General features: G+C 59.0%; 39 protein-coding genes and 2 tRNA genes (1 of these 41 running past the window's edge). 22 read left to right on the top strand and 19 right to left on the bottom strand.

What is annotated here, in order from left to right; all coding sequences use genetic code 11:
- Positions 1 to 409 precede the first annotated feature (409 nt).
- Entirely contained in the window at positions 410 to 1,216 is an 807-nt protein-coding gene (locus tag K0F75_RS09905; RefSeq protein WP_219061685.1) for an SDR family oxidoreductase, read from the top strand.
- Positions 1,217 to 1,245: 29 nt separating this feature from the next.
- Complete coding sequence (fabF, locus tag K0F75_RS09900; protein WP_219061684.1) at positions 1,246 to 2,520, top strand: beta-ketoacyl-ACP synthase II; 1,275 nt, start codon at positions 1,246 to 1,248, stop codon at positions 2,518 to 2,520.
- 166 nt (positions 2,521 to 2,686) lie between these two features.
- Here the strand turns inward: fabF and K0F75_RS09895 are convergent, their stop codons facing one another.
- Positions 2,687 to 3,250 (bottom strand): TetR/AcrR family transcriptional regulator, encoded by a 564-nt coding sequence (locus K0F75_RS09895; protein WP_219061683.1) that lies wholly within the window; start codon positions 3,248 to 3,250, stop codon positions 2,687 to 2,689.
- 240 nt (positions 3,251 to 3,490) lie between these two features.
- Between K0F75_RS09895 and K0F75_RS09890 the strand changes: the two genes are divergently transcribed.
- Positions 3,491 to 4,444 (top strand): AraC family transcriptional regulator, encoded by a 954-nt coding sequence (locus K0F75_RS09890; protein WP_219061682.1) that lies wholly within the window; start codon positions 3,491 to 3,493, stop codon positions 4,442 to 4,444.
- 257 nt (positions 4,445 to 4,701) lie between these two features.
- Here the strand turns inward: K0F75_RS09890 and dsbG are convergent, their stop codons facing one another.
- From dsbG to dsbD, 3 genes are read right to left on the bottom strand one after another with little or no spacing between them, the layout of a single operon-like run.
- Entirely contained in the window at positions 4,702 to 5,469 is a 768-nt protein-coding gene (gene dsbG, locus K0F75_RS09885) for a thiol:disulfide interchange protein DsbG (RefSeq protein ID WP_219061681.1), read from the bottom strand.
- On the bottom strand, positions 5,466 to 6,302 hold the full coding sequence (locus K0F75_RS09880) for a TlpA family protein disulfide reductase (RefSeq protein ID WP_219061680.1): 837 nt from the start codon (positions 6,300 to 6,302) through the stop codon (positions 5,466 to 5,468). Before K0F75_RS09880 ends, dsbG begins: the two co-directional genes overlap by 4 nt.
- Positions 6,302 to 8,044: a protein-disulfide reductase DsbD gene (gene dsbD / locus K0F75_RS09875; protein ID WP_219061679.1), complete on the bottom strand. Its 1,743-nt coding sequence runs from the start codon at positions 8,042 to 8,044 to the stop codon at positions 6,302 to 6,304. The genes K0F75_RS09880 and dsbD overlap by 1 nt, the downstream gene beginning before the upstream one ends.
- Positions 8,045 to 8,230: 186 nt before the next feature.
- On the opposite strand from dsbD, the gene K0F75_RS09870 reads away from it, so the two are divergent.
- From K0F75_RS09870 to mgtA, 5 genes are all read left to right on the top strand, one after another.
- Positions 8,231 to 8,920: a response regulator gene (locus tag K0F75_RS09870; RefSeq protein ID WP_219061678.1), complete on the top strand. Its 690-nt coding sequence runs from the start codon at positions 8,231 to 8,233 to the stop codon at positions 8,918 to 8,920.
- Positions 8,917 to 10,248, top strand: a complete 1,332-nt coding sequence (locus K0F75_RS09865) for an ATP-binding protein (RefSeq protein WP_219061677.1) — start codon at positions 8,917 to 8,919, stop codon at positions 10,246 to 10,248. Before K0F75_RS09870 ends, K0F75_RS09865 begins: the two co-directional genes overlap by 4 nt.
- A gap of 160 nt (positions 10,249 to 10,408) precedes the next feature.
- The gene (locus K0F75_RS09860) at positions 10,409 to 11,899 is read left to right on the top strand and encodes a DASS family sodium-coupled anion symporter (RefSeq protein ID WP_219061699.1); all 1,491 of its coding nucleotides are present in this window, start codon (positions 10,409 to 10,411) and stop codon (positions 11,897 to 11,899) included.
- Positions 11,900 to 12,085: 186 nt separating this feature from the next.
- Entirely contained in the window at positions 12,086 to 13,363 is a 1,278-nt protein-coding gene (locus K0F75_RS09855) for a serine/threonine transporter (protein WP_219061676.1), read from the top strand.
- Between the two features lie 515 nt (positions 13,364 to 13,878).
- Complete coding sequence (gene mgtA / locus K0F75_RS09850; protein ID WP_219061675.1) at positions 13,879 to 16,644, top strand: magnesium-translocating P-type ATPase; 2,766 nt, start codon at positions 13,879 to 13,881, stop codon at positions 16,642 to 16,644.
- Between the two features lie 207 nt (positions 16,645 to 16,851).
- Here the strand turns inward: mgtA and K0F75_RS09845 are convergent, their stop codons facing one another.
- From K0F75_RS09845 to K0F75_RS09830, 4 genes are all read right to left on the bottom strand, one after another.
- Positions 16,852 to 17,421 carry a DUF1003 domain-containing protein gene (locus tag K0F75_RS09845; protein ID WP_219061674.1) on the bottom strand — a complete coding sequence of 190 codons (570 nt, stop codon included), beginning with the start codon at positions 17,419 to 17,421 and terminating at the stop codon, positions 16,852 to 16,854.
- A gap of 111 nt (positions 17,422 to 17,532) precedes the next feature.
- Positions 17,533 to 17,730 carry a hypothetical protein gene (locus K0F75_RS09840; RefSeq protein ID WP_219061673.1) on the bottom strand — a complete coding sequence of 66 codons (198 nt, stop codon included), beginning with the start codon at positions 17,728 to 17,730 and terminating at the stop codon, positions 17,533 to 17,535.
- Between the two features lie 122 nt (positions 17,731 to 17,852).
- Positions 17,853 to 18,335: a transcription elongation factor GreAB gene (locus tag K0F75_RS09835; protein WP_219061698.1), complete on the bottom strand. Its 483-nt coding sequence runs from the start codon at positions 18,333 to 18,335 to the stop codon at positions 17,853 to 17,855.
- A gap of 17 nt (positions 18,336 to 18,352) precedes the next feature.
- A complete protein-coding gene (locus K0F75_RS09830; protein ID WP_219061672.1) occupies positions 18,353 to 18,730 on the bottom strand; it encodes a hypothetical protein in 378 nt (125 codons plus the stop codon).
- A 126-nt stretch (positions 18,731 to 18,856) separates the two neighbouring features.
- Between K0F75_RS09830 and earP the strand changes: the two genes are divergently transcribed.
- Together earP and K0F75_RS09820 are read left to right on the top strand one after the other, a co-directional pair.
- Positions 18,857 to 19,990 carry an elongation factor P maturation arginine rhamnosyltransferase EarP gene (gene earP / locus K0F75_RS09825; protein ID WP_219061671.1) on the top strand — a complete coding sequence of 378 codons (1,134 nt, stop codon included), beginning with the start codon at positions 18,857 to 18,859 and terminating at the stop codon, positions 19,988 to 19,990.
- A gap of 49 nt (positions 19,991 to 20,039) precedes the next feature.
- Positions 20,040 to 20,609, top strand: coding sequence for an elongation factor P (locus tag K0F75_RS09820; protein WP_219061670.1), 570 nt, complete (start codon positions 20,040 to 20,042; stop codon positions 20,607 to 20,609).
- Between the two features lie 111 nt (positions 20,610 to 20,720).
- On the opposite strand, the gene K0F75_RS09815 is transcribed toward K0F75_RS09820, so the two are convergent.
- On the bottom strand, positions 20,721 to 21,191 hold the full coding sequence (locus K0F75_RS09815; RefSeq protein ID WP_219061669.1) for a MarR family winged helix-turn-helix transcriptional regulator: 471 nt from the start codon (positions 21,189 to 21,191) through the stop codon (positions 20,721 to 20,723).
- A gap of 210 nt (positions 21,192 to 21,401) precedes the next feature.
- On the opposite strand from K0F75_RS09815, the gene K0F75_RS09810 reads away from it, so the two are divergent.
- The gene (locus K0F75_RS09810; RefSeq protein ID WP_219061697.1) at positions 21,402 to 22,148 is read left to right on the top strand and encodes a sulfite exporter TauE/SafE family protein; all 747 of its coding nucleotides are present in this window, start codon (positions 21,402 to 21,404) and stop codon (positions 22,146 to 22,148) included.
- Here the strand turns inward: K0F75_RS09810 and K0F75_RS09805 are convergent.
- The gene (locus K0F75_RS09805) at positions 22,138 to 22,992 is read right to left on the bottom strand and encodes a LysR substrate-binding domain-containing protein (RefSeq protein WP_219061668.1); all 855 of its coding nucleotides are present in this window, start codon (positions 22,990 to 22,992) and stop codon (positions 22,138 to 22,140) included. The genes K0F75_RS09810 and K0F75_RS09805 overlap by 11 nt on opposite strands.
- 94 nt (positions 22,993 to 23,086) lie before the next feature.
- Here K0F75_RS09805 and K0F75_RS09800 point away from each other — a divergent pair, with 94 nt between their 5' ends.
- A complete protein-coding gene (locus K0F75_RS09800; RefSeq protein ID WP_219061667.1) occupies positions 23,087 to 23,323 on the top strand; it encodes a DUF1127 domain-containing protein in 237 nt (78 codons plus the stop codon).
- Positions 23,324 to 23,373: 50 nt separating this feature from the next.
- Positions 23,374 to 24,588, top strand: a complete 1,215-nt coding sequence (locus K0F75_RS09795; protein WP_219061666.1) for a winged helix-turn-helix domain-containing protein — start codon at positions 23,374 to 23,376, stop codon at positions 24,586 to 24,588.
- A 73-nt stretch (positions 24,589 to 24,661) separates the two neighbouring features.
- Here the strand turns inward: K0F75_RS09795 and K0F75_RS09790 are convergent, their stop codons facing one another.
- The gene (locus tag K0F75_RS09790; protein WP_219061665.1) at positions 24,662 to 26,008 is read right to left on the bottom strand and encodes a class II 3-deoxy-7-phosphoheptulonate synthase; all 1,347 of its coding nucleotides are present in this window, start codon (positions 26,006 to 26,008) and stop codon (positions 24,662 to 24,664) included.
- Between the two features lie 393 nt (positions 26,009 to 26,401).
- Between K0F75_RS09790 and K0F75_RS09785 the strand changes: the two genes are divergently transcribed.
- Entirely contained in the window at positions 26,402 to 27,157 is a 756-nt protein-coding gene (locus K0F75_RS09785; protein WP_219061664.1) for a spermidine synthase, read from the top strand.
- Positions 27,158 to 27,170: 13 nt separating this feature from the next.
- On the opposite strand, the gene K0F75_RS09780 is transcribed toward K0F75_RS09785, so the two are convergent.
- Positions 27,171 to 27,962, bottom strand: coding sequence for a crotonase/enoyl-CoA hydratase family protein (locus K0F75_RS09780; protein ID WP_219061663.1), 792 nt, complete (start codon positions 27,960 to 27,962; stop codon positions 27,171 to 27,173).
- A 385-nt stretch (positions 27,963 to 28,347) separates the two neighbouring features.
- Between K0F75_RS09780 and K0F75_RS09770 the strand changes: the two genes are divergently transcribed.
- Complete coding sequence (locus tag K0F75_RS09770) at positions 28,348 to 30,063, top strand: DEAD/DEAH box helicase (protein ID WP_219061662.1); 1,716 nt, start codon at positions 28,348 to 28,350, stop codon at positions 30,061 to 30,063.
- A 142-nt stretch (positions 30,064 to 30,205) separates the two neighbouring features.
- On the opposite strand, the gene K0F75_RS09765 is transcribed toward K0F75_RS09770, so the two are convergent.
- Positions 30,206 to 30,973, bottom strand: a complete 768-nt coding sequence (locus tag K0F75_RS09765) for a class III extradiol ring-cleavage dioxygenase (RefSeq protein ID WP_219061661.1) — start codon at positions 30,971 to 30,973, stop codon at positions 30,206 to 30,208.
- 103 nt (positions 30,974 to 31,076) lie between these two features.
- On the opposite strand from K0F75_RS09765, the gene K0F75_RS09760 reads away from it, so the two are divergent.
- Positions 31,077 to 31,742 carry a thiopurine S-methyltransferase gene (locus K0F75_RS09760; protein ID WP_219061660.1) on the top strand — a complete coding sequence of 222 codons (666 nt, stop codon included), beginning with the start codon at positions 31,077 to 31,079 and terminating at the stop codon, positions 31,740 to 31,742.
- Here K0F75_RS09760 and K0F75_RS09755 read toward each other — a convergent pair.
- From K0F75_RS09755 to K0F75_RS09745, 3 genes are all read right to left on the bottom strand, one after another.
- Positions 31,719 to 32,369 (bottom strand): DUF2959 domain-containing protein, encoded by a 651-nt coding sequence (locus tag K0F75_RS09755; RefSeq protein WP_219061659.1) that lies wholly within the window; start codon positions 32,367 to 32,369, stop codon positions 31,719 to 31,721. The two genes, K0F75_RS09760 and K0F75_RS09755, sit on opposite strands and share 24 nt — an antisense overlap.
- Before the next feature lie 76 nt (positions 32,370 to 32,445).
- Entirely contained in the window at positions 32,446 to 33,336 is an 891-nt protein-coding gene (htpX, locus tag K0F75_RS09750; RefSeq protein WP_219061658.1) for a protease HtpX, read from the bottom strand.
- A 230-nt stretch (positions 33,337 to 33,566) separates the two neighbouring features.
- Positions 33,567 to 34,778 carry a pyridoxal phosphate-dependent aminotransferase gene (locus tag K0F75_RS09745; RefSeq protein ID WP_219061657.1) on the bottom strand — a complete coding sequence of 404 codons (1,212 nt, stop codon included), beginning with the start codon at positions 34,776 to 34,778 and terminating at the stop codon, positions 33,567 to 33,569.
- Between the two features lie 192 nt (positions 34,779 to 34,970).
- Here K0F75_RS09745 and msrB point away from each other — a divergent pair, with 192 nt between their 5' ends.
- On the top strand, positions 34,971 to 35,366 hold the full coding sequence (gene msrB / locus K0F75_RS09740; protein WP_219061656.1) for a peptide-methionine (R)-S-oxide reductase MsrB: 396 nt from the start codon (positions 34,971 to 34,973) through the stop codon (positions 35,364 to 35,366).
- Between the two features lie 112 nt (positions 35,367 to 35,478).
- Positions 35,479 to 35,961: a glutathione peroxidase gene (locus K0F75_RS09735; RefSeq protein ID WP_219061655.1), complete on the top strand. Its 483-nt coding sequence runs from the start codon at positions 35,479 to 35,481 to the stop codon at positions 35,959 to 35,961.
- Positions 35,962 to 35,979: 18 nt separating this feature from the next.
- On the opposite strand, the gene K0F75_RS09730 is transcribed toward K0F75_RS09735, so the two are convergent.
- The gene (locus K0F75_RS09730) at positions 35,980 to 38,310 is read right to left on the bottom strand and encodes a response regulator (RefSeq protein WP_219061654.1); all 2,331 of its coding nucleotides are present in this window, start codon (positions 38,308 to 38,310) and stop codon (positions 35,980 to 35,982) included.
- Between the two features lie 86 nt (positions 38,311 to 38,396).
- Here K0F75_RS09730 and K0F75_RS09725 point away from each other — a divergent pair, with 86 nt between their 5' ends.
- Positions 38,397 to 39,287, top strand: coding sequence for an ATP-binding protein (locus K0F75_RS09725; protein WP_219061653.1), 891 nt, complete (start codon positions 38,397 to 38,399; stop codon positions 39,285 to 39,287).
- The gene (locus K0F75_RS09720) at positions 39,284 to 39,769 is read left to right on the top strand and encodes a GAF domain-containing protein (RefSeq protein WP_219061652.1); all 486 of its coding nucleotides are present in this window, start codon (positions 39,284 to 39,286) and stop codon (positions 39,767 to 39,769) included. Before K0F75_RS09725 ends, K0F75_RS09720 begins: the two co-directional genes overlap by 4 nt.
- 82 nt (positions 39,770 to 39,851) lie before the next feature.
- Here the strand turns inward: K0F75_RS09720 and K0F75_RS09715 are convergent, their stop codons facing one another.
- Complete coding sequence (locus K0F75_RS09715; protein ID WP_219061651.1) at positions 39,852 to 40,622, bottom strand: hypothetical protein; 771 nt, start codon at positions 40,620 to 40,622, stop codon at positions 39,852 to 39,854.
- Positions 40,623 to 40,887: 265 nt separating this feature from the next.
- Here K0F75_RS09715 and K0F75_RS09710 point away from each other — a divergent pair.
- Both K0F75_RS09710 and K0F75_RS09705 read left to right on the top strand, forming a co-directional pair.
- A tRNA-Glu gene (locus K0F75_RS09710) sits at positions 40,888 to 40,963 on the top strand.
- A 3-nt stretch (positions 40,964 to 40,966) separates the two neighbouring features.
- Positions 40,967 to 41,042: transfer RNA gene (locus K0F75_RS09705), tRNA-Gly, on the top strand.
- Positions 41,043 to 41,172: 130 nt separating this feature from the next.
- Here K0F75_RS09705 and K0F75_RS09700 read toward each other — a convergent pair.
- Positions 41,173 to 41,441 carry the 3' portion of a PA2817 family protein gene (locus tag K0F75_RS09700; protein WP_219061650.1) on the bottom strand. The gene runs 142 nt beyond the window's last position, so 269 of the gene's 411 nt are visible here — the last part of the coding sequence; the start codon falls outside the window, past its right edge; the stop codon is at positions 41,173 to 41,175.

The raw sequence follows: 41,441 nt of genomic DNA, 5'->3' as shown, positions 1-41,441 counted from the left end.
TAAGTCGGGGAAGCCGTTTGACCCAAAACTGGCGCTTGCTCATTGAGGGTCAAGACGGTATCTACCTGGATGCGCGACCGCCCTATCAAAAAATCGGTAACCATTTGAAATATAGGATTATTTGTAGGAGCTGACTTGTCAGCGAAGACCATTCAGCGCCGGTCCACCTGCCGCACCTCGATCCAACACCCGCTAGCAGATGATCATGGCTACAGGGTTAGACCCGAACCCGCCGGAAGCCCGTGCCGGGCTTATTCGCAGACAAGTCAGCTCCTATGCCCCCGGCAGAATCCATTCCCTGTAGTGTCTTGACACGTTTGATGTTGGTTGACATATAATCTAGAAAATTACGAGCGTAATATTAAATGCGTCTTCCGCTACGGGGCCTTCAGCGCCCAGGAGAATTGCAATGAGCACCTTGAACGCAAAAGGCACGGCCCTGATCACTGGCGCTTCTTCTGGTATCGGCGCTACTTATGCCGACCGTTTCGCCAAACGCGGCTACGATTTGTTGTTAGTTGCGCGCGATCTGGATCGCCTCGAATCCTTGGCAACGCGACTGCGCAGCGAAACGGGTGTAAAGGTAGAGGTCCTGAAGGCGGACTTGACCGATACGGCTGATTTGCTGAAGGTCGAGCAGCGTTTGCGGGGCGATGCGTCTATTTCGCTGTTGCTCAATAACGCAGGTGTGGCGTTTGCCGGTACGTTGGCCGAGGCGGATCTGCAGGGGGTGGATCGTATGATTCAGCTCAATGTGGTGGCGTTGACACATTTGGCGTCGGCAGCGGCGCAGGGGTTTTCCACGGTTGGGCGCGGCGCGATCATTAATGTGGGTTCGGTGGTGGCGTTGATGCCTGAGCGTTTCAATGCGGGGTATGCGGCGACGAAGGCGTATGTGTTGAGTCTTACCCAGTCGTTGAGTGAGGAGATCAGTCCGTTGGGTGTACAGGTTCAGGCTGTGTTGCCCGGTGCAACGCGTACTGAGATCTGGGAGCGTAGCGGGATGGATGTGAATAAGTTTCCGCCGGAGATGGTGATGGAGGTCGGCGAGATGGTGGATGCTGCGCTGGCGGGTTTTGATCAGGGCGAACGGGTGACCATTCCTTCTCTGGCGAATGCAGCGGACTGGGAGGCTGCGATGGCGGCCCGTGGTGCGCTGGGTCCTGGTTTGTCTTTGAGCAGTGCGGCGGCTCGTTACAAAGCTCCGGTTGCTTGAGCTTCTATTTTAAAGTCGAGGGTTATTGCATGAGCGAACGCCGAGTCGTAGTGACGGGCATGGGCCTGGTATCACCTTTGGGCAGTGGCGTGGAGGCGGTGTGGCAACGCTTGTTGGCGGGCCGTTCCGGGGTGATTCGGTTATCGGAAGAGGTGGTGGCCGATCTGCCGGGCAAGGTCGGTGGCGTTGTGCCGTTGATCGCCGATGACGCCGAGGCAGGGTTCGACGTGGACGCTGCTGCGCCGCCTAAAGAGCAGAAGAAGATGGACCGCTTCATTCTGTACGCACTGGCGGCGGCCAAGGAGGCGGTGGCTCAGGCAGGTTGGGTTGCTGACAGCGAAGACGCTCAGGAGCGCACGGCGACCATCATTGGTTCTGGTGTGGGAGGTTTCAGTGCGATTGCCGAGGCGGTTCGGATCACGGACAGCCGTGGCCCGCGTCGTTTGTCGCCGTTCACGATCCCTTCGTTTCTGGTCAACCTCGCAGCAGGCAATGTTTCGATCCAGCATGGTTTCAAGGGGCCGCTGGGCGCGCCTGTGACGGCGTGCGCGGCGGGTGTTCAGGCGATTGGCGATGCGGCGCGGATGATTCGTTGTGGCGAGGCAGATATTGCCGTTTGCGGCGGTGCTGAGGCGGCGATTGATCGCGTGAGTCTGGGCGGATTTGCGGCGGCGCGGGCGTTGTCCAGTGCCTTCAATGACACGCCGGAGCGTGCGTCGCGTCCGTTTGATCGTGACCGCGATGGGTTTGTGATGGGTGAGGGCGCAGGGATTCTGGTGATTGAGTCGCTGGAACATGCGTTGGCGCGTGGGGCTAAGCCGATTGTCGAGTTGGTGGGGTATGGCACCACGGCTGATGCCTATCACCTGACCGCGGGGCCGGAAGATGGCAGCGGGGCCCGGCGCTCCATGCAGGCGGCGATTCGTCAGGCGGGGATTCAACCTTCCGAGATCCAGCATCTCAATGCGCACGCCACGTCCACGCCGGTGGGCGACAAGGGGGAGATGGCGGCGATCAAGGCGGTGTTTGGTGATCAGGCGTCGATTGCCGTGACGTCGACCAAGTCAGCCACCGGGCATTTGCTCGGCGCGGCGGGCGGGATCGAGGCGATCTTTACGGCATTGGCGATTCGCGATCAAATTGCGCCAGCCACCCTCAATTTCGACAATCCCGATGAAGCGGCGCAGGGCCTGGATATCGTCCACGGCGCGGCACGGCCAATGGCTATTGAATATGCCTTGTCCAACGGGTTCGGGTTTGGTGGGGTCAATGCGAGCGTGTTGTTTCGGCGTTGGCACGATTGAGGGGGTGGGGCGATGTCTATTCTGTAGACGCTGACTAGTAGCTACGCGTCCCGCTGCGAAGGTCAGACAACCTGGAGGGGCAGGCGATCCGAGGCGTATGGCCTTCGCAGACAAGTCAGCTCCCACGGCCTGTCGGCCAGAAGCGGCGGGGTGTGTCAGTGAATAATCAAGCGGTGGCTTGCTGCTTCAGCCACTCACGCGTGGTGTCGAGGATTTGGTCGGACAGCTCGGGGTCATTTGCGCTGCGCGACAGTAGCAATGCACCGACCAGGGTCGAGAGCATGACGATGCTTTGCTCGCGGGCACGAGTTTGGTCGGGCAGGGTGTTTTCGATGGACTTGAGCCGGGACTGGATAACTTCATCGGTCGTCGGACTGGCCTGTCCGCGTTGGCCCAGCTCCGCAGACATGGTCGGCAGCGGGCAGCCTTTATCTGGCGAAGCACGGTGCTCTGACGACAGGTAGCTGTCTATAAAGGCTACCAGCGGGCTTTCCTCTGCGAAAAGATTGTTGCAGTGATCAGCAAGATCGTCGGCAGCCTTGCGCAGGGATTGTTCGACCAGGTCATCTTTGGATTTGAAGTGAGCATAAAAGCCGCCATGGGTCAGGCCCAAGGCTTTCATCAGCGGTTGCAGGCCTGTGGCGCCGATGCCATCACGCCGAAAGCGCGCAGACGCTTCCTCGACGATTCGTTGATGCGTTTGGGCTTTATGGTCTTCCGAGTAGCGCATTGCTGGAGCCTCCCGTTTAGGGCTCATGAGATGGTGTATGTCATTTTTACATGGATGCGCAACATGCTGCATCAAACATTCACTGGACAGTTGCCCGGCTATCAGTTGATTGCAGAGAGTGTTCGGTGATCGGACAGTCGTCTGTTGTTTGCCCGCTATCTCCAGTACCCTCTTATAGTGCCAATGCCCGGATCTTCCGGGCACTGTGAGCAACTACAAAAAAAGATGGGTGTGTGGTGTATGCAAAGCCTTCTGCTTAACGAAAAGAGCATGGTGTTTGAGCGCGCCGACCCTTACGCGGTGTCGGAATACGTCAATCAGCACGTCGGTTCCCACTGCATCCGGCTGCCTGCAACATCAAGGCCGCAGGCCAGTCTTAATCACACTAAATTCGCCAGTCTCGACCTGTGCCGCATCAGTTATGGCGCCAGTGTCCACGTGACGTCTCCCGCGCTTGAAACCATCTATCACCTGCAAATTCTGCTGCGGGGTCAGTGCCTGTCCAAATCCTATGGGCAGGAGCATTACTTCGCGCCGGGCGAGTTGCTGTTGATTAACCCGGACGATCCGGTGGACCTGATGTATTCCGCCGATTGCGAAAAATTCATTCTCAAGTTGCCGCTGCCTTTGCTCGACCTGACCTGCGCCGAGTTACGCTGGCATAAGCCAAGCGAAGGCATCCGTTTTGCCTCCAATCGCCATAACCTGGCCGAGCTCGATGGTTTTATGAGCCTGTTGGGGTTGGTCTGTCAGGAAGCGGAAACGGACCTGGTGTTGCCTCGGGTTCGTGAGCATTACACCCAGATTATTGCGAGCAAACTGCTCTCCCTACTGGGCACCAACGTCAACCGCGAAACGCTTGACGTGCAGTCCGCGCCATTCGAACGACTGGCCCAGTACATTGCGCAAAACCTCAAGCAAGACATCACTGTCGAGTCACTGGCGCAGTTGAGCCACATGAGCATTCGGTCGCTGTATGCGCTGTTCGAACGCCATGCGGGCACCACGCCGATGAACTACATCCGCAGCAAGAAGCTCGAACGCATCCAGGCCAGTTTGTCCGACCCGAGTCACGGCGTGCGCAACCTGACCGAAATCGCTCTGGATTACGGCTTCCTCCATCTGGGCCGCTTCGCCGAGTACTACAAGAATCAATTTGGTGAGTTGCCTTCGGTGACGTTGAAACGCCGCTGACCTCTGTGGAAAATCCCGCGCTGCCGTGCTTGCTGGAAGCCCGTGCCGGGCTTATTCGCAGACAAGTCAGCTCCTACCTATCAAAAGCATTGTGTCCACTGTCCCGCCCTGGCCGCATCTGGTAGGAGACAGACTTGTCTGCGAATCGGCTGCGAAGCAGTCGCAAAATAGCTGGATTCACCATCACATGAAGGTCCTCCTGGTCGGACGCGACCCCGGCCTTTTCGCAGGCAAGTCAGTTCCATATCCTGCCAGGGTTATTTGGGCCCCATTATTGTGCTCAGCGTCTCAGGCGATGGTGCGCCTTGTTGCTGTTGCAGGTGGCCTTGGTCGTCGAGGTAGAAGATGGCCGGGGTGGCGGACAGGCCCAGGTCGGTCATTAATTTCAGGTTGGCGTCGAGCTGGGTCTGGAGCTCTTTCGGGATGGTTGCCAAGGGTTTGAGCGGGCTGCTTTTGCCAGCGCTTTCGTGAGCGTTAAGCGCGGTTTCGGGGGATTTGTCGGCCAGGAGCGTGGCGGATTTGGCGGCGCTGTCTTCGCGGATAATACCGACCATGATGTGCCGCAACTGTACTTTGCCAGCCTTGACCCATGGTCGTGCCTGCTCCCAGAACATGTTGCAGTAAGGGCAATTCGGGTCACTGAACAGATAGATCACTCGGGGCGCGGTCTTGCTGCCGTCGGCGATCCAGGTGCTGTTCTCCATCTTGTTCCAGACTTCTTTCGCCATTGGTGCATACACCAGCTTGTCCAGCGGCGCCTTGCTCAAGTCCTTGCCTTTTTCGTCATACAGATTGCCGGCCAGCACATGTTTGCCATCCGGTGTCAGGTAGAACGCCATGCCTTGGTTCTGATACTCGGCGGCATACCCACGCAGGCCATCCGGGGCATCGAAACTGCCGACGATGCGCGCGCCCTTGGCTTCCAGCGCCCGGATCGGTTCGGGCCATGTTTCGGCGTGCAGCAGCGAGCTTTGCAGGGCGATCAGGCTGATGGAAACGGCTAAAAAGTGACGGGGTAATGTCATGGGATAGTCCTTGAGCGTGAAGAGGGCGCATTGCTGTCGACGCTATCGAGGTAGCGCGCCAGGCTGGCGTTGGACAGTTCGCCGAGGTGGCTGCCGCGCAGGCGGCCATCGGCGGTATAGAAAATGGTGGTAGGCAGGGCCATGGAGCCGACGCTTTGCGCCAGTTTGCCGCTGCCATCGAACAGCACGTTGCGCAGATGCAGGCCTTGGTCGGCGATAAAGCCTGCGACGGTCTGCTGGCTTTCGGCTTGGTTAACGAACAGGAAGACCACGTCCTCGCGTTCTGCCTGTGCCTTTTGCAGCACCGGCATTTCCCGGCGACACGGTGGGCACCACGTTGCCCACAGGTTGATGACCAACGGTTTGCCTGTGTAATTGGCCAGTTGCACCGACTCTCCGGCGGCATTGCGCAAGGTCATCTCTGGCAGGCGCGCGCTTTCCTGGTAGATGTTCAGGCCCATGGTTGCCAGCAACCAGAACAGTAAACCACTGCTCAAGCCCAGGCCCAACGGTCGACGCAATGCGTGCTGACGCCAGCCGCGCCAAAGGCCGCCGAGTATCACTGCCAGCACGCCGGGCCAGATCAGAAAGCCACCGTCGCGAATGTCGATGATCTGCCAGAGTTCTTCGCGGAACTGTGGCCAGTAAGCGATCACAAACCCCAGCCGCGCGACGAGTAGACCGAGCACGAACAGGCTGAAGAGCGCTGATTCGGGATTGACGCCGCCACGTTTGGCGACACGCCAGCCGACCAGGGTTGCCAACCCCAGGGCGACGATCAGCAGCACGTGGTTCATCGCGAGGGCGAAGGGGCCAATCGAGACACTCAACATCAGCCACGCTCCCGGGTTGCTTGCCAGTGTTGCAAAAAGGGCTGGGCGTCCACCTCGCCGGTGATGCGTCGGTCACGCCGCTCTTCGCCCGTTGGACTTATCCACAGCAGGCTCGGCGGCCCCGGTACTTGATAGCGACTGAGGAGTTCGCGGCTGGCGGCGTTGTCGGCAGTAACATCCAGGCGTAGCAGGCGTACCTCTTTCAATGCAGTCAGCACCTCGGGTTTTGCGAACACCTGTTTCTCCATGACCTTGCAGGACACGCACCAGTCGGCATAGTAGTCGAGCAACACCCATTGACCTTGCGTCTTTGCGGCGTCGAGTTCGCGCTGAAGGGCTTCGGGTTCATTGACTGTGGTGAACGCGCTATGTTCAACGGCGTTTTGCACCGTTGCCCCCTGCGTGGCGTTGTATACCTGCAATGGGCGCAACGGATCTTCGGCGCCGCCTGCCGCGCCGATCAGCATCAAGGCTCCCCAGAGCCCGATCACCAGTCCGCCGGGGCCGAACAGGATCGCGGCGCGTTTGAGTTGCCGAGCCTGCATCACGGCGGCATAGGCCGCGACCAATAGCAGAACACCGCACACCCCGACCCACAGCGCCTCATCCAGCAGCGGTCGTACCATGATTAACGCGGTGCCGAGGAACAGAAAGCCGAACACGCCTTTGAGCAGGTTCATCCAGGCGCCCGGTTTCGGCAGGAAGCGATTGCCCACCGTGACCAGCAGCAAGAGCGGCACACCGATGCCCAAGCCCATGGCAAACAACACCAGACCGCCGTGCAGCGCATTGCCGCTTTGTGCGATGTAGAGCAACGCGCCGGCCAGCGGTGCGGTCATGCAAGGGCCGACCATCAGCCCGGACAAGGCACCCAACACCCCGGCACCGACCAGACTCCCGCCTTGACGCTGGCGCCCGGCACTTTCCAGTCGATCACGCAGGGCGGCGGGCAGTTGCAGTTCGAAAAGGCCGAACATCGGTAGCGCCAGAATGACAAACAGCGCGGCGAAACTGCCGAGCAACCAGGGTTGTTGCAACAGCGCTTGCAGGTTGGCGCCCAGCAGCGCGGCCAGTACACCGAGACCTGCGTAGATCAGCGCCATGCTCAGCACATAACTGCTGGCCAGGGCGAGCCCGCGTTTGGGGCTCGCACCACTGCCGACCACCACGCCGGCCAGAATCGGCAGCATCGGTAACGAGCAGGGGGTAAAGGCCAGTAGCAGGCCCAGGCCAAAGAAAATCAACAGGCTCCAGCCGAGTGCACGTTGCTGCAGGCTACTCGCCAGTGCCTGGTCCGGCGCCTGGGGAATGCCTAGATTGACGTCGCTGTTGCCGCCCAGGTCGAGCACTTTGTTTTGCGGTGGGTAACACAGCCCGGCGTCGGCGCACCCTTGCCAGCTCAGTTTCACTTGCCCGCTGGCGGAGGTGGGGATCAGTAGCGCCAGGGTAGTGCGATAGACCTCCTGTTCGCCAAAATACTCATCGCTGTGGGCCTCGCCTTCAGGCAGCGCGGGCCTGTTTTCCGGCGACAAGCCCTCGAATTTCAGTCGCTGCTGATACAGGTAATACCCTTCACTGATGCGCCAGTGCAGGCGCGTCTCGCCCGAGGCCAGGCGCTTGGAGCTGAACGTAAACGCCTTGTCCGCGGGCAGAAAGTCCGCCTGAGCGAAAGGGTCGGTGCTCGGGAGTGCCTGGGCCAGGGCGGGTATCAGGTAAAAGATAAACAGCCAAAAAATCCGCATGAACAAAAAAACCTTGAAGTGACAGATGCGGCAAGGATGCGGCCTGTCGATTAAGCGAGCGTTAATGGCTTGGCGTGAGTACTGTCTTCGACACTGCGGAGTCTCTTACCGGGATGGGTGGACACGGGATCATTAATCGCGGGTTAATCGTGTTCTGCTTTAATGGCTTTTTTTCCCGAGTCCACCATGTACGTATTGCTCTGCGAAGACGATGACTTGATCGCCAGCGGCATTGTCGCGGGCCTTAATGCCCAGGGGCTGACGGTGGACCATGTCGCCACGGCGGCGGCTGCGCGGGCGATGGTGCTGGCGGCGCAGTTCGATGTATTGGTTCTCGATCTCGGCTTGCCCGATGAAGACGGCCTGACGCTGTTGCGCCAGTTGCGCCAGAACGGTCTTGAGTTGCCCGTGCTGATTCTCACGGCGCGGGACACGGTGACTGATCGGGTCGCCGGTTTGCAGGCGGGGGCTGACGATTACCTGCTCAAACCCTTCGACCTGCGCGAGCTCAGCGCTCGCTTGCATACCCTGATCCGTCGCGTGGCGGGGCGCTCGGTGAACCTGATCGAACATGGCTGCCTGACCTATGACCCCAGCAGCCGCGAAACCCTGCTGGCCGGGCAGCCGGTGGACCTTTCCCGTCGCGAACAGGCGCTGTTGCACGCCTTGTTGCATAACCACGGTCGGGTGCTGTCGAGCGAGCAATTGAAGGACAGCGTCTATGGCTTCGGCGATGAAGTGGAGAGCAATGCGCTCAACGTGCACATCCACCATTTGCGCCGAAAGCTGGGCCACACGATCGTCGAAACCGTGCGTGGTTTGGGTTATCGCCTCGGTCCAGCGGATGCCAAGAGCACCGGCCCGGAGGCGCCATGATGAGTTTAAGGGTGCGCCTGAGCCTGATTCTCGGGTCGGTGTTCGTGTTGATCTGGGCCCTGGCGGCGGCCTGGATGCTCTGCGATTTGCGCAGCCAGATGATGCTGTCCCTCGACCAGCGTCTGGGCGCGTCGGCGCACATGGTTGCCGGTCTGCTTGAGCAGTTGCCGACGCCAGGGAAAAGTGACGGCACGCCACTGAGTGCCGAGCAACTGGGTATTCCCGGCGGGCTCGCGTGCCAGGTCAGTTCGCTGCGGGGGGAGGTGCTGGTGCGCAGTCATGCCGACCCCGATCAGGCCCTCGACGCCCAGCAGTCGGGCTTTCACGATCAAATGATCAATGACGAACACTGGCGCAGTTTCACCCTGACCCAGGGTGATCTGCGCATTACCACGGCAGATCGACAGGCTGAACGCGACACCCTCCAGCATTCCATCTTGCTCGCGGCGTCGGTGCCGGTGGCGGTGGCCTTGTTCGGTAGCCTGGCGTTGCTGTGGCTGGGCATTGGTCAGGGTTTGGCGCCGCTCAATCGAATGCGCGATGCCTTGAAGCGGCGCAGTGCGGATTCCGTCGAGCCGCTGCACGTCCCCGATCTGCCCAGCGAGCTGCAGCCGTTACTGGACACCCAGAATCAATTGTTCCAGCGCATCGCCCAAACCCTTGAGCGCGAGCGTCGCCTGACCGGTGATGCCGCCCATGAACTGCGCAGCCCGCTGACCGCTATCAAAACCCACCTGCAAGTGGCGCGCATGACCGAAGGCCCTGTGCGGGATCGCTCATTGGCCCACGCGGAAGAGGGTGCCGACCGTCTGCACCGAACCCTTGAGCAATTGCTGTTACTGGCCAGGGTGGAGGGCAGTCTGTCGTTTGATGATGGGGTGCAGTGCAGCGCTGAAGAGGTTGCGCGGCTGGCTATCCATGACGCTAGCCTGGGCGACAGTTCGCGCATCGAGCTGCACATGCCGAAGAATCTCTCTCTCGCGGCGGTGGAGATGCCTGCGGTATTGGCCGTCGCCGCGTTGCGCAATCTGCTGGATAACGCTTTGCGCCACACGCCTGCAGAGGCACAGGTCGAGCTGAGCCTTGAGACCGATGCGCATACCGCCTGCTTCCGTGTGCGAGACCACGGCCCTGGCATTGCGAGCGAGGACCTGCAGCACCTCACCGAACGCTTCTGGCGCAATGGTAAAAGCCCTGGAAGCGGCCTGGGCCTGGCCATCGTCCAGGCCATTGTTCAGCGCTGCGCTTGCTCCCTGACATTTGACAGCCAACCTGATGGTTTGCGCGTCGAACTGCGTGTGCCACTGCGGAGCAATCAGGCGCAGTAGACCCCTGCATTGATGATGGATCAAGGCTCAGGCCCGGGCCTGTTGACTCGGGTCAAGGCCTGTCGGCGGGTGTGCTGCTATTCTGCGCGCAGTAGCTGGATGCTCGCGGTGTTGCGGATGTCTGTCTGAATCAGGTCATGAAGGATCAGTGGGGATGGACATGAATGCACCCGAGACCGTGCCGGCGCAGCCTGCGGCCCGCATCAAATTCCCTGTGGGGTTGGTGGTTGCCGCGCTGGTAATGGTGGGCGTGCTGCTCTTGCCGTTGCCGACCGACTTGCCTGTCGCAGGCCATCGGATGCTGGCGATTCTGGCGTTCGCCGTGGTTGTCTGGATTACCGAGGCCGTGTCGTACGAAGCCAGCGCGATCATGATTACCTCGCTCATGGCGTTTTTGCTGGGGACCGCGCCGACGCTTCAGGACCCTTCGGTGATTTACGGTTCTTCTGCCGCGATTACCATGGCCTTGACCGGGTTTTCCAACTCCGCACTGGCGCTGGTCGTGGGCGCGCTGTTCATCGCCGCGGCCATGACCCATACCGGCCTGGATCGGCGCATAGCGCTGGTTACGCTGTCGCGGATCGGCACCAGCACCCGACGCATCATGCTCGGCGCCATCGTGGTGACGATTTTACTGAGCCTTGTGGTCCCCAGTGCGACGGCGCGCAGTGCCTGTGTCGTGCCCATTATGATGGGGGTCATTGCTGCATTCGGTGTGGATAAACGCTCGAATATCGCTGCCGCGATCATGATCATCGTGGCGCAGGGCACCAGCATCTGGAACGTCGGGATTCAGACCGCTGCCGCGCAGAACCTGCTGACGGCCGGGTTCATGGACAAAATGCTGGGTCAGCGTGTGGCCTGGATCGACTGGCTGATTGCTGGCGCTCCGTGGGCAATCATTATGTCTGGTGTGCTGATGTTCCTGGTGCTGAAAATGCTCCCGCCTGAAAGCGACAGCATTCCCGGCGGCAAAGAGGCGGTTGCCAAGTCGTTGGCCGATATCGGGCCCATGACCGGCGCGCAGAAACGTCTGTTGACCGTCTCGATACTGCTGCTTCTGGTCTGGGCCACCGAGGGCAAGCTGCACAGCTTCGACACCACCTCGACGACCTATGCCGGGCTGGTGATTCTGCTGCTTCCGCGCTGGGGGATCATGACCTGGAAGGATGTGCAGTCGCGGATTCCATGGGGCACGGTGATTGTGTTTGGAGTGGGGATCAGCCTCGGCACAGCGCTCCTGACCACCCATGCGGGTCAATGGCTTGGCACTCAGGTGGTCAGCCATACCGGCCTGGACCAAGTGGGCCCGCTGGGCGTCTTCGCAATCCTCGGGGCGTTCCTGATCTTGATTCACCTGGGTTTTGCCAGTGCGACCGCGCTGACCTCGGCCATGTTGCCGATCCTGATTGCCGTGCTGCAAACCTTGCCCGGCGATTTCAATCGGCTGGGCATGACCATGCTGCTGGGCTTCGCGGTCAGCTACGGCTTCATCCTGGCGGTCAATGCACCGCAGAATATGGTGTGCCTGGGCACGGAAACTTTCACTGCCAAACAATTCGCCCGGGTCGGCCTGGTCGTCACGCTGATTGGGTACCTGCTGATGCTGGTGTTCGGCGCGACCTACTGGAAGTGGCTAGGCTGGATGTAAGGGTTTTTCGCGAGTCGTTGAGCATGGTTTTGCTGACGCGCGGAAGACCGTTCCTCAGACAGGCCTTTGATTCTTAAGCCTAATCCCGGACAATCGCGCCCCTCTTAAGGTTGGGGCGCGGACTGTAAAGTGTTGTGATCTGCCCCGGCCTTGCAGTAATAACTGGCTAGCGGAGATGTCGAGCGGATGAATGACCAGGCCACCAGCGTCGATGAACGCGTTGAATCGGTGCCAGCGGGCGTTGCCTCCTGGAGCCACCATGACACCACCTGGATGTTGGGCCTGTTTGGCACGGCAATCGGTGCAGGTACGTTGTTTCTGCCGATCAACGCCGGTATCGGGGGCTTCTGGCCTCTGCTGATTCTGGCCGTGCTGGCGTTCCCCATGACGTTCTACGCCCACCGTGGCTTGACCCGGTTTGTATTGTCCGGACGCGAAGGCGCCGACATCACCGAGGTCGTCGAACAGCATTTCGGCAAGACTGCCGGCGCGCTGATTACCTTGCTGTATTTCTTTGCGGTGTTCCCGATCCTGCTGATTTACAGCGTGGCGTTGACCAATACCGTGGGCAGTTTTCTCGAGCATCAACTGCATGTGCAGCCGCCACCCAGAGCGCTGCTGGCGTTTTTGCTGATCGTCGGGCTACTGGCTGTGGTGCGCTGTGGCGAGAAGGCAATCGTCAAGGCGATGAGCCTGATGGTTTACCCCTTCATCGTTGCGTTGCTGTTCCTGGCGGTGTTTCTGATCCCGCACTGGAATGGCGGGATCCTGGCCACCGCGACCACGCTGCCTGAACCCTCGGCGTTGTTGCACACCCTGTGGCTGGCGATTCCGGTGATGGTCTTCTCGTTCAACCATTCGCCGATCATCTCGGCCTTCGCCGTGGACCAGAAGCGCCAGTACGGCAGTCACGCCGAAGTACGCAGCTCGCAGATTCTCGCGCGCGCCCACGGCCTGATGGTGGTGATGGTGCTGTTCTTCGTGTTCAGTTGCGTGCTGACCTTGTCGCCGCTGCAACTGGCTGAAGCCAAGGCGCAGAACCTGTCGATCCTGTCCTACCTGGCCAATCACTTCAGCAACCCGACGATTGCTTTCGTCGCGCCGCTGATTGCCTTTGTGGCCATTACCAAGTCGTTTCTGGGTCACTACATTGGTGCCAGTGAAGGCCTTAAAGGCCTGGTCGTCAAAACCGGGCGTCGTCCGGCGCCGCGTACTCTGGATCGGCTGACAGCGGCATTCATGTTGCTGGTCTGCTGGCTGGTGGCGACGTTGAATCCGAGCATCCTCGGCATGATCGAAACCCTGGGCGGGCCGGTTATCGCCGCGCTGTTGTTCCTGATGCCGATGTACGCCATTCATAAAGTCCCGGCGATGCGTCGTTACGCGGGCAAGGCGTCCAATGTCTTTGTGACCGTGGTCGGTCTGGTGGCGATTTCGGCGTTGGTTTATTCGTTGATCGACTGATCGGCATCAGAGGGGAATCGCGCTCACATGGGCGTTTTGGCGCGATCAACCCTCGATTACCTGACTGTTCCTGAACCGTTCCTGAAGAAGTTTCTGATAGACCCGCCGGATGCTTTTCAGCGGTTTACTCCCCTTGATACCGAGGCGTAAGCTTCGCTCGTTTTCACCAATTGCGGAGACCCACAGTGGGTACTTGTTCGAGTGACAGTAGTCGGCCGGTTTTGATAACCGGCATATTCTCGGCACGATAACGCGCAGATTCCCTTGCCGTTGTCTCGCCGAAAAGCGAGAAGCGGCAGCCCGACAGACCTGACCAGGTTCCTGTCCCGAAGTCCTCTCATCGACGCTGAACAGTGCGTGTTGACCGACCCCCGAGTCGGTCATCGCGGTGCTGCGGACGCGCGTGTCGTTTTTGACATGCGGGCCAAGCCTGCCTTGCCGATAAGTCGAGCAGGGTTTCAGGTTGGCTGTGCCTGCCAAGAGGTCTCCTGCCGTAAACCGTTAGGGGAACAGCGATGAAACTCACCCTTTTGAAAGAATTTTTCGCAGGTTTTCTGCGGACCCGGCATTTCTCCCGGCACTTCCGTCGATTGGCGCTGCTCGACAGCGTGACCGATGCCACGGTCAGCCGTGAGGTGCCGCCGACCCTGGCACAAACCCTGGTGGCGGGGGCCAACAGTGATGCGCGTGCTTTGCTGGAGAAACTCGGCAGCCACAACGAAGGCCTGAGCGACAGCGAAGCCGAAGCACTGCGCGAGCAATACGGCCTCAACGAGGTCGAGCATGAGCAACCGCTGCCATGGTGGATTCACCTGTGGCACTGCTATAAAAACCCCTTCAACCTGCTGCTGACCTTGCTGGCGGTCATCTCCTGGCTGACCGAAGACATGAAAGCCGCCACCGTGATTTTCTCGATGGTGGTGCTCTCGACGTTGCTGCGCTTCTGGCAGGAAGCCAAGTCGAACAAGGCCGCTGACGCCCTCAAGGCGATGGTGAGCAACACCGCGACCGTCATGCGTCGGGGGGCCAGTGAAGAAGCGACGCCGATGTTCGCCAGGTTTTATGGTGCGGCAGCGGCGGTTCAAGGTGCATCGCGGATTGAACTGCCGATCAAGCAACTGGTGCCCGGTGACCTGATTGTGTTGTCGGCGGGCGACATGATCCCGGCTGACTGCCGGGTGCTCAGCGCCAAGGACCTGTTCGTCAGCCAAGCGGCGATGACGGGTGAATCCATGCCGGTCGAGAAGTACGCCCGTCAGCAGGATGCAGGCACCCACAACCCGCTGGACCTGGAAAATATTCTGTTCATGGGCACCAACGTGGTGTCCGGTGCCGCCACGGCGGTGATTCTGACCACGGGTAATAACACCTATTTTGGCGCGCTGGCTCAACGGGTCAGCGCTACCGACCGCGCCCCGACTTCGTTTCAGACCGGGGTTAATAAAGTCAGCTGGTTGCTGATCCGCTTCATGTTCGTGATGGCGCCACTGGTGCTGTTCATCAACGGTTTCACCAAGGGCGACTGGACTCAGGCGCTGCTCTTCACGCTGTCCATCGCAGTCGGGTTGACCCCGGAAATGCTGCCGATGATCGTCACCTCGACCCTGGCCAAAGGCGCGGTGTTCCTGTCGCGCAAGAAGGTCATCGTCAAGCGACTTGATGCGATCCAGAACTTCGGCGCCATGGACGTGCTGTGCACGGACAAAACCGGCACGCTGACGCAGGACAAGATTTTCCTCGCACGCCACGTTGACGTCTGGGGCGATGAGTCAGACGACGTCCTGGAAATGGCGTATCTGAATAGTTATTACCAGACGGGTCTGAAAAACCTGCTGGACGTGGCGGTGCTGGAGCACGTTGAAGTGCACCGCGAGCTGAAAGTCGCCACCGCGTTTCAGAAGGTCGATGAAATCCCCTTCGACTTCACCCGTCGGCGCATGTCGGTGGTGGTGGCCGAGCAGGATCAGGCGCACGTATTGATTTGCAAAGGTGCTGTGGAAGAAGTGCTGGCGGTGTGCAAGCGCGTTCGCCATGGCGATGACGATGAAGCGCTGAGCGCTGAACTGCTGGCGCGTATTCGTCAGGTGACTGCGGCATTCAACGAAGAGGGTCTGCGGGTTGTGGCGGTGGCTGCTCGTTCAATGGCGCCGGGTCGAGACACCTACAGTCTGGCGGATGAACAAGCGCTGACATTGATCGGCTATGTGGCGTTCCTCGATCCTCCCAAGGAAAGCACCGCTCCGGCGCTCAAGGCGTTGGCCGCGCACGGTGTGGCAGTAAAAGTATTGACCGGCGATAACGAGCTGGTGACCGCGAAAATCTGCCGTGAAGTGGGCCTCGAGCAACAAGGGCTGCTGCTCGGGGGGGATGTCGAGCGCATGAGCGATGCTGAATTGGCCGTCGCGGTGGAGACCACCAACGTCTTCGCCAAGCTCACGCCTGCGCACAAGGAACGCATTGTGCGCATGCTCAAAGCCAACGGGCACGTGGTCGGGTTTATGGGCGACGGCATCAACGACGCTCCGGCGTTGCGTACGGCCGACATCGGTATTTCAGTCGACAGCGCGGTGGACATCGCCAAGGAAGCGGCCGATATCATCCTTCTGGAAAAAAGCCTGATGGTCCTGGAGGAGGGCGTACTGGAAGGCCGTCGGACCTTCGCCAACATGCTCAAGTACATCAAAATGACCGCCAGCTCCAACTTCGGTAACGTGTTCTCGGTACTGGTGGCCAGCGCGTTCATCCCGTTCCTGCCAATGTTGCCCATGCATCTGCTGGTGCAAAACCTGCTGTACGACATTTCGCAGATTGCCATCCCCTTCGATAACGTCGATGAGGAAATGCTCAAACAACCGCAGCGTTGGCAGCCAGGGGATGTCGGGCGCTTTATGCTGTTCTTCGGACCGATCAGCTCGATTTTCGACATCACCACCTTTGCCTTGATGTGGTACGTGTTCGACGCCAATACCCCAGACCATCAAACCCTGTTCCAGTCGGGCTGGTTTGTCGTCGGGCTGCTGACCCAGACCTTGATCGTGCACATGATCCGCACGCCGAAGATCCCGTTCCTGCAAAGCCGCGCGGCCATGCCGCTGATGGTCATGACCTTCGTCATCATGGCCGTGGGGATCTTCCTGCCGATGGGGCCGCTGGCGCACTACTTCAAACTGCAAGCGTTGCCGTCGCTGTACTTCGCCTTCCTGCCGGTGATTCTGCTGGCGTACATGGGCCTGACCCAGGCGGTGAAAGGCTTCTACATCCGACGCTTCGGCTGGCAGTGACAGGCCTGGCTGAATAGTCTTCGCTCTTCTGTAGGAGCAGACTTGTCTGCGAAAGCCGCAACGCGGTGTGCCTGACAGACCTCGTTGAATGGTCTTCGCTGACAAGTCAGCTCCTACGGAAATGCTGTAACTAATTGAATGATAATGGTTTTATTTGATGGGATTTCCGATCGAACGCTGCCCGCTCGGTTTCTGCGCGACAGCGCGCTACACAGGGTCCGTTTTCTTTTTGACGAAGTGCCCGTGCATTTCCACGGTCAGGGTCTCGACGCGTTCGGTCAGGGCTTTGGTCATTTCGGTCAGGCGGGTGTTCTGCTCGAGCAGTTGAAGCATTTGCGCAGCGTTCTGTGCGGCCATTGCCATGCGCTGCTCGTTGGCCAAGGCCAGTGCTTCACGGTGCTGTGCATCGGCATCGGCGTGGGCTTTGTCCCGTGCGGCCTGACGGGTCTGGGCGAGCAGGATCAAGGGCGCGGCGTAGGCCGCCTGCAGGCTGAACGCCAGGTTGAGCAGGATGAACGGATAGACGTCGAATTGGGTGAAGCCACTCAGGTTGACCCCGATCCATAGCACGACGATCAACGTTTGCCCGCCAAGAAACATTGGCGTGCCGAAGAAGCGTGCGAATGCTTCAGCCTTGAGAGCAAAGCTGTCGTTGCCAAACGTGGGCGACAGATGCGCATGCTGCTTGTGGAAGCGCAAGTGGTCGACATGCGCCGTCTTCGGAGCAGTCGGTGCGGCGGGATCGGAAGCGGGGGAGTCGGGCGCGGCGGCAGTCATGAAAAATTCCTGATGCTCAAGTAAACGGACGGGCACTAACGCCCTTGCCGCCACTATAGCCGCACTCCAGCCGCCTCGATATGTTCGGCAAGCCGATACCGCCGGTTGCTCTTAATCAGGGTGCAAGGGCTTGGACACCTGCATGATGTGCGCATAGTCGTAGACGTATTGCCGACCCGCATGGCTGGTCAGCCGCAGCTCCTCGATCAGTAGGCGCTCTTTCTTGCTCAGATATAACAACCCAGGATGGTCATCGGACTTGAGGCGATCACGTTCATGGGCGTCAGGGAAAGTGATGACGTTCGTCATGAAAAATCTCCTTGCGTATTGAGTCCTTGTTCCCGGATGTCTGTCCAGGCCACTGGTGATGTAGCGACAGTGCACCTTACCCAGAAAAAGTTGGGGGGATCAACCCTGCAAACGGATAGGTTTCACATCACGTGAGTGACTTCGAACGATTGGCGCGCGCCATTGATGGTGATTTCTACAGCGTCCCCTTCCGCCTTGCCGAGCAGGTTTTGCCCCAGCGGCGCGCGGGCCGTGATGACCGTGATCAATACGTCGCCCTGGTAGATCTTCAAGCCTGCGGCATCGGGCCCGAGGAATAACTGCTGCTGGCTGCCGTTGCCGGCCTCCAGGCTGAGCAGGTCGCCGATTTGAATCCCGCGTTGCTCGTCGAAAGGTCGTAGGCTCAGGTTCTGGTACAGCACCAGCGACTGGCGGATTTCTTCGACGCGCCGTGCTTGACCCGCTGCCAGGTACGACGCTTCGAGGCCCAAGGTGTCGTACTTGTTTTCGGCGATATTTTCTTCGTGGGTCGCGGTTTCGTAGGCGGTCTGGGCCGCACGTTGGGCAACGTCCAGATCAATGACGAGTCTGGCGATGATCAGTTCGAGTACAGACTGCTTATCCAGGGTTGATTGCATCAGGCCTAACCACAAAACTGACTGACATTGGCCCGGGTTTTTTCACTGGGCGCGGTTTGATCCTGCTGTAACCAGAATTGGCATTTCGGTGCGCTGAGGCGTTTTTCCTGAGCCGCCTGATTCTGTTCCTGGGCTTGCTGGGCCTGGCTGTCCTGCAGGTTCTGTTTGTACTTGTCGAACATCGGGTTTTCCGACGCCGGTTGCGCCGGAGGACGAGAACCGAGGGTGGAGGCCTTGAACTGGCTGACAACGCTGTTCAATGTGCTGACCCGGCTGGCGAGCGTCGTGGTGTAAGCCAGTCCCACCGTCAGCGCGATAGCGATGAAGCCGAGCCAGACACCCAAGGCAATGCAAATAATCAATTTCAGGGGTTGAGAGAGCATTGCAAATTCCTGGCGTGATCAGCGGATGCCGACGATTGTCGCACGACGGATGGCCAAAGCTGGAGCTTGCAGGTCGTTATGACAGACAATCAGCAGCTTTAGCGTGTCTTCTTTAGGGAACCAGGCATGAAAGTCTCCTGGGATATTTTTTGCAACGTTGTCGATAACTACGGCGATATCGGTGTTACGTGGCGTCTGGCCCGGCAATTGGCGGCGGAGTACCCCTTCGCGGTACGTTTGTGGGTGGATGATTTACAGCCCTTCGTGCGGCTGTGTCCGGGAGCCCAAGTGGACGCCGCGCAGCAGTGGCAGGAGGGGGTCAGCGTCTGCCATTGGGCTAAAGACTGGCAGCCTGTGGAGGCTGCCGACGTCGTTATCGAGGCCTTTGCTTGCCGCTTGCCGCCCGCTTATATCGAGGCTATGACTCAGCGTTCACGTCCGCCGTTATGGCTGAACCTGGACTACCTGAGCGCCGAAGAATGGGTCACCGGTTGCCATGGTTTGCCGTCGTTGCAGTCCAATCGCTTGCAAAAGTTTTTCTTCTTTCCGGGCTTTCGCTCGACGACGGGCGGTTTATTGCGCGAAGCTGGCTTGCTCGATCAGCGCCACGCTTTTCAGCAGGACAAAGCCGCGCAATACGCTTTCTTGCAGGGCCTGGGCGTGGTGCCTGCAGAGGGCGCCCGCCTGATTTCGCTGTTTGCCTATGAAAACGCCGGGCTGGCCAGTTGGCTGGAGGCATTGGCCGCCGATAGCCGACCGACTCACTTGTTGGTGCCGGAAGGGCGGGTTCTGGGCGACCTGCAGCATTGGCTGGGGGTCGACGGTTTGCACGCCGGGGCGGTGGCGACGCGTGGAGCCCTGACCGTTCAGGTGCTGCCATTCGTCCGACAGGAGGACTATGACCGCCTGTTGTGGAGCTGTGATTTCAACGCTGTACGGGGGGAAGACTCGTTCGTCCGTGCGCAATGGGCCGGGCGCCCGATGCTCTGGCACATCTACGAGCAGGATGACGATGCCCATTGGGCCAAGCTGGATGCTTTTCTCGAACTCTATGTCAAAGGCCTCTCGCCCGCGGCTGGCGAGGCATTGAGCAACGTCTGGCGGGCCTGGAATGCCGGGAAGGACATGGGGCAATGCTGGCCGGCGCTGCTGCAACACTGGTCCGAAGTCACCGAACACGCCGAACAATGGTGCCAGGAACAAGCCTCGCAGGCAGATCTTGCTGCGGCTCTAGTACAGTTTTATGTAAATTGGCTATGATATGCGGCCTAGATATTTGTAAATCTCAATCCAAATTCGGATATTCGCAATGAAAACTGGTAAAGAGCTGAAACCCGGTACCGTGATCAAGATCGACAACGATCCTTGGTTGGTTCAGAAAGCTGAATTCACCAAGTCCGGTCGTAACAGCGCAATCATGAAGACCAAGCTGAAAAACCTGCTGACTGGTTACAAGACTGAAACCGTTTACAGCGCTGACGACAAACTGGAAGACGTGATTCTTGATCGCAAAGAAGCCACCCTTTCGTTCATCAGCGGTGACACCTACACGTTCATGGACACCAGCGACTACACCATGTACGAGTTGAACGCTGAAGACATCGAAGCCGTTCTGCCATTCGTCGAAGAAGGCATGACTGACGTTTGCGAAGCGATCTTCTTCGAAGACCGTCTGGTTTCCGTTGAGCTGCCGACTACCATCGTTCGTGAAGTTGACTACACCGAAGGCTCCGCACGTGGCGACACGTCGGGCAAAGTGATGAAGCCAGCCAAACTGAAAAACGGTACCGAGCTGAGCGTTGCTGACTTCGTCAACATCGGCGACATGATCGAGATCGACACACGTGATGGCGGTTCTTACAAAGGCCGCGCTAAATAAGCGTTGTCTTGTTCCGCAACACCCGAAAGCCCGACCCTCGAGTCGGGCTTTTTTGTATGTGTTGATTGGTGAAGTCCGGTCTTCGCAGACAAGTCAGTTCCTACAGATCTATCAAAGACTGTCGTGCAACTTCCCGCGCAGGGCGAGCAGTTCGCTTTGCAGATTTTTCAGCGTGTCCACCGTCGTGCCTGTGGCGGCGAAGATGCAGGAGGGCACGCTTTTGGCTTTTTCGCGTAACGCACGGCCTTGCTCGGTGAGGTACAGCCGCACAACACGCTCGTCTTCCTTGCTCCGGGTGCGGCTCAGCAGGCCTTCGCCTTCAAGACGTTTGAGCAAGGGGGTCAGAGAGCCTGGGTCGGTCAGCAGGCGCGTGCTGACTTCACCCACCGTCATGCCGTCGTGTTCCCAGAGCACCATCATCGCCAGGTACTGTGGATAAGTCAGGCCCAAGGCTTGCAGCAAAGGCTTGTAGACCTTGGTCATCATCAACGATGTCGAGTACAGGGCGAAGCACAGCTGACTGTCGAGCAGCAAATGGTTGCCATTGTCTGCGTTGCGGGTGGAGCTGTCGTCAGCGCTCATGTGAGAGTCCTGTGTGCGGTAATGCGCTCTAATTTAGTGCCGCGATCTTTAATGCACCAGATAAATTCTACGGCTCAGCGTCAGTCGCCGTCGCATTCATGAAAGGTGAAGCCTCTGTGCATGGAATGTGAAGGCGTTGAGCCTGCCTATGCGTTTCCCTGCGTCATCGGACTGCGTAGCATGCGCCCATGGATTGACTGGGGACGCGGTGTGATTGAAATCGGGATGTATGTTTTATTGGGCACCGTCATGGGGACGTTGGGTGGGTTGTTTGGTATCGGCGGCGGACTGGTCGCGATTCCTGCGCTGGGGGTGTTGTTTGGTCTGAACCAGCAAATGGCACAAGGCACGGCGTTGCTCATGGTCTTGCCTAACGTGTTATTGGCATTGTTGCGTTATCACCAGCGCAACCGGATCTCCCTGCGCAATGCCCTGATGCTGATCATTCCCGGTTTTTGCTTCGCCTGGCTGACGTCGTTGTGGGCGGTGCGCCTGGATGCGCACAGCATGCGTCTGGGCTTCGTCGCGTTCTTGATTGTGCTGACGCTGTTCAACCTGATTCAGATGTATTGGCACAAGGGCCAGGCCAGCAGCGAATTGCGGCATGTGAAATGGCTTTGGCTGCTGGGTGTCGGCTCGGGGATGACGGGCGGCCTGTTCGGTGTCGGTGGCGGGGTGGTGGCGACCCCGATTCTGACCGGCGTGTTCGGCGCGACACAGGTGGCGGCTCAAGGGTTGGCGCTGGCGTTGGCAGCGCCCAGTACCGCCATCACGTTGGTTACTTACGCGGTGCATGACCACGTCAACTGGCAGATGGGCATTCCCTTGGCGGTGGGCGGCCTGCTGAGCATCAGTTGGGGCGTGAGGTTGGCGCATTCACTGCCCGAAAGACTCCTGCGTTCGCTGTTCTGCGGCTTTCTGGTGATTTGCGCCGTGGTGCTCGCGTTTAAAGTTTGAAGCCGTCAGCGATGTGTTCGGCCAGGCATTCGGTGACTGGCGAGGTATTTTTCGGATTGCGCAGCAGCACAATGCTGGCGGACGGCAATTGCGGCATTCCTTCGGCCTCGCCGATGATGCGCAGGTCCGGGGTGAGCAAGCTCTCGAGTTGCGCAGTCACCGCCAGGCCTGCGGTGACCACGGCACTGATCGCCGACAGGCTGGCGCTGGTGTAAGCGATACGGTACTCGCGCTGCATCGCGTCCAGCGCATTGCAGGCCCATATCCGGCAAAAACAGTCGGTGTTGAACATCGCCAGCGGCAGCGGCGTTTGTTCGTGAGGGCAAAAACCTCGCGCCTCCATCCAGACGAAGCGCTCCTGACGCAAAATCTGGCCGATTTCGGTGCCCGGTTCTCGGGTGACGATGCTCAAGTCCAGGTCCTGGCGCTGTAGCAGTTGCTTGGAGGGTTCGCAGTGAACTTCCACCTGCACCAGTGGATAAGCCTGAGCGAAGCGCGACAGAATCCCCGGCAGAAACCGCATCACGTAGTCGTCCGGCGAGCCGATTTTCACCACGCCAACCATGTGCGGCTCACGCAAGGTGTTGAACACTTCGCTGTGCAGTTTGAGGATGCGTCGGGCATAACCGAGCAGCACCTGGCCCTCGACTGTGAGGCTGACGGTGCGACCGTCCTTTTGAAAGAGCGAGCGCTGGAGAATGTCTTCTTCCAGGCGTTTCATCTGCATGCTGACCGCCGATTGCGTGCGGTTGACGACTTCTCCGGCACGGGTGAACCCGCCCTCGTCGGCAATCGCGACAAAGGTGCGCAACAGCTCGCTGTCGATGCTCGGGTAGGTGGCCATTCATCAATCTCCCAGATGCAGCGCATAAGAAACATTCGTTGGATTGATCTTAGCGCTGGCGCGAGACTTTAGTCATCCCCACTTGGAGGGCAAGATGATGAAAGGTCAAAAAGGTTATGTGCTGGTGCAGGGCAGGGTGAATCGCAGTTCATTGGGTACACGCCTGATCAGCATGATCACGCGCCAGTTGCTGCGCTGGTATGAACTGCATCGTCAGCGCCAACAACTGGCGAGCCTGAGTGATGACGCTCTGAAGGACATCGGCCTGAGTCGTGCCGATACCCAGCAAGAAGTCGAGCGGCCGTTCTGGAATGATCCAATGAAACGCTGACAGCACGGCGGTCGATCAGGTAGCGTTGTGGGCTGATCAGGAGGTTCTGAATGTCCGCAGATCTATCGCTCAAACAGGCACGGCGCATGGCGCTGGCCGCCCAGGGATTCAACGGGCGCCAGCCGCCAGCGTCGATCAAGGTCGCGCACATCACCCAGATGATCGAGCGCTTGGGCGTTCTGCAGATCGATTCGGTCAATGCCTTGGTGCGTTCGCACTACCTGCCGCTGTATTCCCGTCTGGGTAACTATCCCCAACCGTTGCTGGATCAAGTGGCCTGGAGCCAGGGCCGACAGCGCAAGTTGTTTGAGTATTGGGGGCATGAAGCTTCGTTATTGCCGCTCAGTCTTTATCCCTTGCTGCGCTGGCGGATGCGTCAGGCGTCCCAAGGCGTGGGGATCTATCAGGAGATGGCTAAATTCGGACGCGAACAGCAAGCGACCATTGCCCGTGTCTTACAGGTTGTTCGCGAGCGAGGTGCGCTCGGCGCCGGGAGCCTGAGCAGTCGCCAGGAGCGTGCGGGCCCTTGGTGGGACTGGAGCGCGGAGAAACATGCCCTGGAGTGGTTGTTTGCCGCCGGTGAAGTGACGGTGGCCGGTCGACGCGGTTTTGAGCGCTTGTATGACCTGCCTGAGCGGGTATTGCCCGTCGCGATTCTCGATCACCCGGAACTGAGTGACGCCGAGGCCCAGCGCGGTTTGTTGTTGCACGCCGCGACGGCGCTGGGGGTGGGGACTGACAAAGACCTGCGCGATTACTTCCGCCTGAGTCCGGCGCAAAGTCGTGCGGGTCTGGCCGAGTTGGTAGAGGCGGGCGCGTTGCAGGTGGTGCAGGTCGACAGTTGGCGCCAGCCCGCGTATTGCCTGCCGGAGATCAAACTGCCGCGCAAAGTATCGGCGAGTGCCTTGCTGTCGCCTTTCGATTCGCTGATCTGGGAACGCAGTCGCACCGAGCGGTTGTTCGACTTTCGCTATCGCCTGGAGATCTACACCCCGCAGCACAAACGGGTGTACGGCTACTACGTGTTGCCGTTTTTGCACAACGAACGGATCGCCGCGCGAGTCGACTTGCGGGCTGAGCGAGGGTTGGGACGGTTGGCGGTACACGCGGTGCATGAGGAAGAAAGCGGGCTGGACGAGGAGGGCATGCAGGCGCTGGCGCGAAATCTGCGGCAACTGGCCGATTGGCTGGGATTGCCGGAGATTCAACTCAACTGCCAACGCGCCAGTGCGGCGCGGTTGCGGGTGGCATTAGGCCCGTTGTAGGAGCTGCCGAAGGCTGCGATAAGGCCGGAGTTGATCGCAGCCTTCGGCAGCTCCTACATTGTGGGCGGATAAATCAGTGCCGAACCTGTTTCAACGTCTCGGCAATCAAAAACGCCAATTCCAGCGACTGGTCGGCGTTCATCCGTGGGTCGCAGTGGGTGTGGTAGCGATCCGACAGGCCGTCTTCGGTGATCGGGCGTGCGCCGCCGATGCATTCGGTGACGTTCTGACCTGTCATCTCGATATGGATCCCCCCAGCGTAAGTGCCTTCAGCCTGATGCACCTGGAAGAACTGTTTGACCTCGTTGAGAATCTGCGCGAAGTCACGGGTCTTGTAGCCGCTGCTGGCCTTGATTGTGTTGCCGTGCATCGGGTCAGAGCTCCACAGCACCTTGCGACCTTCGCGCTCGACCGCCCGAATCAGTTGCGGCAGGTGATCGCCCACCTTGTTCGCACCCATGCGGGCGATCAGGTTCAGGCGGCCTGGATCGTTGTCCGGGTTGAGCGTGTCGATCAGGCGGATCAGGTCCTCGGGGTCCATGCTCGGGCCGACTTTGACCCCGATAGGGTTCTTGACCCCACGCAGGAACTCGACATGGGCACCGTCCAGCTGTCGCGTGCGGTCGCCGATCCACAGCATGTGCGCCGAGCAATCGTAGTAATCGTTGGTCAGGCTGTCGCGGCGCACGAACGCTTCTTCGTAATTCAGCAGCAAGGCTTCGTGGGCGGTGAAAAAGCTGGTTTCACGCAATTGCGGCGAGGTGTCCATGCCGCAAGCGCGCATGAAGGCCAGGGTTTCGTCGATGCGGCCGGCCAGTTGGCTGTACTTTTCGGCCAGCGCTGAATTGGCGATGAAGTCGAGGTTCCACTGGTGCACCTGATGCAGGTCGGCAAAACCGCCCTGGGCGAATGCGCGCAGGAGGTTCAAGGTGGCAGTGGACTGGTGATACGCCTGCAAAAGACGGTCTGGATCGGGCACGCGGCTTTTTTCATCGAAGCCGATGCCGTTGACGATATCGCCCCGGTAGGCCGGGAGCGTCACGCCGCCAATGGTTTCGTCGTTGGAGGAGCGAGGCTTGGCGAACTGACCGGCCATGCGTCCGACTTTGACCACCGGGCAGCCGGCGGCAAACGTCATGACGATGGCCATTTGCAGCAACACTTTGAAGGTGTCGCGAATCTTCGCTGCAGAGAACTCGACAAAGCTTTCTGCGCAGTCGCCACCTTGCAGCAGGAACGCGCGACCCTGGGTCACCTCGGAAAACTGACGCCGCAACTCTCGGGCCTCCCCGGCGAACACCAGCGGCGGATAACCGGCCAGGCTCTGCTCGACACGCAACAAGTGCGCGGCGTCGGGGTATTGAGGTTGCTGCTGAATAGGCATTGCCCGCCAGCTGTCGGGGCTCCAGGGTTGGCTCATGGTGAACTCTAAGTCAGTGCGGTCGGACGGCCATGTTAGCAGTTCAGTGCCTGGGTGCCAGCGGATGGGGCTGTAGGCTCAATCAATAATTAACGTGACCTCTCGGGCCTTGTTCGCGGACAATCCGCGCGTTCGTACAGCAAGCTCGGTCTCGATTCTGCCCGGAGGGCGGAGCGACCGGGGCGCGCTAGGACGGTGTGGCAATGCTTTTGATGTGCATGTAGGAGCTGACTTGTCTGCGAATAAGCCCGGCACGGGCTTCCGGCGGGGCTGGGTTTGACTCAGAACGTGCGCTTGCGCGGTGAGGGTCAAGACGGGATCTGCAGGATCAGCGTTTGTCTGAAGATTTTATTTATTTTTCAATTAGTTACTGGTTTTTTGATAGGGGCGGCAATGACTGAGGAGAGGGTGGAGCGTGTACTGGCTGAGGTGCACGATGATTTCGGCATGATTCGCGTGCTGGAAGTGGACGAGTATCGCTTCCTCGAATTCGGCGACGCCATCGAGCAAAGCTGCACGTTCACCGCTGACCCTAGCTGGCTGGAGTACGACTACACCCGCGCCATGCTGATTGGCGCGTTGTGCCATGAAGCGCCGGAAACCGCGCTGTTTCTGGGCCTTGGCGCGGGGACATTGACCCAGGCTTGCCTCAAGTTTTTGCCGCTCGAAGACGTCGAAGCCATCGAGTTGCGCCCTGACGTACCGCGGCTGGCCATCGAGTTTCTCGGTCTGGATGACGACCCGCGCCTTTACATACGCATTGGCGATGCCCTTGAATTGCTCGGCACTGCCGAAACCGCCGACCTGATCTTCGTTGATCTGTACACCGATCTGGGCCCGGGTGTCGGCCATCTGGCCTGGCAATTTCTGGAAAACTGTCAGAAGCACCTCAATCCGGGTGGCTGGCTGGTGATCAATCAATGGGCGACCGATGACGGAAAACCCTTGGGCGCTGCACTGTTGCGCGGTCTTTATCACCGCCACTATTGGGAACTGCCGGTGAAGGAGGGCAACGTGATTCTGATGGTGCCGGCGAACCTGGAGCAGACGCTGGACCTGCAACAACTGACCGAGCGCGCCGAAACTCTCGCGCCGCGCCTCGGTTATTCGCTGCTGCCGTTGATCAAGGCCATCCGCCCGGCGACGTGATTGTCCGGGGTCGCTAGTTGCCTTTGAAGTCGCCAGGCCTGCGTTCCAGCATCGCCCGTACGCCTTCTTTGGCGTCTTCGCTGTCCATGACGCTGCGAATGAGCTCTGGCAAGCTTTTCGCCGCTGCGGTCTCCCCCTCCAGCAATGCCTGACGGGCTGAAGCCAGGGTGATCCTGACCCCTAGCGGTGCTTGCTCGGCGATGCGCCCGGCCAGTTTGATCGCGCGGGGCAGCAAATCCTCGCTGGCCATGACTTCCTGAACCAGGCCCATTCTATAAGCCTCATGCGCGTCGAACTCGTCGCCAGTCAGCAACCAACGCATGGCATTGCCCCAGCCCGCGCGCTGATGCAGGCGCAAGGTGGCGCCGCCAAACGCAAAGATCCCGCGCTGCACTTCCATTTGCGCAAAGCGGGTGTTGCTGGCGCACAGGTTGATGTCCGAGGCGAGCATCAGCTCAATGCCGATGGTCAGGCAGTAACCCTGCGCGGCGACGATCACCGGCTTGCTGACCCTGGGACCGGCGAACACGCCCCAGGGATCACACCCGCCTTCGGGCACTTCCCAGCCGCTGGCCAGGGTCGGTCCGGCCGCAGCCAGATCAAGGCCGGCCGTGAAATGCTCGCCGTGGGCGAACACCACGGCCACTCGCGCCGTATCGTTGCGTTCGAACTCCCCGTAGGCGAGGCTCAGGTCATTGAGCAGGTCAAGATCAAAGGCGTTGCGTTTGGCGACGCGATCCAGGCCTATCAGCATGATATGACCCCGCTGTTCGCGACTGACTCGGCCGATCGAGGGGGAGGGCATAGGCATAATCCTTGTGCGCTGAGTGGCGTTGGGCATGCGGTGAACACGTGGATCAGTGAACCGTTTAAGCAGCGTGACCTCGCGATACCGGGCCTTTGCAAAATAGACACTGCAACAAATTTACGCAAAGCCTGCGACGGACGGACGCGCAGCCATTATTTTGTTAAAAAACCCTCACTTTTGTGCGTAATTCCGGTATAGTGCGCGCCGGCCTTTAACAGGGCCCTCGTACAGGTATTGCAATTCCCCGAAGCCAGCTTCGGCTGCTTGTTCGCTCTGCGGACTATCCTTTACGATCCATTCATTCAAACGTTTTCGCAAATCCCCGCCGACAAAGCAGCCAGGGCGACTCTAGGGTCTTACACGGCACGCGCAGCTTTGGAACATGGGTCTTTGCGGATGCACTAGAGGCAGACCCATGACCCAGGAAATCGGCGGCTTCGCCGCTTTTGAACTACACCCTAATATTCTTGCAGCCGTTATCGCGACTGGCTACGAAGAGCCTTCGGCTATTCAGCAGCAATCTATCCCGATCATCATGGCCGGTCACGACATGATTGGTCAGGCGCAAACCGGTACGGGTAAAACCGCTGCGTTCGCCCTGCCGATCCTGCATCGCATCGACCCGGCCAAACGCGAACCACAAGCGCTGATTCTTGCGCCAACTCGCGAACTGGCCCTGCAAGTAGCTACCGCTTTCGAAACCTACGCCAAGCAAATGCCGGGCGTAACGGTTGTGGCTGTCTACGGCGGTGCGCCGATGGGCCCGCAATTGAAAGCTATCCGTAATGGCGCACAGATCGTTGTCGCCACGCCGGGTCGTCTGTGCGATCACCTTCGCCGTGACGAAAAAGTCCTCGCTACCGTGAACCACCTGGTTCTCGACGAAGCGGACGAAATGTTGAAGCTGGGTTTCATGGACGACCTCGAAGTTATCTTCAAGGCCCTGCCAGCAACCCGCCAGACCGTTCTGTTCTCGGCTACCTTGCCTCAATCGATCCGTGCCATCGCTGAGCGCCACCTGCGCGATCCGAAGCACGTCAAGATTCAGACCAAGACCCAGACCGTTACCGCGATCGAACAGGCTCACCTGTTGGTTCACGCTGACCAGAAGACCTCTGCTGTTCTGAGCCTCCTGGAAGTGGAAGACTTCGACGCACTGATCATGTTCGTGCGGACCAAGCAAGCGACTCTGGATCTGGCCAGCGCCCTGGAAGCCAAAGGCTACAAAGCTGCTGCGCTGAACGGTGACATTGCTCAGAACCAACGTGAACGCGTCATCGAATCGCTCAAGGATGGCCGTCTGGACATCGTGGTTGCGACCGACGTTGCTGCCCGTGGTCTTGACGTTCCGCGTATCACCCACGTATTCAACGTGGACATGCCTTACGATCCAGAGTCCTACGTTCACCGTATCGGCCGTACTGGCCGTGCCGGTCGCGAAGGTCGTGCATTGCTGCTGGTGACTCCACGTGAGCGCCGCATGCTGCAAGTGATCGAGCGTGTTACAGGTCAGAAAGTTGCTGAAGTCCGCCTGCCGGATGCTCAAGCAGTTCTCGATGCCCGCATCAAGAAATTGACTAACAGCCTGGCTCCACTGGTTGCTGACGCTGAATCGACCCACGGTGATCTGCTTGATCGCCTGACCGCCGATATCGGTTGCAGCCCACGTGCCTTGGCCGCCGCTCTGTTGCGCAAAGCTACCAACGGTCAAGCATTGACCCTGGCAGCCATCGAACGTGATCGCCCACTGGTTCCGACCAGCGCGCCACGTGAGCGTAGCGATCGTTCATCTTCGGGTGATCGTCCTGAGCGCAGCGGTGCTGATCGTGAGCGTCGTGCTCCGGTTCCATTGGCTGAAGGCCGTGCTCGTTGCCGTACCGCGCTGGGTGCGCGTGATGGTATCGCTGCTAAAAACCTGTTGGGTGCAATCCTCAACGAAGGCGGCCTGGCCCGCGAAGCAATCGGCCGCATCCAGGTGCGTGATAGCTTCAGCCTGGTAGAGCTGCCGGAAGATGGCCTTGAGCGTCTGCTGACCAAGTTGAAAGACACTCGCGTTGCTGGCAAGCAGTTGAAGCTGCGTCGCTATCGCGAAGACTGATCTGCTCTTGAGCTGATCGTCTGAACAAAAAATCCCCGACTGGTTCGGGGATTTTTTTGTCTGTCAGTTGACGCAAACCCTGTAGGCGCACGCTCGCAACTACGCGTCCCGCCGTGATTCGCTTGACGCGGTATACCGGTTTTCACCCAAACCGATAGATGTCCATTCCCAGCGCGCCCATGGTGAAGCCTTGGTGCGCAATGCTGAATTCGCCGCCAGCGCCGCGAGCGAAGAATAGCGGCAGCAGGTGTTCATCGCTGGGATGGCTACGAACGGCGTGGGGCGCCAGGCGGCGATAGTCGTGCAGGGCGGTTTCGTCGTTGTTCTTCAGCTTATCGATGATCCAGTCGCGAAACTCTTTGGCCCAGGGCTCGACGCTTTCCGGTCCGGCGTGCCAGTCCAGTTCGCGCAGGTTATGGGTGATGCTGCCAGAGCCGATCACCAGCACACCTAGCTCACGCAGGCTGGCGAGTGCGCGACCGACCTGGGTTTGCAGGGCAGGCCCCTGGCGGGTGGGCAGCGAAACCTGCACGACAGGAATATCCGCCTGTGGGTACATCAGCGACAATGGCACCCAGACGCCATGATCAAGCGGTCGCTGGCTGTCGATTTTTGCCGTCAGGCCGCTTGCGGTCAGGAGTTCGACTACTTGTGCTGACAGTTCGGGTAAGCCGGGTGCCGGGTACTGCACGGCAAACAAGGCAGGCGGGAAGCCTCCAAAGTCATGCCAGGTTTCCGGATGAGGGTTGGCGTTGACCAGCAGTTCCTGGCTTTCCCAGTGGGCTGATACGATCACAATGGCTCGCGGCCTAGGCAGTTCGGCGGCCAGGCGAGCGAGTGCGGGGCCGCTTTCGCCAGGTTCGAGTGCAAGCATCGGCGAGCCGTGAGAGATAAATAAGCTGGGAAACATAGTGAGCGTCCTGAGCGTTAAGATGGGGCTATCTTCAGGTAGAACATTGATCTAAATCTAATATAAGTTTTCGCGTATTTTTATCGAATTATCAGGAGTATTTATGCAGCCGGACTTTTGGCACAAGCGCTGGGCGCTTGATCAGATTGGCTTTCACCTGGGCGAGGTCAATCCTTATCTGCAACGTTTCTGGCCTGATCTTGAGCTAAAAGAGCACGCTCGGGTGTTGGTGCCGCTGTGCGGTAAAAGTCTTGATCTGGCCTGGTTGGCTGGCCAAGGGTTTCACGTACTGGGTGTCGAGCTGTCGGAAAAGGCCGTGGAGGACTTCTTCAGCGAACAGCAACTGGATGCGCAGATCAGCCAGCGCGGGCCGTTCAAGGTCTACAGTGTTGAGTCGATTGAGTTGTGGTGTGGCGATTTTTTCGCGCTCACGGCGGAAGACGTCAGTGAGTGTGTCGGGCTTTATGATCGTGCGGCCTTGATCGCGCTGCCACCTGAGATGCGCCAACGCTATACGCGACACCTCACGCAGATTTTGCCTCGCGGGTGCCAAGGGTTATTGATCACCCTGGATTACGATCAGACTCAAATCGACGGACCACCGTTTTCAGTGCCTGATGCTGAGGTGCAGCAGTTGCTGGCAGCGGACTGGCAGCTGGATACCCTTGATGAGTGCGATGTGCTGGGCAAGAGCTGGAGATTTTTGCAGGGTGGCGTTACGCGGCTTGAGGAGCGGGCCTACCGCCTACTGCGTCGCACTGCCCTGTAGGTGGCGAACAAACGCATTGGAATCGTCGATTGAGCGCTGCATGTCTTTGAGCAGTTGGTCGACATTGCCTTGCAGGTTGCTGTTTTCACCCTTGAGCGCGCCAATCGCCTGGGCGTTGAGGTTGTGCTTGAGGAACAGCACGTGATCGCGTAATACGCTCAGTACCGGCTCGATGCGGCTTTCAGCGGTTTTCATTTTCTGTAGCAGCTCGCGGTATTCGGTCTGGGTGCGAGCCAGCTCCTTGGCGCTGGCGGCGCGCAGGTCTTTGTTGCTGTATTGATCGAGTTCGTCATTCCATTCGTCGAACAACGCATCGGCCACGTTTTCGATGGCGCCGATGCGGTGGTGTACGGCGGCGGCGCTTTTTTCGCTGGCTTGGTAATCATCATTCAGCGCGTTGTAGCGTTTTTCCAGGTCGCCACCATTAAGTTGCACCACACTGCGATAGTTCTGCAACGCGCTGCTGAAATGCTGCTTGGCATCTTGTTGTGCGTCGCGTGCGTCATTAACCCGGCTGACCAGCATTTGCCGTTTTGGGATGCCTGCTTTTTCCATGGCGGCGAAGTACGCGCTTTGGCAGCCGCTCAGGGCGAACACGGTGATGCAGGCGAGGGCGAGCGAGCGCATGACGGTTTATTCTCTGATCCGGATAAAACAAAAAGGGCGACTCGCGTCGCCCTCTCGTAACACTGCCTAAAGCTTATCAGCCGCGACGACGGAGCGCCTCAATGCGATCTTCCAGTGCCGGGTGGCTCATGAACAGACCCGCCAGACCGTGCTTGAGAACGCCTCCGTTGATGCCGAATGCAGCCAGGCTGTCCGGCATTTGCACCGGCACGCCTTGTTCCGAGCGCAGGCGCTGCAGGGCGCCGATCATAGCGCTGGTGCCTGCCAGGCGTGCACCGGCTTCGTCCGCCCGGTATTCGCGTTTACGCGAGAACCACATGACAATGGTGCTGGCCAAAAAGCCCAATACCAGCTCGGCGAAGATGGTCGCGATGTAATAGGCCATACCCTGGCCCTCTTCGTTCTTGAAGATCACCTTGTCGACGAAATTGCCGATGATCCGCGCGAAAAACATGACGAAGGTGTTCACCACGCCTTGTACCAGCGCCAGGGTCACCATGTCGCCGTTGGCAACGTGGCCGATTTCGTGCGCCAGGACTGCTTTTACTTCGTCGGGCGAAAAACGCTCCAGCAAGCCTTGGCTGACGGCGACCAGTGCGTCGTTTTTGTTCCAGCCCGTGGCGAAGGCGTTGGCTTCATAGGCCGGGAAGATGCCGACTTCAGGCATCTTGATTCCGGCTTCGCGGGCCAACTGCTCAACCGTTTGCAGCAGCCATTGTTCATGACGAGTGCGTGGCTGGGAAATGATCTGGGTGCTGGTGCTCATCTTCGCCATCCACTTGGAGATGAACAGCGAGAACAGCGAGCCGGCAAAACCGAATACTGCGCAGAAAACCAGCAGCTGAGAGAGGTTCAGATCAACCCCATTGGCCGCCATGAACCCGTTGAAGCCAAAAAGGCTCAGCGTGATGCTGGCAATCAGCACGACCGCCAGGTTAGTGGCCAAGAACAGCAAAATGCGCATCATGGTTGAAACGTTCTCCTCATGAAAGTATGTAACGTGATGCGGGGTATATAAGGGGATGCACGCGGCTATTCAACAGGGGGACTATTTCAAACTGTGTCATCTGTCTGTTTCCCTTGCCTGTACAGCATAGCCCACACCCGTGCTATCCAGAGCCCCGCGAGCGCGGAAAGCCAGGTGGGCTGGCGGCGTGGCCCGTTCAGGCCACGCGAGGCAGAGCGTGAATCGTTAGCTTACTGGCGATAGGTCTTGAGGAAGTTGCCGATGCGGCCAATCGCCTGATCCAGGTCGTCGACGCGCGGCAGGGTCACCACGCGGAAATGGTCCGGCCATGGCCAGTTGAAGGCTGTTCCCTGAACCACCAGGAGCTTTTCCGACAGGAGCAGATCGAGAACGAACTTCTCGTCGTTGTGGATCGGGCAGATTTTTGGGTCGATCCTCGGGAAGGCGTACAGCGCGCCCATCGGTTTGACGCAGCTGACACCGGGAATATCGTTGAGCAGTTCCCAGGTACGGTTACGCTGCTCCAGCAGGCGACCCTGTGGCAGCACCAGGTCGTTGATGCTTTGGTAGCCGCCCAGTGCGGTCTGGATTGCGTGCTGGCTCGGCACGTTGGCACACAGGCGCATATTGGCCAGCATGTCGATGCCTTCGATGTAGCTATGGGCGTTGTGCTTGGGGCCGGAAATGGCAACCCAGCCCGAACGGAAGCCCGCGACGCGGTACGACTTGGACAGGCCGTTGAACGTCAGGCAGAGCAGGTCTGGCGCCAGCGAAGCGGTACAGATGTGTACAGCGTCGTCGTAAAGGATTTTGTCGTAGATCTCGTCGGAGAACACCACCAGATTGTGCTGGCGTGCCAGTTCCAGCATGCCCATCAGCACTTCTTTGGGGTAGACCGCGCCGGTCGGGTTATTCGGGTTGATGATCACCATGGCTTTGGTGTTCGGTGTGATCTTGGCCTTGATATCTTGCAGGTCAGGCCACCAATAAGCCTGTTCATCGCACAGGTAATGAACCGGGCTGCCGCCTGCGAGGCACACGGCGGCAGTCCACAGCGGGTAATCGGGTGCCGGGATCAGCACTTCATCGCCATTGTTGAGCAGGGCCTGCAGCGACATCACGATCAGCTCGGAGACGCCATTACCCAAATAGATGTCTTCAATGCCGACACCTTCTACCTGCTTTTGCTGGTAGTACTGCATGACGGCCTTGCGTGCGCTGAACAGGCCTTTGGAGTCGCTGTAGCCCTGTGCGGTCGGCAGATTGCGGATGACGTCCTGGAGGATTTCGTCCGGCGCTTCGAAACCAAATGGCGCGGGATTGCCGATATTCAGCTTGAGGATGCGATGGCCTTCCTCTTCCAGGCGTTTGGCGTGCTTGAGCACTGGGCCGCGAATGTCATAACAGACGTTGGCGAGCTTGTTCGATTTGCTGACCTGCATGGTGATTGATCCCGAAAATGGACGATCCACTGTATTCACATAGCCTGGATTGCCGGGCATAGCGCCATGAAAATGGATTTGTATGCGCGAAACTCGGATGCCAGACTGACGTCTAACGAGGCGCAATGATACGTGCCGCCTGATCAGCGGAAAAGATACAGATCGGGCTTTTTAAGATGTGGAGGTGTACCCGTGGAAAAGTTGGAAAAAACCCGTGAAGAATGGCAAGCGATGCTCGATCCGGAGCAGTACAACGTGTGTCGCCTGAAAGCGACCGAACGGCCCTTTTCCGGGAAGTACAACAGCACCAAGACCCCAGGGGTCTATCACTGCGTGTGCTGCAACGAGGCGTTGTTCGATTCTTCGACCAAGTTCGACTCAGGCTGCGGCTGGCCAAGTTTCTACGCGCCCCTTGAGGGCAGTGCGGTCGTCGAAATTCGCGACATGACCCACGGCATGATCCGCACCGAAGTAGTCTGCGCCAAATGCGATGCCCATTTGGGTCATGTGTTCCCTGATGGCCCGCCGCCGACGGGTCTGCGTTATTGCATCAACTCGGTGTGCCTGGACCTGGTGCCTCGGGAGTAACGCGCCGCCGGGCTATTTGCCTATGCTGTGATATTGATGAGGTGAATTAAATTGCGCGCAATTTAATTGCGCACTATGTTTCCCCCACACTCCAGCCTTTGAGGGCTTTGCCATGAGCGAAAATCTACTGTCCATCCCGTGCACGACCATCAAGGGCGAGCAAAAGACGTTGGCAGATTTTGCTGGCAAGGCCGTATTGGTGGTCAACACCGCGAGCAAATGCGGTTTCACCCCCCAATACAAAGGCCTGGAACAGCTTTGGCAGCGTTACAAGGACCGGGGGCTGGTGGTGCTGGGTTTTCCGTGCAATCAGTTCGGTCATCAGGAGCCAGGGAATGAAGGGGCTATTTCCGAGTTTTGTGAATTGAATTTCGGGGTCAGTTTTCCGTTATTCAAGAAAGTCGACGTCAATGGCAGCGACGCTCACCCATTATTCGTCCAGTTGAAAAAACAGGCGCCGGGCCTGTTGGGTTCGAAACGCATCAAGTGGAATTTCACCAAGTTTCTGATTGGCAAGGACGGCAAGCTGGTCAAGCGCTTTGCACCCCTGACCAAGCCAGAGGACCTCTCCAGCGAAATCGAAGCGTTGCTTTAAGCGCAGGCAAGCTGACACCTACAAAGGGGCTTCGCCAGGCGCAACGGGCAGCCACTTGTCCAGCAGGCTGATGAGCTCTTCGCGGCGGAAGGGCTTGGCCAGGTAGTCGCTCATGCCCGCTGCGCGACAGTGTTCGCGTTCTTCGGGCATGGCGTTGGCCGTCAGGGCAATGATCGGCAGTTGTTGCCAGCGCCCGGACTGGCGAATTTGCCGACTGGCCTCATAGCCATCCATAACAGGCATGTTGCAGTCCATCAGCACCAGATCGAAGGTTTGATGTTCAAGCCGTTCGAGCGCATCGGCGCCGTGCCCGCTGACGACCACGTCGCAGCCAAGTTTGCTGAGGATGCCCTTGGCTACCAGTTGATTGACCGGGTTGTCTTCGACCAGCAGGATTCGCGCTCTGCGCGCTGTTGCCTGGTCCCCGAGCAATAGCTCGCGATGGTCGGGTTCGTCGGTGTGCAGCGCCCGTCGCAAGGTTTGGTACAGCGCATTGCGTGCCAGCGGGCGGGCCTGTTGTTGCAGCGGCTCGAGGGCCATGACCTGGTCGCCGGGCATGAAGTTGCCATACGCCGTGATCAGCAAGATCGGTGCTTTGATCGCGGGACGCAGGCCGAACAGGCATTCCGGACAGTCGGTGATCAGCAGGTCGGGCTCAAGGCCGTAAAGGCTGTCTCCGATACCATAGCGCCGGTACTCGATGCCCCAGCTGGGCAGCAGGCTGCTCAGCAACTCCGCCAGGCCGCTGCTTGCAGGGCTGACGACAATCACTTGCCCTTTGAGCGGTGCGAACACCGGCGCCGGGGCGTAGCTGGGCAGGGGTAGCTCGGCGCAGAACTGGCTGCCGAAGCCGACTTGGGACTCAATACTCAGATAGCCCTGCATGGCACCGCATAGATTGTGGGTCAGCGCCAGCCCAAGACCGGTGCCACCGAACTGCCGGGTGATGCCCGCCGCAGCCTGCATGAACGGCTGAATGATTTTTGCCTGGGCGTCCTGAGCGATACCGATACCGGTGTCCCGGACTTCGATCCGTACGCCGTCAGCGTGGGTGCACAGGCGCACATCGACGCGGCCAAGGCGGGTGAATTTCAATGCGTTGGACAGCAGGTTGCTGACGATTTGTCGAACCCGGGTGGGATCGCCGAGTACCAATGCCGGGAAGTGCGGATCGATCAGGCAGGTCAGCTCGACGCTGGGTGCCGCGTTTTGCGACAGCAGGTTGGCGGTGTCCTCGATTAAAGCGCCCAGATCGAACGGGATATGTTCAAGCTCCAGCTGGCCGGCATCGAACTTCGACAGGTCGAGAATATCGTTGAGCAACTCCACCAGAACCTTGCCCGAGTCATGCGCAATGGACAGCTGTTGGCGCTGTTCGGCGTTGAGGGGGCTGTCCAGAGACAGCGCGAGCATGCCCAGCAGGCCGTTGAGCGGGGTGCGGATTTCGTGGCTCATGTTGGCCAGGAAGGCTGAGCGCGCCTGGGCCATGTCCAAAGCGGTGCTGCGCGCTGTCTGCAGTTCCTCGTTGGATTGGCTGAGCCGGGTATTACTGGCCTTGAGTTCGGTAGTGCGTGCTGAAACGATGTTTTCCAGTTCGCTCATATGCTCGGTGAGGCGGTTTTCTGCCGTCCGGCGTTGGGCGAGTTCGCTGGCGATGGTTTCAAACTGCTCATTGGCGACCTGCACCAGGACACCAATCTCGTCTTGCTCATGACACGGCGGGCACGGCAACCGGGTCTGCTCCGGGCTGTGCGGGTCGCTACGGCTCAGCGCGCGGATCACGCCCACCAGTGGTTTGGTCAGGGTGAAATAAAACATCGCCAGCAAAATTCCGCTCAGCAGCAGGCTGCGGGCAAACCCGTTGATCAGGGTGATTTCGGCGCGTTGCAGGAAGTGGCTGCCAAACGCAAAGGTGTCGACATTCAGGCGCAAGGTGCCGATCGAGTCGTTGGGCATGTGGTTCAAGTGCAGGATATCTTCGAACTGGCGGCTTTCTCCAAAAAGAAAGTCGCTGATCATCCGGTAGCGACTCTCCGCCCGTGGGCGTTCGACGTCGGCCAGCACCACATTATTGTTGTCGCTGAGCTTCGCACCCATGATGGCGGGGGAGCGCAGCAAGCCCATTGCCAGTTCCTGGGCGAGCTCGGCATCAATGTTGTAGGCGATTCGCGAGGCGGGGTTGTGACTGATTTCCAACAGGGAGCGAATTTCGCGATCGATGGAGGCGTCTTCGCTGGCATAATCGAGGGTGATTTGGATCAGGCTAAGCACGGTTCCCAACGCGAAACCGACCAGCACTGTCAGGCGTGCTTGCTTGAACGACAGACGGTTGGTGAACGATATATCCATGGGGGAAAGCTATTCCTCGTGTTTCTTCGCCGGGAAATCATAGCCGATCAGGCCTTGCCTTTATTCAGTTTAATTAAGGAGACACCGTGGACTCTCGGTTAAATGCATTTCTCGAGCGCGCTGATGCGGTACTGGCCCGTTTGGAGCCGCTATTGCCGGCACCTCGTCATCCCGTCGACTGGACGCACTCCTTGGCCGCGCGTTGGGTGCAGGAGGGTCGCAGTGGCTACTTGATGCCACTCCACGTCAGCCTGGACACGCGCTTGTCTGACCTGATCGGTGTCGATAAACAGCGCGATCAACTGGCGCGCAATACCCGGCAGTTCATTGATGGTCTGCCCGCCAACCATGCGTTGCTCTGGGGCTCGCGAGGGACTGGCAAGTCTTCGCTGGTCCGTGCATTGTTGGCTGAAAATCATCAGTGCGGTTTGCGTCTGATCGAGATTGAGCGCGATCACTTGGGCGACCTGCCACGCGTGGTGGAGCAGTTGCAGAAATTGCCCCAGCGCTTCGTGCTGTTTTGCGATGACCTGTCATTCGAGGCGGGCGAGAGCGATTACCGCGTGCTCAAGAGCGTGCTGGACGGTTCGCTCGAACAGGCGCCGGACAACGTGCTGTTGTACGCCACGTCCAACCGTCGCCATCTGGTGCCAGAGAAGGAAAGCGATAACGAAAACTGGCAGCGGGTCGACGGCGAGCTGCACCCCAGTGAGGCGGTGGAAGACAAGATTGCCTTGTCTGACCGTTTTGGCCTGTGGCTATCGTTCTATCCCTTCACTCAGGAACACTTTCTGAGCGTGGTCGAGCACTGGATTGGTCAATTGGCATCAGCGTCGGGCCTTGAGTGGCAGCGCGATGAGGCGCTGGATATTACGGCGGTCCGTTGGGCGACCGGGCGCGGCAATCGCAACGGTCGTTGTGCTTATCAATTTGCGCGTTATTGGGTAGGACTAAAATTGTTGGAGCAACAAGCATGATCGATTTACAAAACACCGGCGCTGGCCTGAATGGCTACGGCTTGCTCGCCGCGCAGTTGGAGTCGCTGCTGGCGGACGAGCGTGACTTCATTGCCAATGCCGCACAGTTTTCAGCCTTTTTGTTCAGTCAGCTCGATGACCTGAACTGGGCTGGCTTCTATTTGGCGCGTAACGAAGAGTTGGTGCTGGGGCCTTTTCAGGGGCAGATCGCCTGCGTGCGAATCCCGTTCGGTCGTGGCGTTTGCGGCGCTGCGGCGGCCACCCGCGAGACTCAGCGGGTCGAAGATGTCCACGCGTTCGCCGGGCATATCGCCTGTGACAGTGCATCGAACAGCGAGCTGGTCGTGCCATTGGTCAAGGACGGGCGATTGATTGGGGTGCTGGATCTGGACAGCCCAAGTGTTGGGCGCTTCTCCGAGCAGGATCAGGCAGGTCTGGAGCAGTTGGTCGCCATCTTCCTCAGGCTGACCACGTGCGATTGATTGTCTGATGGCGTGGCTATTGCAGAATCGATGAGTTTATCGGCAGACAGGCGTTGCGCCTGTCTGCCTTGCAGTCAGAGCCTCAGTCGTAGACGACTTTCTTTTTCCAGTCGCCGTCTGCTTCGACAGTCTTCAATCCGTCGGTCAATTCGTTGACTTCGCCTTCGGCAGGCGCGGTGTTCGTCAATACCATTGAGTTGGCGTGGGCCAGCATGCTCTCCATGTACCGGAGTTGTTCCTGATAAACGACTGGGTCCGGCTGTTTGCGCAGGTACTGCACGCCGCGTTCGAATGCCAGTCGCGCCTGGCCGGGCTGCTCTTGGGAGAACGCCTGTTGTCCGAGGTTATTGAAGAACTCAATGTGCAGCAGTACCAGAATGTGGCGGATTTCCTTGATCCAGTACTTGGCTTCGATGGTTGGCAAGAAGCCGTCGTGTGCGGCGCGGGTCACCTGGCCGTGCAAGGCTTCTAATAGAAAGCGCACGTCCTTGGCCTTGGCTTCGGTCAGGATTGGGCCGGGTGGGTTGTTGATCGGGATTGCATCGCCCTGATTCACCAGTGTCACGAGTTCATCTATACGTGCCTTGAGCGCGCTGTTGCCCTTGTTCAGCGCGAGCAGGCGCTGGATCACGTTGAGTTCCAGGCGCGTCAGTAGCTGCTTGAGAGCAGGCGTCATCAACTGGCCGGGGAACGTTTCGGTGATCTCTCCGCAGCGGCGCAGGCGATCAGTCAGCTCGACCTTAAGGCGAGCCTTTTCCAGCTTGTTGTTTTCGGATACGTGGTTGAGGAAGCCGATGGCAATCAGAATGACGATGCCAGCGACTATCAGCAGGGTGATTGTGAGTGGTGTCACCGTTGAAGCCTCATTCGGGTAGTTTGCGTCGAGTGTAGTGGTTAAGCCTTTTTGCCGATAGGTGTAACAGTCGATCGTCAAACTAACGGCGTGGGAAATCAGGCGCCTATGCGCGCGGGGCCAGCTGTCAAAGCGTAGGGAAGTCGTTGATTTAGATATATTTATAGATGGGGGTTGACGACTTGCCCCGGCATCCATAGAATGCGCGCCACTTACAGCGTAAAGCACACAGCGAAACGCAGATAGGTAGTGAAGTTGTACGTGTGTCCCCTTCGTCTAGTGGCCTAGGACACCGCCCTTTCACGGCGGTAACAGGGGTTCGAGTCCCCTAGGGGACGCCATTTGCGGGAATAGCTCAGTTGGTAGAGCACGACCTTGCCAAGGTCGGGGTCGCGAGTTCGAGTCTCGTTTCCCGCTCCATATACACACAAAAACGCCGCTCATCGAGCGGCGTTTTTGTTTGTGCGTTTTTTGGTGTGGCCCCGGGAGCTGACGTGTAACTACGCGTCAGCTCCTTGTGGGTGGGTGCTCAAAGGTGAAGGCCGATCAATCAGTGCCTGCTGTCTTGTAGCGAGAGCGCCATCAGTTGTTTTTCCTGATTCCAGTCGAACGGTTCTTCATTCTGCTCGGCTTCGTAGCGGCGTTCTTCGAGTGCCTGATACAGGTCGATCTCGTCATCGGGCATGAAGTGCAGGCAGTCGCCAGCGAAGAACCACAACAGGTCGCGCGGGACCAGGTGGGCAATTTGCGGGTAGCGCTGAATGACCTGGCAGAGCATTTCCTGGCCCAGGTATTGGCTTTCGATCGGGTCTTGCGGCA

The sequence above is a fragment of the Pseudomonas sp. UMAB-08 genome, assembly GCF_900095225.1.
In the GTDB taxonomy this organism is placed as follows: domain Bacteria; phylum Pseudomonadota; class Gammaproteobacteria; order Pseudomonadales; family Pseudomonadaceae; genus Aquipseudomonas.
This window is presented reverse-complemented; position numbering and strand designations above follow the sequence as displayed.

Excerpts from the sequence above, each read along its gene's own strand:
- K0F75_RS09760 (WP_219061660.1), top strand. The coding sequence starts at position 31,077 with ATGCAGCCGGACTTTTGGCACAAGCGCTGGGCGCTTGATCAGATTGGC.
- K0F75_RS09870 (WP_219061678.1), top strand. The coding sequence starts at position 8,231 with ATGTACGTATTGCTCTGCGAAGACGATGACTTGATCGCCAGCGGCATT.
- K0F75_RS09880 (WP_219061680.1), bottom strand. The coding sequence starts at position 6,302 with ATGTTGAGTGTCTCGATTGGCCCCTTCGCCCTCGCGATGAACCACGTG.
- K0F75_RS09770 (WP_219061662.1), top strand. The coding sequence starts at position 28,348 with ATGGGTCTTTGCGGATGCACTAGAGGCAGACCCATGACCCAGGAAATC.
- dsbD (WP_219061679.1), bottom strand. The coding sequence starts at position 8,044 with ATGCGGATTTTTTGGCTGTTTATCTTTTACCTGATACCCGCCCTGGCC.
- K0F75_RS09820 (WP_219061670.1), top strand. The coding sequence starts at position 20,040 with ATGAAAACTGGTAAAGAGCTGAAACCCGGTACCGTGATCAAGATCGAC.
- K0F75_RS09795 (WP_219061666.1), top strand. The coding sequence starts at position 23,374 with ATGTCCGCAGATCTATCGCTCAAACAGGCACGGCGCATGGCGCTGGCC.
- K0F75_RS09895 (WP_219061683.1), bottom strand. The coding sequence starts at position 3,250 with ATGCGCTACTCGGAAGACCATAAAGCCCAAACGCATCAACGAATCGTC.
- fabF (WP_219061684.1), top strand. The coding sequence starts at position 1,246 with ATGAGCGAACGCCGAGTCGTAGTGACGGGCATGGGCCTGGTATCACCT.
- K0F75_RS09720 (WP_219061652.1), top strand. The coding sequence starts at position 39,284 with ATGATCGATTTACAAAACACCGGCGCTGGCCTGAATGGCTACGGCTTG.
- K0F75_RS09845 (WP_219061674.1), bottom strand. The coding sequence starts at position 17,421 with ATGACTGCCGCCGCGCCCGACTCCCCCGCTTCCGATCCCGCCGCACCG.
- K0F75_RS09855 (WP_219061676.1), top strand. The coding sequence starts at position 12,086 with ATGAATGACCAGGCCACCAGCGTCGATGAACGCGTTGAATCGGTGCCA.
- K0F75_RS09830 (WP_219061672.1), bottom strand. The coding sequence starts at position 18,730 with ATGCTCTCTCAACCCCTGAAATTGATTATTTGCATTGCCTTGGGTGTC.
- K0F75_RS09790 (WP_219061665.1), bottom strand. The coding sequence starts at position 26,008 with ATGAGCCAACCCTGGAGCCCCGACAGCTGGCGGGCAATGCCTATTCAG.
- K0F75_RS09780 (WP_219061663.1), bottom strand. The coding sequence starts at position 27,962 with ATGCCCTCCCCCTCGATCGGCCGAGTCAGTCGCGAACAGCGGGGTCAT.
- K0F75_RS09730 (WP_219061654.1), bottom strand. The coding sequence starts at position 38,310 with ATGGATATATCGTTCACCAACCGTCTGTCGTTCAAGCAAGCACGCCTG.
- K0F75_RS09765 (WP_219061661.1), bottom strand. The coding sequence starts at position 30,973 with ATGTTTCCCAGCTTATTTATCTCTCACGGCTCGCCGATGCTTGCACTC.
- K0F75_RS09755 (WP_219061659.1), bottom strand. The coding sequence starts at position 32,369 with ATGCGCTCGCTCGCCCTCGCCTGCATCACCGTGTTCGCCCTGAGCGGC.
- K0F75_RS09805 (WP_219061668.1), bottom strand. The coding sequence starts at position 22,992 with ATGGCCACCTACCCGAGCATCGACAGCGAGCTGTTGCGCACCTTTGTC.
- mgtA (WP_219061675.1), top strand. The coding sequence starts at position 13,879 with ATGAAACTCACCCTTTTGAAAGAATTTTTCGCAGGTTTTCTGCGGACC.
- K0F75_RS09865 (WP_219061677.1), top strand. The coding sequence starts at position 8,917 with ATGATGAGTTTAAGGGTGCGCCTGAGCCTGATTCTCGGGTCGGTGTTC.
- dsbG (WP_219061681.1), bottom strand. The coding sequence starts at position 5,469 with ATGACATTACCCCGTCACTTTTTAGCCGTTTCCATCAGCCTGATCGCC.
- K0F75_RS09815 (WP_219061669.1), bottom strand. The coding sequence starts at position 21,191 with ATGAGCGCTGACGACAGCTCCACCCGCAACGCAGACAATGGCAACCAT.
- K0F75_RS09905 (WP_219061685.1), top strand. The coding sequence starts at position 410 with ATGAGCACCTTGAACGCAAAAGGCACGGCCCTGATCACTGGCGCTTCT.
- htpX (WP_219061658.1), bottom strand. The coding sequence starts at position 33,336 with ATGATGCGCATTTTGCTGTTCTTGGCCACTAACCTGGCGGTCGTGCTG.
- K0F75_RS09785 (WP_219061664.1), top strand. The coding sequence starts at position 26,402 with ATGACTGAGGAGAGGGTGGAGCGTGTACTGGCTGAGGTGCACGATGAT.
- K0F75_RS09840 (WP_219061673.1), bottom strand. The coding sequence starts at position 17,730 with ATGACGAACGTCATCACTTTCCCTGACGCCCATGAACGTGATCGCCTC.
- K0F75_RS09890 (WP_219061682.1), top strand. The coding sequence starts at position 3,491 with ATGCAAAGCCTTCTGCTTAACGAAAAGAGCATGGTGTTTGAGCGCGCC.
- earP (WP_219061671.1), top strand. The coding sequence starts at position 18,857 with ATGAAAGTCTCCTGGGATATTTTTTGCAACGTTGTCGATAACTACGGC.
- K0F75_RS09735 (WP_219061655.1), top strand. The coding sequence starts at position 35,479 with ATGAGCGAAAATCTACTGTCCATCCCGTGCACGACCATCAAGGGCGAG.
- K0F75_RS09800 (WP_219061667.1), top strand. The coding sequence starts at position 23,087 with ATGATGAAAGGTCAAAAAGGTTATGTGCTGGTGCAGGGCAGGGTGAAT.
- K0F75_RS09860 (WP_219061699.1), top strand. The coding sequence starts at position 10,409 with ATGAATGCACCCGAGACCGTGCCGGCGCAGCCTGCGGCCCGCATCAAA.
- K0F75_RS09745 (WP_219061657.1), bottom strand. The coding sequence starts at position 34,778 with ATGCAGGTCAGCAAATCGAACAAGCTCGCCAACGTCTGTTATGACATT.